This is a genomic window from Micromonospora sp. NPDC002717 (assembly GCF_040295705.1).
Taxonomy (GTDB): domain Bacteria; phylum Actinomycetota; class Actinomycetes; order Mycobacteriales; family Micromonosporaceae; genus Micromonospora.
The window spans coordinates 15,254-72,924 of sequence record NZ_JBEOVW010000016.1 but is presented as its reverse complement, the minus strand read 5'-3'; the positions used below and the strand labels follow the sequence as shown (position 1 = coordinate 72,924).

Genomic DNA, 57,671 nt, shown 5'->3' with positions numbered 1-57,671 from the left:
AAGTTCGACCCGGCCTCCGGCTCGGTGATGGCGAAGACCACCTTCAGCGAGCCGTCGGCGAAGCCGGGCAGGTAGCGCTTGCGCTGCTCCTTGGTGCCGTGCCTGGCGATCACCGTGGCGGCGATGGCGGGGGAGACCACGAGCAGCAGCAGCGGGCAGCCGGCCGCCGCCAGCTCCTCGCAGACGATGGCCAGCTCGGTGATCCCGCCCCCGCCGCCGCCGTACTCGGTGGGGACGTTGACCCCCAGGTAGCCCAGCCGGCCGGCCTCGTCCCACAGCTCGGTGGTGTGCTGGCCGGCCTTGGCCCGGGTGACGAAGTAGTCGTGGCCGTACCGCCGGCCCAGCGCGCGGACCGCGTCGCGGAGCTGGTCCTGCTCGGGGGTGAGGTCGAAGTTCATCGCGGGGCCTCCAGGATCACTCGGGGTCGACCACGGCCAGCACGGTGCCCGTGTCGACCTGCCCGCCGGCGGGCACCGGCAGCTCGGCGACCACACCGCCGGTCGGGGCGAGCACGGGATGTTCGAGCTTCATCGCTTCCAGGGTTAGCAGCAGGTCGCCGGCCGCCACCCGCTGGCCGACCTCGACGTGCACCCGGGTCACCGCGCCGGGCAGCGGCGCGACCAGCGACCCGGCCGCCAGCTCCGCGGTGGGCTCCGGGAAGCGCGGCAGCTCGGCCAGGCCCGCCGCCCCGTCCGGGCCGTCCACGAAGACCGCCGACCCGGCCCGGCGTACGCGGTAGGCCCGCCGCACCCCGTCGACGTCGAGCACCACCCGGTCGGGGGCGGCCTCGACCAGGCTGACCGGGTGGTCGGTCGTGGGATCCGTGGACCACTCGGCGAGCGCACCGGTGCGGTCCAGCCGGTAACGGACCTCGATCTCGCCACCGCCGGGGCCGGAGAAGCGGGCGACCTGGGGAAACGCCGGCACGTTCCGCCAGCCGGACGGGAGCCCGGCCAGCGGCGGCGCGGCGGCGCGGCGGCCGGCGGCACCCGTGAGGGCGGCGGCCAGCGCCGCGAGCGGCAGCCGGTCGGCCGGCAGCAGCGGGGCGAGGACCTCGGGGTGCCGGTCGAGGAAGCCGGTGTCGAGCTCGGCGGCCTGGAAGTCGTCGCTGCGCAGCACCCGGACCAGCAGGTCCCGGTTGGTGGTGACGCCGTGCAGTTCGGCGCGGGCCAGTGCGCCCGCCAGCGCCCGGGTCGCCTCGGCCCGGGTCTGCCCCCAGGCGACCAGCTTGGCCAGCATCGAGTCGTAGTGGACGCCGACCGGCGAGCCGTCGACCACGCCGGAGTCGAGCCGCAGGCCCGGGCCGGGCAGCGGGCCGAACTCGACGGACACCCCGGGCACCGCGATCCGGTGCAGGGTGCCGGTCGCCGGCCGCCAGCCCTGCGTCGGGTCCTCGGCACAGAGGCGTACCTCGATCGCGTGGCCGCGGGTCGGCGGCGTCGCCGCCAGCGGCAGCGGCCCGCCCTCGGCGACGAGCAGTTGCAGGCGCACCAGGTCCAGCCCGGTGACCGCCTCGGTGACGGGGTGTTCGACCTGGAGCCGGGTGTTCATCTCCAGGAAGAAGAACTCCCCGGTCGGGGCGAGCAGGAACTCCACCGTGCCCGCACCGACGTAGTCGACCGCCCGGCCGGCCGCGACCGCCGCCTCGTGCAGCCGCCGGCGCAGGTCCGCCGGGACGACCGCCGGGGCCTCCTCGACGATCTTCTGGTGCCGGCGCTGGATCGAGCACTCCCGCTCGCCGAGGGCGACGATCGTACCGTGCGCGTCGCCGAAGATCTGCACCTCGACGTGCCGGCCCCGCTCGACGTACCGCTCGACGAAGACCGTGCCGTCGCCGAACGCCGCCGCCGCCTCGCGGCGCGCGGAGGCGACCGCCTCGGCCAGGTCGGCGGCGTCGCGGACGACGCGCATCCCGCGCCCGCCGCCGCCGGCCGACGCCTTCACCAGCACCGGGAAGTCCGTGATCTCGTCGGCGTCGGTCCAGGTGGGGAGCATCGGCACGCCCGCCTCGGCGAGCAGCGCCTTCGCCGCCACCTTGTCGCCCATCGCGGCGATCGCCTTGGCCGGCGGGCCCACCCAGGTCAGCCCCGCGTCGGTGACCGCCGTGGCGAACCCGGCGTTCTCGGCGAGGAAGCCGTAGCCGGGGTGGACCGCGTCCGCGCCGGCCCGGCGGGCCGCGTCGAGAACCAGGTCGATCCGCAGGTACGTCTCGGCGGGCGTGTTCCCGGGCAGCCGGACGGCGTGGTCGGCCTCGGCGACGAACGGCGCGTCGGCGTCGGCGTCGGAGTGCACGGCCACCGTCCCGATGCCGAGCGCCCGGCACGTGGCGAAGACCCGGCGGACGATCTCGCCCCGGTTGGCCACGAGGAGTCGGGTGATCATTCGCGCGGTGCCTGCCTTTCGTTCGCGGCTGCGGGACTCCGCTCCGTTGCGTTCCTCGCGGTCACGGGAGATCACATCCGGAAGACGCCGAAGCGGTCGGCGCCCCGCACCGGGGCGTTGTGGATCGCCGACAGGCAGAGCCCGAGGACGGTACGGGTGTCCCGGGGGTCGATTACCCCGTCGTCGTAGAGCCGGCCGGAGAGGAAGAGCGCGCCGGACTGGGACTCGATCTGCTGCTCGACCATCATCCGCATCGCGGCGTCGGAGTCCTCGTCGTAGTCGCGCCCCCGGGCGGCGGCGGCCTGCCGGGCCACGATGGACAGCACGCCGGCGAGCTGCGCCGGCCCCATCACCGCCGACCTGGCGTTCGGCCAGGTGAACAGGAACCGTGGCTCGTACGCCCGGCCGCACATGCCGTAGTTGCCGGCCCCGTAGGAGGCGCCGAGGTTGACCGTCAGGTGCGGCACGGTCGAGTTCGACACCGCGTTGATCATGAGGGCGCCGTGCTTGATGATGCCGCGCTGCTCGTACTCGGTGCCCACCATGTAGCCGGTGGTGTTCTGGAGGAAGACCAGCGGGGTGTCGGCGGCGTTGGCGAGCTGGATGAACTGCGCCGCCTTCTGCGCCTCCTCGTTGAACAGCACGCCCCGGGCATTGGCCAGCACCCCCACGGGGTAGCCGTGCAGCTCGCCCCAGCCGGTCACCAGGGCGGTGCCGTAGGCCGGCTTGAACTCGTCGAACTCGCTGCCGTCGAGGATGCGGGCCAGCACCTCGCGCGGGTCGAACGGCACCTTCAGGTCGGCGCTGGCGATGCCGAGCAGCTCCTCCGGGTCGTATCTGGGCGGCCGGGGGAACGGGTCGCGCGGCGGTGGCCCCTGCTTGCGCCAGTTCAACCGGCGTACGCACTGCCGGGCCAGCCGGATGCCGTCCCGCTCGTCGGCGGCGAGGAAGTCGGCCAGGCCGGACGTGCTGGCGTGCATGGCCGCCCCGCCGAGGGACTCGTCGTCGGTGACCTCGCCGGTGGCCATCTTCACCAGCGGCGGCCCGGCCAGGTAGACCTGCGACCGGTCCCGGATCATGATCACGTGGTCGGACATCCCCGGCACGTACGCGCCCCCGGCGGTCGCGTTGCCGAAGACCACGCTGACCGTGGGGATCCTCGCCGCCGAGAGCCGGGTCAGGTCGCGGAACACCCGGCCGCCCGGGATGAAGATCTCCGCCTGGGTGGGCAGGTCGGCGCCGGCCGACTCGACCAGGTTCACCATCGGCAGCCGGTTGGCCAGGGCGATCTCGCCGGCCCGGCGGGTCTTCGCGAGGGACCACGGGTTCACCGCGCCGCCGCGTACCGTCGGGTCGTTCGCGACGACGAGGCACTCGACGCCCTCGACCACCCCGATGCCGGTCACCACGCTCGCCCCGACGGGGAAGTCGGTGCCGTACGCCGCCACCGGGGACAGCTCCAGGAACGGGCTGTCCCGGTCGAGCAGCAGCTCGATCCGTTCCCGGGGCAGCAGCTTGCCCCGCCGGTGGTGGCGGGTCACGTACTTCTCCCCGCCGCCGGCCCGGGCCTGGTCGAGGGCGGCCTCCAGCTCGGCGAGGCGCTCCAGCAGGGCCTCGCGGTTGGCCCGGTGGCCGGGCGAGGACGGGTCGATCGCGCTCCGCAGCGTCGTCACGGAGCATCCTTCGTTCGTGGCTGCGGGGCTCGCGAACCCGGCTCACTCCTCGCACTCACGGAGCCTCCTTCGTTCGTGGCTGCGGGGCTCGCAAACCCGGCTCACTCCTCGCACTCACAGGCCCATGCCCTTCGCGATGATCTCGTTCATGATCTCGGTGGTGCCGCCGCCGATGCCGAGGATCCGCGAGTCCCGGTAGTGCCGCTCCACCTCGGCGTCGCGCAGGTAGCCGTAGCCGCCGTGCAGTTGGAGCGCCTGGTCGACCACCTCGGCGCAGGCCGCCACGGCGACGTTCTTCGCCATCGCCACCTCGGTCACCACCGGCTCGCCGGCCGCCACCCGCGCCGCCACCTGGTGCACGTACGCCCGCGCCGCCTCGCTGCGGGTGTGCATCTCGGCCAGCCGGTGCCGGACGAGCTGCCGGCTCGCCAGGGGACGGCCGAACGTGGACCGGTCCCGGCACCAGCGGGCGGCCAGCTCGACGCAGCGCTGCGCGGTCGCGTACGCCTGGGTCGCCAGCGACAGCCGCTCGCTGGCGAAGTTCTGCATGATCGCCAGGAAGGCGGTGTCCTCGGGGCCGATCCGGTTGGTGACCGGCACGCGCACGTCCACGAAGGACAGCTCGGCCGTGTCCGAGCAGTGCCAGCCCAGCTTCTCCAGCCGCCGGCCCACGGTGAAGCCCGGGGTGCCCTTCTCGATCACGAGCAGGCTGAGCGAGCCGGATCCGGGGAAGTCGGTGCAGACGGCGGTGGTGACGAAGTCGGAGCGGACCCCGCTGGTGATGTAGGTCTTCGACCCGTTGACCACGTAGTGGTCGCCGTCCCGCCGTGCGCAGGTGCGGACGGCCGCCACGTCCGAGCCGCCGTCCGGCTCGGTGATCGCCAGCGCGCCGATCATCGTCCCGGCCAGCGTCGGCCGGACGTACCGGTCGATCAGCTCGCCGTCACCGGAGGCCACCATGTGCGGCAGCGCGATGCCGTGGGTGAACAGCGCGGCGACCAGCCCGGACGAGCCGCCGGAGCGGATCACCTCCTCGGTGACGATGATCGAGTCGAGCAGGTCGCCGCCGCTGCCGCCGACCGCCTCCGGGAAACCGACGCCGAGCAGGCCGATCTTCGCGGCCGTCTCGTGCAGCGAGCGGGGCACCTCGCCGGCCCGCTCCCAGTCGTCGAGGTGCGGCAGCACCTCCCGCGTGACGAAGGCCCGGGTCAGCTCCCGGAGCTGCCGCCGTTCCGGAGTGTCGACGATGGTCACGGCTCCTCCCGGGTGGTGGTCGTGCCGGCCGCCCCGGGCGCGAGGTCCGCCGGCAGGTCGACGACCCGGGAGCGGAGCAGCTCGCCGAGCGCCTTGGCCTGCGGGTCGAAGCGGGTGGAGGCGGCCACCCCCTGCCCGAGCAGCCCCCGGACGACGAAGTTGACCGCCCGCAGGTTCGGCAGCTCGTACCGCTCTACGGCCAGCGGGGCGGTCTCCGGCAGCAGTTCGCGCAGGCGGGCCTCGGTGAGCCAGCCGCGCAGCCACGACCACGTCGCGTCGGTGCGGGCCCAGACGCCGAGGTTGGCGTCGCCGCCCTTGTCGCCGGAGCGGGCCCCGACCAGCTCACCGAGCGGCGCGCGCCGGGTCGGTCGGCCGGCCGGCGCGGCGGGCCGCCCCGGGTCGGCCCCGCGTCGGTCACCGGCCGCTGCCGGCTCGGCCGACACGGGCGGGGGCGGGTCGGCGGCGGGCGCCGGCCTGTCGGGCGCGCCGGCGGTGCGGGGCGGCGGCGGGACGGGCAGCCGCTCCCCGGTGGGCAGCACCGCGACGTGCGGCACCGCGTCCTGCGGCACGGTGTCGGCGGTGAAGACCCCGTAGGGCGCCGCGTCGCCGGGCAGCGTGGTCAGCGTGCAGCCCGGATAGGAGGCCAGGGCCAGTTCCACCGCGGCCGCCGAGAAGGCCCGCCCGGCCCGCGCCCGGTCGCCGTCCCGCAGGTGTACGTGCAGCAGCGCGCTTGCCGCCTCGGTGTCGGTGGCGTCGGAGTGGTCGGTGCGGGCCAGGGTGAACTCCAGCCCCTCCGTGCCGACGGCCTCCTCGACCTGGCCCCGGACCAGGGCCGCCTTCGCGGGGATGTCGAGCCCGCAGAGGACGAAGGTCATCGAGTTGCGGAAGCCGCCGAGGTTGTTGACGCCCACCTTGAGGGTGTCCGGCGGCGGGGCGCCCCGGACGCCGCTCACCCGCACCCGGTCCGGCCCGGCGGCGCTCAGCTCGACCGTGTCGAGCCGGGCCACCACGTCCGGCCCGAGGTAGGCCGGCCCGCCGACCTCGTACAGCAGTTGGGCGGTGACGGTCTCCACGGTGACCGCGCCGCCGGTGCCGGGGTGCTTGGTGATCACGCAGGAGCCGTCCGGGTGCAGCTCCGCGATCGGGAAGCCGGGGCGGTGCCCGCCGTCGGGCAATTCGGTGAAGAAGCTGAAGTTCCCCCCGGTCACCTGCGCCCCGCACTCGACGAGGTGGCCGGCGACGGTCGCCCCGGCCAGCGCGTCCAGGTCGTCGCGCCCCCAGCCGAACCGGGCGATGGCCGGCCCGACCACCAGGGACGCGTCGGTGACCCGGCCCGTGACCACCACGTCGGCTCCGCCGTCCAGGCAGGCGGCGATGCCGTACGCCCCGAGGTAGGCGTTGGCCGTCAGCGCGTCCGGGCGCGGGAGGGCGTCGCCCTCGACGTGGCCGACGCGCACGGTCAGACCGAGCCGGTCGGCGAGCGATCCGATCGCGGCGGCCAGGCCGGCCGGGTTCAGCCCGCCCGCGTTGGTGACGATCCGCACGCCCCGGTCCAGGGCGGTGCCGAGGCACCCCTCGAGCTGGCGGAGGAAGGTCTTCGCGTAGCCGAGGGACGGGTCGCGCAGCCGGTCCCGGCCGAGGATCAGCATGGTCAGCTCGGCCAGGTAGTCGCCGGTCAGCACGTCGAGTTCGCCGCCGTCGAGCATCTCCCGCCACGCGCTGAACCGGTCCCCGTAGAAGCCGGAGGCGTTGCCGACGCGCAGCACGCCGCTCATGCCGGTACCTGGCCCGCGCCCGCGTCGGCCCCGCCCGCCGCCACCCCAGCGCCGGTGCGGGCCGCCGCGCTGGTGCCGGCCACTCCCGCGCCGGTGCCGGCCGGCGTTCCGGTCGCGCCGGCTCCGGCGGCCTCTGGCGGGCGGCCGGGGCCGGGCGGGCCGGCGAAGGCCTGCGCGACGTCCAGCCACTCGTCGGCGACCGGGCCGGTCGCCGCCAAGGCCAGGTCGGCGCGGTGCCGCCGCTGAGTGACCAGCAGGCAGAAGTCGAGCGCCGGGCCGGTGACCCGGTCGGCGGCCCCGGCCGGCCCGTACGTCCAGGTGTCGCCGTCGGGCGCGGCCAGCTCGACCCGCACCGGCGCCGCCGGCACCGGCCGACCGTGGGCGGCGAAGCTGTGGCCGAGGGTGCGGAAGCCGAGGTGCGCGACGTGCCGCAGCCGGGCCGTGGCGGGGCGGACGACGCCGAGCGCGTCCGCCACGTCCGCACCGTGCGCCCACGTCTCCATGATCCGGGCGGTGGCCATCGAGGCGGGCGACATCCGGGTGCCGAACCAGGGCAGCTTCCCGCCCCCCGGCACCACGGCCAGCGCGGCGGCGAGCGCGGCCCGGCCGGCACGCCAGCGGGGCAGCAGTTCGGTCGGCGGGGCGAGGAACTTCTCCGCGCCGGCATCGACGAGCCGCGCCGGGTCGGGAGCGGCGGCCACGGACGCGAAGAACGCCTCCGGGTCGGTGGCGGCGAGCAGCGCCACCTGGTCGGTCCAGGCGAGGTGGGCGATCTGGTGCCCGATGCTCCAGCCGGCCGCCGGGGTGGGCCGCGCCCAGTCGCCCGGTGACAGGCCGTCCACCAGGCCGTCCAGCTGCTCGGCCTCGTCGGCCAGATCCGCGAGCAGGTCCTTCGGGTCGACCATGGTGCCTCCGGTGCGGGACGGTCCGATCAGGGCGGCGGTCAGGGCGTGAGCAGGGCGGCGAGCTGGCGCTTCCAGGTGTGCAGCAGGACGGTGCGGCGGGACGAGTCGTCGCTGAGCAGGTTGGCCACGCCCAGCCCGCGGAGCAGGTCCAGGGTCGCCTGCACCGCCTCCCGTACGCCCGGGCGGCGCTCGTCCACGTCGAGCAGCGCGACGGTGAGTCGGTGCATCTCGCGGCCCACCCGGGCCTCCAGCGGCAGCAGGGCCTCGCGCAGCTCCCGGTCGGTGCGCGCGGCGACCCACAGTTCGAGGGCGGCGACGAAGAGCGGGCCGGTGAAGGCCGCGCCGAGCAGGTCGATCACCCGGTCGAGGCGCTGCGGGCCGGCCGGCAGCGCCTCGGCTTCGCTGCGCAGCTCCTCGGCCCGGCGTTCGGTGAGGTGCGCGACGGCGGCGGTGACCAGCGCGGCCTTGGTGGGGTAGTGGTGGAGCTGGGCGCCGCGCGAGACGCCGGCGCGGGCCGCGACGACGGTGGTGGTGGTGCCGGCCCAGCCGTGCTCCACCAGGCACTCGACGGTCGCCTCCAGCAGCCGGGCCTGGGTGGCGCGGCTGCGCTCCTGTTGAGGGACGCGGGTCGATGCGACGGGCACGGGGACAGCGTGCCGCCACCGAAACAAACAGTCAAGACTGACTTTTTCCGGGTCGGCCGGCTGTCGAGCGTCACCTGGCCCGGTCCTGGCCGGCTGCCCGACGTCGGCGGGACCGGCCATCCGGACGTGTCGGGGGTGGGCCTTCGACGGGACCGATCACGCGGTCGTCCGAGGATGCCGGAGCCGGCCGAGGCGACCCCCTTTTCGCACGCTGTCGAGCTGCCCCGATGGATGGGGCACGGTTCGCCGGAGCGGGCCCGGCGTCGAGGGACCAGGGCCACAGGCAGGCAGGGCCGCAAGGCCGCAGGGCGACAGGGCGGTCGGCAGGGCCGCAGGGCGACAGGGCGGCCGGCAGGGCCGCAGGCTGCGGGGCTGGCGGCTCAGCGGCCGTCGCGGGGGGCGAACACCGCGAGCGCGTCGGCGTCGCTGTGTCGGGAGTGCAGGTACTCGTCCGCCCACTCGGCGGCGTCGGGGAAGCCCGACTCGGCGGCCACCCGGGCGCAGGCGGCGTCGACGTCGAAACGGGTGCGGCGCAGGTGCACCCCGGGCCCGAGCAGCGCCCAGAAGGCGCCGGGGCCGCCGTAGGGCATCCCGATGCTGCCCGGGTTGACGATCAGCCGCCGGTCGGCCAGCCGGGTGAACGGCATGTGGGTGTGTCCGCAGACCACCGTCCCCACCTCGGCCGGCACCCCGGCGAGCACCTCCGCCCAGCGATCCATCCGGGAGTCGACGAGCACGACCTCCTCGTCGTCGCGGGGCGTGGCGTGGCAGAAGAGCACCGGACCCAGGCCGGCGACCTCCAGGGTCACCGTCAGCGGCAACGCCGCCAGCCGGGCGAGGTGGTCGGCGCGGAGCTGCTCGGCCGCCCAGTTCGAGACGTCGATCGGCGACTTGCGGCCCGCGCGCGCCTCGACCAGTTCGCGGTCGGCGTTGCCGCGCACCCAGCAGACCCGGTCGCCGAGGCCGGCGAGCAGGTCGAGCACCTCGACCGGCTGCGGTCCGGCGGCGATGTCGCCGGTGAGCACGATCAGGTCGGCGGCGGCGACGTCCGGCTCGGCCAGCACGGCCTCCAGCGCGGGCAGCACCCCGTGGATGTCGGAGAGGACGGCGACGCGGTCCAGCATCGCTCCACCATGCCCACCGACCCGGCCGGAGTCCAGCGATTCTGCCCCCGGCAGACAGGCAGACAGGCAGACCGGCGGGCCGGCAGACCGGAAGACCGGAAGACCGGAAGACCGGCAGACCGGCAGACCGGCGGTCGGGCAGACAACAGTCGGGGTTCCGGTGGCTGCGGGGCCCGAACGCGAACCGGCCCGGCCGCGGGCGTGCGGTCCGGACCGGTGTTGCCGAGGCGGCCGGGGTGGACCCCGGCCGTGGCGGCGTCAGACGCGGGCGCGGCGGGCCAGGCGCTCCGGGTCGAGGATGATGATGCTCTTGCCGTCCAGGCGCAGCCACCCGCGCGAGGCGAAGTCGGCCAGCGCCTTGTTGACGGTCTCCCGGGAGGCGCCGACGAGCTGGGCGATCTCCTCCTGGGTGAGGTCGTGGGTCACCCGGAGCACGCCGCCGTCGCGGGTGCCGAAGCGGCCGGCCATCTGGAGCAGGTTCTTGGCGACGCGACCGGGCACGTCGGTGAAGATCAGGTCGGCCAACGAGTCGTTCGTCCGCCGCAGCCGGCGGGCGAGCACCCGGAGCAGCTGCTCGGCGATCTCCGGCCGGTTGTTCAGCCACGGGCGCAGGGCCTGCTTGCGCAGCCGCACCAGCCGGGTGTCGGTGACCGCGGTGGCCGTCGCCGTACGCGGGCCGGGGTCGAAGAGCGACAGCTCGCCCACCATGTCCGACGGGCCCATCACGGCGATCAGGTTCTGCCGGCCGTCGGCCGCCCGGCGACCCACCTTGATCTTGCCGGACAGCAGGATGTAGAGACTGTCGCCGGGCTCGCCCTCGTTGAAGACGATCTCGCCCTTGCGGACCTCGAGCGTCTCCATCTCCTTGGCGAGCGCCTCGGCAGCCTCCGGGTCGACGCCCTGGAAGATCCCGCTGCGGGCCAGTACCTCGTCCATCGCGCACCTCCACCTGCGCGTGCCGTCCGTCGGCCGGGTCCGCCGTCCGCTGATCCCTCGCGCGTGGCCAGTCTAGGCGCACGTGAGCTGGAATCCGAGGTGCACCCCTGGAATCTTGATCGTTGGGCGTAACCCGCCCGACGTGATCAAGCAGTAAGATCGCGCGCCCGTCCCGGGCGCCGGCGGGCCGGCGGGCGCCGGGTCGTAGGGTCACCGCGTGCTGAGCGAACCCGTGCTGACCGCCCGTCGGGAGGACGGTCGGGACGTCCCGCTGCTGGTCTGGCGCGCCGACCGCCCGCTGCGCGCGGTGAGTTCCGCGCCGCTGGGCGGCGGGATCGGCGTCCGACGCTGGGTCGTCAACGCGACCGTACCCATGTCGTACGACCGGGACGACCCGGCCGACCACCTGGCCGCACTGGCCGGCGGGCTCGACCTCGACGGGCCCGGGGTGGGCCTGCTGACCGGGGTGGACGTCGCCGAGGTGGTCGCCCGCACGGACACCGGGGTGCGGGTCTGGGCCACCGTCGGCCTGGGCACCCCGGTCTGGGCGGCCGAGCCCGCCCCGGCGGCGCCCGGCCAGCGGGTCGGCACGGTCAACATCGTGGTGTACGTCCCGGCCCGGCTCGGCGACGCCGCCCTGGTCAACGCGGTGGCGACCGCCACCGAGGCGAAGGCGCAGGCGATCGCGGAGCTGGGCGTGCCGGGCACCGGCACCCCCACCGACGCCGTCACCGTGCTCTGCCCGCTCGACGGCCCGGAGTCGGCGTACGGCGGACCGCGCTCCACCTGGGGAGCCCCGCTGGCCCGGGCCGTGTACGCCGCCGTGACGGCCGGTGGGGCGGGCACCGTGGTCCCGTGGTCCGATCGGCCGACTGGCTGAACATCCGTCCGATCGGGTCTCGTCCCGGCGTTGCATACCCGATAGGGTCGCGCTCGATGTACGCTGCCGCCTCCCCTCCGCCCCGCCGCGTCGCACTCGCCCTGGGCGCGCTGCTCGCCGTCCTGCTCGCCGCCGGCTGCGGCCAGCCCGGGTCCGGGGGCGACCCCGTCTGGCAGCCCGGCGCGGGTGCCGGCGGCACCGGCGCCCCGGTCCGGTCCAGCCAACCCGCGAAGCCCGCAGAGCAGGCGATCTCGCTCTCCGCGACCGGCGACATCATCATGGGCAACGCGCCGAACCGGCTGCCCGCCAACGGTGGCAAGGGCTTCTTCGACTCGGTCGAGAAGGCGCTCGCCGCCGACCTGGTGATGGGCAACCTGGAGGAGCCGCTCACCGTCGACACCGGCACCGGCAAGTGCGGCCCGAACTCGACCCGCTGCTTCCAGTTCCGTGCCCCGCCGGACTACGCGGCGCACCTGCGCGACGCCGGCTTCGACCTGCTCAACCAGGCCAACAACCACGGCTACGACTACGGCCCGAAGGGCTACGAGAACACCCAGAAGGCGCTGGAGAAGTACGACCTCGCGCACACCGGGGCGCCCGACCAGATCACCGTGGTCGACGTCAAGGGGGTCAAGGTCGCGGTCGCCGGCTTCTCGTCGTACGTCTGGTCCAACAGCCTCGTCGACATCGCCGAGGCGAAGCAGGTGATCGCCAAGGCGGCCGGTCAGGCCGACGTGGTCGTGGTGCAGGTGCACATGGGCGGCGAGGGGGCCGACAAGACCCGGGTGCGGCCGGGCACCGAGATGTTCCTCGGCGAGAACCGGGGCGACCCCGTCAAGTTCTCCAAGGCGATGATCGACGCGGGGGCGGACCTGATCGTCGGGCACGGCCCGCACGTGCTGCGCGGCATGGAGTTCTACAAGGGCCGGCTGATCGCGTACAGCCTGGGCAACTTCGCCGGCGGGGGCAACTCGCTGAGCAACACCGGCCGGCTCGGCTGGGGCGGGGTGCTCAAGGTGTCGCTGAAGCCGGACGGCAGCTGGGCCGGGGGCTCGTTCGTCTCGACGTACATGAACTCCGCCGGCAAGCCGACGATGGACGGCGACGACCGCGGCCTGGGCCTCGTGAAGCAGCTCACCCGCAGCGACTTCCCGGAGACCGGCGCCCGGTTCGACGACTCCGGGGCGATCAGCCCGCCGCAGGGCGGCTGACCGGGCGGCGCGGACGCGTGGCCCCGGCGTCCGGTCACACCGGCGACGTAGGCTGGCCGGCGTGACCACCAGCTCCTCCGGCTTCACCGAGACCGACCTCGGGCGTACGCGCCGCGCCCGGCGGATCGGCCGGGCGCTGACCGAGACCCACCCCGACGCGCACTGTGAACTCGACCACTCCAGCCCCCTGGAGCTGGCCGTCGCGACGATCCTCTCCGCGCAGTGCACGGACAAGAAGGTCAACGAGGTCACCCCGAAGCTCTTCGCCCGCTACCCGACCGCCGCCGACTACGCCGGGGCGGACCGGACGGAGATGGAGGAGCTGATCCGGCCCACCGGCTTCTACCGCAACAAGACCGACTCCCTGATCAAGCTCGGCCAAGCCCTCGTCGAGCGGTACGACGGCCGGGTCCCCGGCAAGCTCGTCGACCTGGTGACGCTGCCCGGCGTCGGCCGCAAGACCGCCAACGTCATCCTCGGCAACGCCTTCGGTGTGCCCGGGATCACCGTCGACACCCACTTCGGGCGGCTGGTGCAGCGCTGGCGGCTGACCGCCGAGACCGACCCGGTGAAGATCGAGCACGCGATCGGGGCGCTCTTCCCTCGGCGGGACTGGACCATGCTGTCGCACCGGGTGATCTTCCACGGCCGGCGGGTCTGCCACGCCCGCAAGCCGGCCTGCGGCGCGTGCACGCTGGCGAAGCTCTGCCCGTCGTACGGCACCGGGCCGACCGAGCCGGCGGCGGCCGCGCGGCTGCTCAAGGGCCCCCGCGCCCGGGACCTGGCGGTGGCCGCGGGGGTCGACCCGGAGCTGGTGCCCGTCCAGGCCGTCGTGGCGGAGGCACCGTGAGCGCGAGGAGTGAGCCGGTGTTGCGAGCCCCGCAGTCGCGAACCACGGTGAACCGATGAGCGCGAGGAGTGAGCCGGTGTTGCGAGCCCCGCAGTCGCGAACCACGGTGAACCGCCGACTCGCCGCCCTGCTCGTGCCCGTGCTGCTGGCCGTGGGCGGGTGCACCGCCGGCAACGGCACCGAGGAGGAGAGCGCCCCGACCGGCCGCCAGGAGGCCGCCGCGAACCGGCCGTCGCCGTTCCAGGACTGCACGGCGCTCGGCACCCCGCCCGCGTCCGGCGCCCCGGCGTCGGCGTCCAGGGGTGCGGGGCAGGCGCTGCCCGACCTGACCTTGGACTGCTTCACCGGCGGCGCGCCGGTCGCCCTCCGGGAGCTGCGCGGCCCGGCCGTGGTCAACGTCTGGGCCTCCTGGTGCCCGCCCTGCCGCGACGAGCTGCCCGCCTTCCAGCGGCTCAGCGACCGGGCCGCCGGCCAGCTCCGGGTGATCGGGGTGAACAGCGGGGACAGTCGCGAGGGTGCCCAGGCCATCGGCGAGGACTTCGGGATCCGTTTCCCGGTGCTGGTCGACCGGGGCGAGCGGCTGAAGCAGGAGTTGAGGCGCAAGGCCATCCCCCTGACCGTCTTCGTCGACGGGCAGGGCAACGTCCGGCACGTCGACTCCTCCGGCACGCTCGACGACGCCCGCCTGGCGGAACTGGTCCGGCAGCACCTCGGCCTGACGGTGCCGGCGTGAGCCGCGGGCGCGCAGGTGCGGGCGGGCGCCGCCGGTGGGCGCGGTGGGGCGCGGAGGTGACGGCGTGAGCCGACAGCCGCCGGGCTGGCTCGACCCGCTGCTCGCCCGGCTCGGCAGTGCGCGCAGCGAGGACTTCACCAGGCTGGCCACCCCGGAGACCGGCGGGCGGGAGAGCGCCGTGCTGGTGCTGCTCGGCGAGGAGCCCGGCGCCGGCCCGGACGTGCTGATCCTCCAGCGGGCGGCCACCCTGCGCAACCACGCCGGCCAGCCGGCCTTCCCCGGCGGCGCGGCCGACCCGGAGGACGCGGACGCCCTGGCGACCGCGCTGCGCGAGGCCAACGAGGAGGTCGGCCTCGACCCGGCCAGCGTCACCGTCCTGGCCGAGCTGCCGAAGCTCTGGATCCCGGTCAGCGACTTCGTGGTCACCCCTGTGCTCGCCTGGTGGCACGCCCCGCACCCGGTGCACCCCAGGGAGCCGGCCGAGGTGGCGCACGTGGCCCGGCTGCCGGTCAGCGAGCTGGTCGACCCGGAGAACCGGATGCGCGTACGCCACCCGAGCGGCTGGATCGGCCCGGCGTTCTCGGCGCGCGGGATGCTCGTCTGGGGCTTCACCGCCGGGGTCCTGGCCGCCCTGCTGGAGATGGGCGGCTGGGCCCGCCCGTGGCCGCGCGACCGGGTCGTCGACCTGCCGCCGACCGGGGCCACCCCGGCACCCTCGGCCGGCACGGACGCGGTGGACGAGACTCCGGTGCGCTGAACGGACGGTCACCTTCCGCACGCGATGGTAATTTCGCGGGCCGGGTGCCCGTACGCTTGACGCGTGTCCGCCGTGGATCTCGTACTGCTGCTGCTCATGCTCGTGTTCGCGATCAGCGGATACCGCCAGGGCTTCGTCATCGGGGTGCTGTCGTTCAGCGGCTTCTTCCTGGGCGCGCTGGTGGGTCTCCAGGTCGGGCCGCTGCTGGCGCAGCAGTTCGTCGACAGCGGCACCCGCGTGCTGATCTCCCTGGTGGCGGTCTTCGGGCTGGCGGTGGTCGGCCAGGCGCTCGCCGGCTGGGTCGGTTCCCACCTGCGCAAGGTGATCACCAGCGACGTGGGCAGGCGGGCCGACGACGTCGGCGGGGCGTTCGTCTCGCTCTTCGCCGTGCTGCTGGTCGCCTGGCTCGTCGCGGTGCCGCTGGGCTCGTCGTCGCTGCCCTGGCTGGCCTCCTCGGTCCGCAACAGCGCGCTGCTCACCGTGGTGGACCGGGTCCTGCCGGACCAGGCGCAGCAGCTCTCCACGGCGCTGCGGGACACCGTCGACACCAACGGCTTCCCCGACGTCTTCGGCGACCTGGCGCCCACCCGCGCCCGGCAGGTGTCCCCGCCCGACCCGGCGCTCGCCGGCTCGCAGGTGGTGGTCAACAGCCAGCGGTCGGTGGTCAAGGTGCTCGGCTCCGCCCCGAGCTGCTCGCGCCGCATCGAGGGCTCCGGCTTCGTCTACGCGGACGACCGGGTGATGACCAACGCGCACGTCGTCGCCGGCACCCGCTCCACGGTCGTCGAGCTGAACGGCGACCGGTACGACAGCAAGGTGGTCGTCTACGACCCCGACCGGGACCTGGCCGTGCTGCACGTGCCCGGGCTGCCCGGCCCCTCGATGCGCTTCGCCGCCGGCAACGCGGGTAGCGGCGCGGACGCTATCGTGCTGGGCTTCCCGCTCGACGGGCCGTACAACGCCCAGTCGGCGCGGGTCCGGGACGTCGACCGGATCACCGGGCCGGACATCTACTCCGCCGGCAACGTGACCCGGGAGATATACACGATCCGGGCGCTCGTGCAGAGCGGCAACTCCGGCGGCCCGCTGGTCTCGTCGAACGGGCTGGTCCTCGGGGTGATCTTCGCGGCGGCGGCCGACGACCCGAACACCGGGTTCGCGGTGACCGCGGCCGAGGCCCGCCCGGTCGCCCTGGCCGGCGCCGAGCGCACCCGCGCCGTCGGCACCGGCGAGTGCACCTGACCGCTGCCCGCCGGGTCGCGGGGGCGACGGGAGGCACCCCGGTCGGCGTCGGCGCGGAGACCCGTCAGCGCGGTGCCACACCGCCCGCCGGCCCTGGTTCCGACGGCGGTCCCAGCCGCCCGGCGTGCGCCGGCCCATGTCCTGACGGCTGTTCCCGGCGGTCGGCACCCGATGGGCCGGGCTCTGCCGGCCGGCCCGGACGGTCCGCGCTCGGCGGGCGCTGCCCGCGTCGGTCCGGGCGGCCGGGCGGGGTGGCCCGCCAGACGGTCAGGGCGGCGGCGGTCGCGGCGACCACGGCCACGCCGAGGAGCCAGCCGGCCAGGACGTCGCTGGTCCAGTGCACGCCGAGGGCGACCCGGCTGAAGCCGGTCACCAGGGCGAGCAGCAGCGCGGCCGCGACCACCACCCGGCGGGCGACGGGCCCGGCGTGCGGGAGGAACACCACCAGCAGCACCCCGGCGGCCAGGGCGGCGTTGAGCGCGTGCCCCGACGGAAAGGCCAGGCCGGGCGCCTGGGCCACCGGGTCGGGCAGGTCGGGCCGCGCCCGGCCGAAGAGCAGCTTGAGCAGTGGGCTGAGCAGGCCGCCCACCGTCATCGTGACGGCGACCCAGACCGCCAGTTGCCGGGCCCCCCGCCCCACCAGCCAGAGGACCAGGACCAGTGCGCCGACACGCAGCGGCATCGGGGCGAACACGTCGGTCCAGAGGGACATCAGGCGTACCCACGCCGGGTGGTCGGCGGCGTAGCCGGCCAGCGCGTCGGTCACCGCCGTGTCCAGCCGGCGCAGCGGGGGCCAGTCTCCCAGGACCAGGAGCGCCAGCAACGTGAACGGCACCACCACCAGGAACGCGGCCCCGACGGCGAGGGTGAGCCGCAGGCCGCGGGAGTGGTCCGGGTGCAGGCGGCGGCTGCGCCACGAGGGTCGCGGCGGCGCGGCGAGGGTACGCGGGCCCGACGTGCTCATGGCATCTGTTCTACCCGGGACACGGGCCGGTCAGACGCGGACCGGGCAGTCGGATCGCCCTCGCCGTGCGGGTGCTGGTCGGGTCGGCCCGGCCGCCGCCCCAACCCGCCGGCTCGGCCGCCGCCCCAACCCGCCGACTCGGCGCCTTCGCCCCCACCCGCCGGCGCGAACTGCCAACTCGCCGGCGCGAACTGCCAACTCGCCCGCCGGCTCAGCTCGCGGGCGGGCGGCGCTCCACCCGGGCCGGGCGACGCGGGGCGGCCAGCGGGGTCCACTGGCGGAACCGGCGCACCATCAGCGCGGCCCCGGTGAGCAGGGCGACGAAGAGGGCGGCCCCGGTCCAGAGCCGCTCCGGCGTGGCCTCCTCGTGGGTGCCCGCCGGCTGCGCCGCCCAGCGGGTCTGCCCGCGCGGCACCGTGAAGCCGAGCTGGTCGCTGCCGGCCCCGGAGACGTCGGCCTGCGCCGAGCCGGGCGCGGGACCGAACCCGACCACGCCGGGCGAGGACTGGTCGTCGAGCGGGTTGCGGCCCACCGGGGTCACCTCGGCGTCCAGCGCGGCGACCGGGTCGACCAGGCCGTATCCGAACTGGTCGTCCCGACCGGTCGGGCCGATGTCGCGGGCGGTGGTCAGCAGCCGGTTCACCACGTCGCCGGCGGACAGCCGCGGGTAGCGGGCCCGCACCAGCGCGGCGGTGGCGGCGACCAGCGGCGCCGCGAAGCTCGTGCCCTGCACGCGCCAGTAGCCGCCGGGGCGGGCCCCGACCAGGCCGGTGGCCGGGGCGGCGAGCACCGTGGCCTGCCCGGTGATCGACCCGGACCAGAGGTCGTCGCTGTCGCGGTCCAGCCCGGCGACCGCGATCACGCCGGGCTCCCGGGCCGGGTACCAGACCTCTGAGCTGGACGAGGCGGCCACGTTGCCGGTGCAGGCGATCACCACCACGTCCCGGGCGAAGGCGTAGTCGATCGCGGCGGCCAGGGCGGCGCTGTCGCCGCTGCCGCCGAGGGACAGGTTGATCACCTGGGCGCCGTTGTCCACGGCCCAGCGCACACCCTTGGCGACGATCATCGCGTCGTCGTAGCGGTTCTCGGCGTCGAGGACACGGACCGGAAGGATCCGGGCTTCCGGCGCGAGGCCGACCGCGCCGCGCTTGTCGTCGTTCCGCCCGGCGATCAGCCCGGCCACGGTCGTGCCGTGGCCGACCGGGTCGGGCTCGTCGGCGGAGCCCCCGGGGTCGACCAGGTCGAGGCCGGGCAGCACCTGACCGGCCAGGTCGGGGTGGGAGGCGTCCACCCCGGAGTCGATCACCGCGACGGTGACCCCGCGCCCGGTCGAGCTGCGCCAGGCCGCCTTCGCCTGCAACGCGTCGAGCTGCCACTGCTCGTCGCGGATCTGGTCGGGGCGGCTCTGGCTGTCGGTGGGCGCGAGCGGCACCGGGACGGCGGCGACCGGTGGGGCGGCGGCGACCGGTCGGGGGGCGGCGTCGGCCGGGGTGACCGGCCCGGCGACCGAGGCGACGGCGGCCGCCACCCCGAGCAACGCGCGTCCGGCGATCCGCCGGCCCGCCGGCGGACAGCTGTGCCGCACCGTGGTCACATCCTCAAGCCGTTCATCCCAGACGCAAACATGACGATCGGAGATTACCGGTTCCCCGCGGCCTTGCGGGGCGATCCGGGGACACCCGTCACGGCGACGGCAGATACGCCAGCTGGACCAGCCGTACGCCCTCGCGCCGGGTGACGAGCCGGCCGCGTCCCGGGGGCAGCGGACCGGGCCGGACCGGGCCGACCAGCGCCCCCTCGTCCGGGCTGCCCGCCATCACCAGCCCGGCCGTGGACAGCTCGCGGAGGCGCTGCACGATCGGCTCGTACTGGGCCCGGCCGGCGCCGCCGGAGCGCCGGACGAGCACCAGGTGCAGCCCGACGTCCCGGGCGTGCGGCAGGTGCTCCTCCAGCGCGCGCAGCGGGTTGGCCGGCCCGCCGGCGACGAGGTCGTAGTCGTCCACGAGCACGAACAGCTCCGGCCCGGACCACCACGACCGCTCCCGCAGTTGCGCGGGGGTGACCTCCGGCCCGGGAGCCCGGCCGTGCATGTAGCCGGCGGCCGAGTCGATCAGCTCGGTGGTGTGCGCCGCGGCGGAGCCGTACCCGATCAGGTGTGGGGCCTCGGTGAGGTCCGACAGGCTGCGCCGGTAGTCGACCAGGATCACCCGGGCCTGCTCGGGGGTGAACCGGGTGATGATCGAGGTGGCCAGCGCGCGCAGGAACGACGACTTGCCGCACTCGGCGTCGCCGAAGACCACGAAGTGCGGCTCGGTGGCGAAGTCCAGCACCACCGGGCGCAGGTCCGCCTCGGCGATCCCGACCGGGATGCGCAGGCCGGTGGTCGAGGTCAGGTCCAGCTCGGCGTACGGGAGCACCGGCGGCAGCAGCCGCACCGGGGGCGCGGCCGGCCCCGTCCAGTTCCCGGCGACCTGCTTGACGAGATCGGTGGTGTCCCCGCCGGAGGCGGCCAGCTGCGGCAGCGCGGTGAGGAAGTGCAGGCTCTCCGCGGTGACGCCCCGGCCGGGGGTCTTCTCCGGCACGTTCGTCGCCGCCCGGCGGGCCACCAGCGAGTCGGACGGGTCGCCGAGGCGCAGCTCCAGCCGGGAACCGAAGAGGTCCCGGATTGCCGGCCGGAAGTCCAGCCAGCGCACCGCCGTCGCCACCACGTGCACCCCGTACGACAGGCCGCGGGTGGCCAGGTCGGTGACGAGCGGCTCCAGGTCGTCGTACTCGCCGCGCAGGGTGGCCCAGCCGTCCACCACCAGGAACACGTCGCCGAACGGGTCGGCGCCCGGCTGGCCGGTGCCGGCCGCCGCGGCCCGCCGCTGTCGCCAGGCGGCCATCGACTCCACGCCCAGCTCGGCGAAGCGGCGTTCCCGGTCGACCAGCAGGGTGGCGATCTCGCCGACCGTACGCCGGACGGCCGTCGGGTCGGCGCGGCCGGTGACGCCCCCGACGTGCGGCAGGTCGCGCAGCGCGGCCAGCCCGCCGCCGCCGAAGTCGAGGCAGTAGACCTGCACCTCGGCCGGGGTGTGGGTGAGCGCCAGCGCGCAGATCAGCGTGCGCAGCGCCGTCGACTTGCCGCTCTGCGGCCCGCCGACGACCGCGACGTGCCCGGCGGCGCCCTCCAGCGACAACCAGAGCAGGTCGCGGCGCTGCTCGAAGGGCTTGTCGACCACCGCCACCGGCACCTGCAACGCGCCGTGCAGCTCCGGGTTGCCGAAGGCGAGCCCGCGCGCCGGGTCGGCGGCGACCGGCCCGAGCAGCTCGTCCAGCGCCGGCGCCCGCCCGAGCGGGGGCAGCCAGACCTGGTGCGCGGGCGGGCCCTGGCCGGCCAGCCGGTCGACCATCAGCTCCAGCAGGCTCCCGGTGTCGCCCTCGTCGGCCGAGGCGGTCAGCGCGGGCGGCCCGACCGGCTCCGGCTTCGGCACGAGGTGCGTGGAGAAGGAGAGCAGGCGCGGGGCTCCCGCGCCGCCCGCGCCCGGTGCCGCGTCGCGTCGGCGGAGCACCCCGGAGACGTACGCGGCCTTGAACCGCACCAGCGGCTCGGTGCCGAAGCGCAGGTAGCCGTGCCCGGGGGAGCGGGGCAGCTCGTGCGCGTCCGGCACGCCGAGCACCGTCCGGGACTCCAGCGCGGAGAAGGTCCGCAACCCGATCCGGTACGACAGGTGGGTGTCCAGCCCGCGCAGCCGCCCCTCCTCCAGCCGCTGCGAGGCCAGCAGCAGGTGGACGCCGAGCGACCGGCCCAGCCGGCCGATCTGCACGAAGAGGTCGATGAAGTCGGGCTTGGCCGAGAGCAGCTCGGAGAACTCGTCGCAGATCAGCAGCAGCGACGGCAACGGGGCGAGCGGGGTGCCGGCGGCGCGGGCGCGTTCGTAGTCGCGCAGGCTGGCGAAGTTGCCGGCCCGGCGCAGCAGCTCCTGGCGGCGGACCAGCTCGCCGTTGATCGCGTCGACCATCCGGTCGACCAGCGGGAGCGCGTCGGCCAGGTTGGTGATCACCGCGGCGGTGTGCGGGAGCCGGTCGAAGGAGGCGAACGTGGCGCCGCCCTTGAAGTCGATCAGCACGAAGTTGAGCTGCTCCGAGCTGTGCGTGGCGGCCAACCCGAGCACCAGCGTGCGCAGCAGCTCCGACTTGCCGGAGCCGGTTGCCCCGATCAGCAGGCCGTGCGGCCCCATCCCGTCCTGCGCCGACTCCTTGAGGTCCAGCTCGATGGCGCCGCCGTCGGTGCCCACCCCGATCGGCACCCGCAGCCGCTCCCGGGCGGAGCGGGGCGCCCAGCCCTGCTCGGCGGTGAAGCCCGCCGGGTCGCCGAGACCGAGCAGCTCGGGCAGGCCCGGCTCGGCGCCCGGCGGGGCGTCCGGGCCGCGTACGGCGGTGGCCAGCCGCAGCGGGGCCAGCCGTCGGGCGATCGCCTCGGCGTCGACCGGGTCGAGCCGGTCCGCCGTGCCCACCTCGGCGTGCCCCTCCGCGGAGTGGGAGTGCAGCCGGCCGTGGCGCAGCTCCAGCAGCAGCGCGAACCGGTCCAGCAGGCGTGGCGGCGGGGTGTCCAGGTCGATCACCGTCACCGCGTCGATGCCGCCGTCCCCGGTCAGGTCGGTGGCGCCGGTCAGGTCGCCCCCGTCGAGCACCACCACCACGTGCGGGCCGTCGGTGGCGGGCCCGGCCGGGCTGAACCGGGACCGGCTGGCCAGCACCTCGTCGAGCAGCCGTTCCAGCTCGGCCGCCGCGCTGGTGACCAGCCGCACCGGGCCGAGGGCGTCGGTGCGGGTGGGGTGGTGGGCGTGCGGCAGCCACTTGACCCACTCCCAGGCGGCCCGCCGCTCCGGCCCGGCGCAGACCGCGACGAGCAGCTCGTCCGGGGCGTGGAAGACCGCGAGCTGGGCGAGCATCGCCCGGGCCAGCGCCTGGCCGGCCGACCCGTCGCCCGGACCGCCGGTGGCGTCCCGGACGAAGACCCGGGCGAAGCTGCGCAGCGAGAGTGCCACCGGCAGGTCGGGCACCACGGAGTACGCGTCCAGGAACCGGCGCAGCGCGCCCGCCGTCATCGGCTCCAGCTCCTCGAGCGGGCGGGTGACCGGCGGGACCAGCGGGGTCGCGAGGGTCTGCGGGCCGACGGCGACCCGGACCACCGCGAAGTCCGGGTCGGCGGGGCGCCGTTCCCAGACCCGGTGGCTGTCGACGGTCGACCAGAGCCGGCCGGGATCCGGGTGCCGGTAGTAGAGCCCGGCGCGCTGCTGCCCGGCGGTGTGCCGGACCCGGCGGCGCAGCGCGGTCAGGTGCCGCAGGTAGTCCCGCCGGGCGGCCATCATCTCCGACTTCTTCGGGGTGCCCGAGGCGCTGCCCCACGAGGTCACCAGCATGGCCAGCGAGGAGAGCCCGAACATGGCCCCGACCACGTACGAGTACGCCCCGCCGCCGCGACCGAACATCATCGCCATCGCCACCGTGCCGCCGAGCATCGGCAGCACCATCAGCAGCTGCTGCCAGCGCCCGCCGGCGACGGCGGGGATCTCCGGCGGCGCGTCCACCGGCAGCTCGCCGACCGGGATCTCCGGCGCCGGACGTCGGGGTGGCCGCTTGATGACGACGGTGGACACTCGACCTCCTGACAGCGCTCGGTGACCCGAGCCCGACACATGGTAGGTAAAGTCCTGTCGTCCGCGCAGCCACCAACCCCGTTCGATATGGAGGCCGGTCGATGACAGTCGGGTTGGCCCGGGTCACCATCAGCGCCCCCCAGCGGCGGGTCGACGTCGCCCTGCCCGAGCAGGTGCCCCTGGCCGAGCTGCTGCCCGAGGTGCTGCGGCACGCCGGCGAGGGCCTCGCCGACGACGGCGAGCGGCACGGCGGCTGGGTGCTGCGGCGCACCGACGGCGCGGTGCTGGCCACCGCGCAGGCGCTGCTGCCGCAGGGCGTCCGCGACGGGGAGGTGCTGCACCTCGTGCCGGCCCACGCGCAGTGGCCCGAGCTGGAGTACGACGACGTGGTCGAGGCGATCGCCGACGGGGCCCGGCGGCGCGGCGGCGCGTGGTCGTCCGCCGCCACCCGGGCCGCCGCCCTGGCCGGGGCGGCCGTGCCGCTGGCCGTCGGGCTGCTCGCCCTGGCGGCCGGCGGGCCCGGACACCGGGCCGGCTGGCCGGCCGCCGCCGTGGTGGCGCTGCTGCTCACCCTCGCCGGGGTGGTGGCGTCCCGCGCCCACGGGGACGCCTCGACCGGCGCGACCCTCGGCGGCTACGCCCTGCCGTACGCGGCCCTCGCGGGCGCCCTGGCGGTCAGCTCCGGCGACCCGGTCGGGCCGGTCGCCGGCCTGCGCTGGCTCGGGGCGCCCGAGCTGCTGGCCGGCTCGGTGGCGCTGCTGCTGGTGTCGGTGCTCGGGCTGGTCGGCATCGCCACCCGGCTCCGGGTCTTCGTGGCCGGCGCCACCGCGGGGTCCGCCGGCGCGCTGGCGGCGCTCGGCGGCCTGCTGCTCAGCCCGGCCGGGACGGCGGCGGTCCTGCTCTGCGTGCTGGTCTTCGCCGTGGGGGCGGTCCCGCTGCTGGCCATCCGGCTCGGCAAGGTGCCGCTGCCCCCGATCACCCTGCCGACCGGCGAGCCGGGCGACGCCGACCGGGCCCGGGACCTGCCCGACCGGGACCGGGTCTACGCGGCGGTCGCCCGCACCGAGGAGATGCTCACCGGGATGCTGCTCGGGCACGCCGTGCTGGCGGTGGCCACCGCGCTGGTCCTCGGCCTCTCCGGCGGGCTGGCCGGCCGGCTGCTGGTGGCGGTCGCCGCGACCGTGCTGCTGCTCCGCTCCCGGCTCTTCGTGGCGCTGCGCCACCGGGTGCCGACCGTGGTCGCCGGCCTCGCCGGGTACGCCGTGCTGGGCGCCGTCCTCGCCGAGCGTTCCGGTCCGGCCGGTCGGCTCGCGCTGGTCGTCGGCGGGCTGGCGCTGGCCCTGCTGGCGGTGGCCGCCGGCACCACGTACGCCCGCCGCCCGGTCTCCCCGTACGTCGGTCGGGTCGCCGACCTGGCCGACACCGCCCTGGTGGTCTCCGTGGTGCCGGTGGCCTGCGCGGTGCTCGACCTGTACGAACGGGCCCGGGGGCTGCTCGGCTGAGCGGCCCCCGGGCCCGTCGACGTCTTCGGTGCCGGGGTCAGTGCGTGGACTCGCCGCGCTCCTCGGCCTCCTTGGCGCGCCGGTACGACGCCGCGATCTCCGCCTCGGCCTCCTGCCGGCCGACCCAGGTGGCGCCCTCGACCGACTTGCCCGGCTCGAGGTCCTTGTAGACCTCGAAGAAGTGCTGGATCTCCAGCCGGTCGAACTCGCCGAGGTGGTGGATGTCCCGCAGGTGCTCCTGGCGCGGGTCCTCGTAGGGGACGCAGAGGACCTTGTCGTCGCCGCCCTTCTCGTCCGTCATCCGGAACATGCCGATGGTGCGGCACCGGATCAGGCAGCCCGGGAAGGTGGGCTCGGGCACCAGCACGAGCGCGTCCAGCGGGTCGCCGTCCTCGCCCAGGGTGCCCTCGATGAAGCCGTAGTCCGCCGGGTACTGCGTGGAGGTGAAGAGCGTGCGGTCCAGCCGGATCCGGCCGGTCGCGTGGTCGACCTCGTACTTGTTGCGGTGACCCTTCGGGATCTCAACCGTCACGTCGAAATCCATCTGCACGCTCCCTCGTTGCCCACGCTGGCTAACGGAAACCAGCGGCACGCCGCTCCCGTCGGGTGAATGCCCACCCGCCGGCTCCGGCCGCCGCATAGTGTTCGGACCGAAGTAGTGTCACCCAAGCAGATTTCGCGGGGGGAGGAGGGGGTCGTGGGGAGGGAAGATTCACACTACCGCCCGGAGGGCGGTGCTGGACGGGGGACCGGTCGATCTGCTTCCGGCGGGGCCACCGGGCGGTTCCCGGTGCCCGACGCCCACCTTCCCCGCACGCCCGGGTCGCCCGGCGACGCCGGCCCGGCTGCGTACGGCCAGCCGCCCCGGCCCGGGCCGACCGACCTCTGGGCCGCTGCCGCGACCCGCCCCGCCGGCGGGCCTCCCGAGCCGGTCGCCCCTCCTCCGGCCGCTCCCCCGACGCCCGGCCCGGGACGCCGCCGGGGCCTGCCCGTCGCCCTGGCCGCGGTGCTCGTGCTCGTGCTCGCCGCCGTCGGGATCGCCGTGGTCCGGCCGGGCCCCATCGCCGACTGGCTGGGCGACGAGCCGGCCGACCGGAGGGCCACGCAGGCGGCGGAGCCGGCGCCCGGGGCGGTGCTGTCCGGCGCGGACGCGAACGCCCCGCTGCCCACCCCCGAGGGGGTACGCGCCGCACTCGCCCCGCTCGTGGACGTGTCCGCGCTCGGCGACCGGGTCAACGTCTCGGTGGCCGACGTGGCCACCGGCCAGCCGCTCTTCGGCCGGGGCGAGGACGACGGCACCGTGCCCGCCTCGGTGACCAAGCTGGTGACCGGGGTGACGGTGCTCGCCGCCCGCGGCCCCGCGTACCGCATCCCGACCCGGGCGGTCGCCGGCCCGAACCCCGGCGAGGTGGTGCTCGTCGGCGGCGGCGACCCCACGCTGGCGGTCGACAAGAAGGGTTTCTATCCCGGGGCGGCGCGCCTCGACGACCTCGCCGGCCAGGTACGCACGGCGCTCGGTGGCACGGAGCCGACGAAGGTGACGGTCGACTCGTCGCTCTACTCCGGCCCCGTTTACGAGCCGGGATGGGACGAGGACATCCCCACCGGCGGCTACGGCGGCGCGATCACCGCGCTGATGACCGACGGCGCCCGCGGCGACGTGCCGCGCGCCAAGAAGGACGACGCGGCCGGCAACCACTGGGCCGAGCGGGTGGCGCAGCCCGACCTCGCGGCCGGCCGGGCCTTCGCCCGGCTGCTCGGCGTGCCGGCCGACACGGTGAAGCGCGGCACCGCACCCGCGGCGGACGGCGGCGCCGCGACCGGCACGCCCGGGCCCGGCACCGAGCTGGGCAAGGTGGAGTCGCTGCCGATGGTCCGGCTGGTCGACATCATGATCAGCGACAGCGACAACATCATCGCCGAGGCACTGGCCCGCCAGGTCGCGCTGGCCCGCAACGAGCCCGCCTCCTTCGAGGGCGCCGGTGCGGCGATGGACGCGGTGGCGGGGGAGCTGGGCCTGCCGGCCGACGAGCTGTCCCTCGCCGACGGCAGCGGGCTGTCGCGCAGCAACCGGATCAGCCCCTCGCTGCTCACCGACCTGATCACGCTCGCCGGCGACGGCAGCCGCCCCGAACTGGCCGCGATCTTCGGCGGCCTGCCCGTGGCCGACTGGTCGGGCACCCTCGCCGACCGGTACGGCACGGCGGCGACGAAGGCCGGTGCCGGGGTGGTCCGGGCCAAGACCGGCACCCTGACCAAGGTGCACGCGATCGCCGGCGTGGTCAGCACCGCCGACGGGCGGCTGCTCACCTTCGCGGTGCTCACCGACGCGGTGCCGCCCGACGGCCAGGAGGCCGCCCGGGTGGCGCTGGACCGGATCGGCGCCGCCCTTGCCGGCTGCGGCTGCCGCTGACCGGACAGGGCGGGGCGCGGCCGGCGGCGATCACGCCGACGCGAGCCCGGGCCGGGGTGTCCCGGCGCGGGTACGGTGGGTGCATGGCGCAGTTCGTGGACTGGGATCTGGCCGCCGCGACCGCGGGGGCACTGGGCAAGTCGGGCCCCCGGGTGTCGTACGCCGAGGCCACCGACGTGGTCGGCGACCTGCGGCGGTTGACCGACGAGGCGGCGGGGCACGTCGCCGACTACACGGGGCTGCGCTCGCAGGTGGCGCACCCGCCGGTGCGGGTGGTGGACCGCCGGGACTGGGCGGCCGCCAACATCGCCGGGCTGCGCGAGGTGATCACGCCGCTGGTCGGCCGGCTCACGAAGGACAAGCAGCCGGGCCCGCTGACCGAGGCGATCGGTTCCCGGCTGACCGGAGTGCAGGCCGGCACCGTGCTGGCGTACCTCTCCGGCCGGGTCCTCGGCCAGTACGAGGTCTTCTCTGCTGACCCCGGGCAGTTGCTGCTGGTCGCGCCGAACATCGTCGAGGTGGAGCGGAAGCTGGAGGCCGACCCCCGCGACTTCCGGCTCTGGGTCTGCCTGCACGAGGTGACCCACCGGACCCAGTTCACCGCCGTGCCCTGGATGCGGGCGTACTTCCTCAGTGAGGTGCAGGCCTTCGTGGACGCGTCGTCGAGCGGCGGGGAGCACCTGCTGGAGCGGCTGCGCCGGGGCGTGGCCACCCTTGCCGACGCGGTGAAGGACCCGGAGAGCCGCACCAGCGTGCTGGACATCGTGCAGACCCCGGCGCAGCGGGCCGTGCTGGACCGGCTCACCGCGCTGATGACCCTGCTGGAGGGGCACGCCGAGTTCGTCATGGACGGCGTCGGTCCGGAGGTGATCCCGAGCGTCGAGCGGATCCGGGCGGGCTTCAACCGGCGCCGGGAGGCCGGCAACCCGCTGGAGAAGGCCATCCGCCGGCTGCTCGGCGTGGAGGTCAAGATGCGCCAGTACGCCGAGGGCCGCAAGTTCGTGCACGGGGTGGTCGACCGGGTCGGCATGGACGGCTTCAACAAGATCTTCGGTTCGCCGCTCACCCTGCCCCGGCTGGAGGAACTCGGCGACCCGGACGCCTGGGTGGCCCGGGTACACGGGCCGGTCGGCCCGGTCCAGGCCACGGGCTGACCGTACGCCGTGGCCGCGCTCGCCCCGCCGGTGGCGGCGATCCGGGTGGCGGTCCGCCGCGCGTTGGCCGACCTGCCGCCCGGGGGCCCGGTGCTGGTCGCCTGCTCGGGCGGGGCGGATTCGCTCGCGCTGGCCGCCGCGACCGCGTTCGTGGCGCCCCGGCTGGGTCGCGCCGCCGGCCTGGTGACGGTCGACCACGGCCTCCAGGAGGGCTCGGCGCAGCGGGCCGCGGCGGTGGCGGCGTGGGCCCGCGAGATCGGCCTGGCGCCGGTCGAGTCGGTGCGGGTCGACGTCGCCGGGCGACCGGGCGGGCCCGAGGCGGCCGCCCGCGAGGCCCGCTACCGGGCGCTCGCCGAGGTGGCCGGCCGGTACGGGGCGGCGGCGCTGCTCACCGGGCACACCCGCGACGACCAGGCGGAGACGGTGCTGCTCGCGCTCGCCCGCGGCGCCGGCCCGCGCGGCCTGGCCGGGATGCCAGCCCGGCGGGACCTCGACGGGGTGCCCCTGCTGCGCCCGCTGCTGGAGGTCGGCCGGGAACAGACCCGCAAGGCGTGCGCGATGCTCGGGCTGAGCCCGTGGGAGGACCCGCACAACGCCGACCCCTCGTACGCCCGCGCCCGGGTGCGGGCCGACGTGCTGCCCGCCCTGGTCCGCGCGCTCGGGCCGGGGGTGCTGGACAACCTGGCCCGGACGGCCCGGCTGGTGGCGGCGGACAACGCCGTCCTCGACGAGCTGGCCGCCGCCGCGCTGGCCGACGTCCGCCATCCCGACGGAGGGCTCTCGGTGGGCGCCCTGGCCGCCCTCTCGCCGGCGGTGCGCGGCCGGGTGCTGCACGCCTGGGCCCGGGAGCTGGGCGCCCCGCCCGCCGCCCTGTCGTACCGGCACGTGACCGCGCTGGACACGCTGGTCACCGGCTGGCGGGGGCAGGGGGCGGCGTACCTGCCGGGCGGGCTGCGGGTGGTCCGCCGCGACGGCCGGCTCACCCCCGCCGTCCCCCGCTGACGGGGTCTGTCACCGCGGGGCGGGAGGGGACGTGGCGGGCGTCGACGCCGTTCGCGGGGGCGCGGGAGCCGCCGGGAGGCGGTAGACATGGCGCATGGCGTACCCCAGACAGCCGCTCTTCGCGCCGCACGGCGCGGTGGCGACGAGCCAGCCGCTGGCCGCGGCGGCCGGCCTGGCGGTGCTGCGGCGCGGCGGCAACGCCGTCGACGCCGCGCTGGCCACCGCGATCACCCTCACCGTGGTGCAGCCCCCGTCCAACGACATCGGCGGCGACCTCTTCGCGATCGTCTGGGACGGTGAGCGGCTGCACGGCCTCAACGCCTCCGGCCGCTCCCCGGCGGCGCTGACCCACGAGCTGGTGCTCGCCGCGACCGGCGGGCGTGGCGCGGCCCCGGTCGAGGCGCTCGGCGGCGCCCAGTCGGCGGGGCCGGCGATGCCCGCCCGGGGCTGGCTGCCGGTGACCGTGCCCGGCGCGCCGGCGGGCTGGCGGGACCTGCACGACCGGTTCGGCTCGCTGCCCTTCGCCGAGCTCTTCGCCGACGCCATCGGCTACGCCGAGCACGGCTACCCGGTCTCCACGGGCGTGGCGGCGACCTGGTCCCGCGCGCTCGCCGCGCACGCCGGCCTGACCGGGCCGGAGTACGCCGAGTTCGGCCGGGTGTTCGCGCCCGGCGGCCGGGCGCCCCGGCCCGGCGAGCGCTGGCGCAACCCCGACGCGGCGGAGACCCTGCGGCGGATCGCCACCACCGGGGCGGAGGACTTCTACTCCGGCGGCATCGCCGAGGCGCTCGACGCCCACGCGGCCCGCACCGGAGGTCTCCTCACCGGTGACGACCTGGCCCGGCACCGCTCGACCTGGGTGGCCCCGGTGGCCGCCCGCTACCGGGGGCACGAGGTCTGGGAGCTGCCGCCGAACGGGCAGGGTCTGGCCGCGCTGCTGGCGTTGCACATCCTGGACGGGGCGGACCTCGCCGCGCTGCCCCTCGCCGAGCGGCTGCACCGGCAGATCGAGGCGGTGAAGCTCGGCTTCGCCGACGCGCACGCCCACGTCGCCGACCCGGAGCGGGTGCCCGTGCCGACGCGGGCGCTGCTCTCGCCCGGTTACGCGGCGTCCCGCCGGGCGCTGATCACCGAGCGGGCCGGGGAGCCGACCGCGGGCGACCCGGAGCGCGGCGGCACCGTCTACCTCTGCGCCGCCGACGCCGGCGGCATGATGGTCAGCCTGATCCAGTCGACCTACCTGGCCTTCGGCTCGCACGTGGTGCTGCCCGGGCACGGCTTCGCCCTGCAGAACCGGGGGCTCGGGTTCCGCCTGGACCCCGCGCACCCGAATGCGGTGGGGCCGGGGAAGCGGCCGTTCCACACGATCATCCCGGGCTTCCTGACCCGGGACGGGCGGCCGGTGGGGCCGTTCGGGGTGATGGGCGGCCACATGCAGCCGCAGGGGCACGTGCAGCTCGTGTCGGCGACCCTCGACGGCGGGCTCGACCCGCAGGCGGCGCTCGACGCGCCGCGCTGGTACTGGCACGCCGGGCGGTCGGTGCTGGTCGAGCCGGAGCTGGTCGGCACCGCCGAGGGCCGGGCGGCGGTCGCCGAGCTGCGGGTCCGTGGCCACGAGATCGCCGTCGCCGACGAGCCGGCGGTCTTCGGGTACGGGCAGGCGATCTGGCGGCTGCCGGACGGCGGCTACGTCGCCGGCTCGGAATCCCGGGTGGACGGCGCGATGGGCGGCTGGTGACCGCGTCCGGTCAGCCGACGGCGGCCGGTGAGCGGGCCGGGCGGCGGCTGGACCGGGGAATAGGGCGGCTCAGACCCCGACCCGGTCGCGGAAGGTGGCCCGGTAGGTCTGGGGCGTGGCGCCGACGCGGCGGGTGAAGTGGTGCCGCAGCGCCGCCGCGTCGCCGAAGCCGGCCCGGTCGGCGACCGCCTCCACGCTGAGCCGGGTCTCCTCCAGCAGTCGGCGGGCCAGCAGCACCCGCTGGTTGGTCAGCCAGTCGTGCGGCGTGGTGCCCGTCTCGGCCCGGAACCGCCGGGCGAACGTGCGCGGGGCCATCCCGGCCCGGGCGGCCAGCTCGTCCACGGTCACCGGCCGGTCCAGGTGCCCCATCAGCCACTCCAGCACCGGTTCCAGCGTGGGTGCCTCGGGGGTCCTCGGAATGGGGGCCTCGACGTACTGGGACTGCCCGCCGTCGCGGTGCGGGGGGACCACCATCCGGCGGGCCAGCCGGGTGGCCGTCGCCGAGCCGTGTTCCTGGCGGACCAGGTGCAGGCAGGCGTCGATGCCGGCCGCCGTGCCGGCGCTGGTGATGAGGCGGTCGTCCTGCACGTAGAGCGAGTTGCACCGGACCTTCGCCGTCGGGTGGCGGTGTTGCAGCTCGTCGACGTATCGCCAGTGGGTGGTGCACTCCCGGCCGTCGAGCAGGCCGGCCTCGCCCAGCACGAACGCTCCGGAGCAGACGCTGAACACGTACGCCCCGCGGTCGGCGGCCCGGCGCAGCGCGTCGAGCACCGGGGCCGGCACCGTGGAGCCGTGCTCGTGGGCCGGCACGGCGACCAGGTCCGCGTCCTCCACCGGCCCGAGGTCCGCGTGCGGGGTCAGCTGGAAGCCCGACGTGGTGCGGACCGGCCCGCCGTCGGGGCTGCACACGTGGAACCGGTAGCCGGGGAACCCGTCGGCGGTGCGGTCGGTGCCGAAGACCTCGGCGAGGACGCCGAGCTCGAACGCGGCGACCCGGTCCAGGGCGAGGACGGCGACCGAGCTGAGCATGTGACGAGGGTAACCGAACGAGTGGCAGGAAATCGAGGGCGAGTGGCATTCCTGCCACTGTCCGGCCTGTCGGGCTCGGCGCAGACTGGGTGCAGTCCGGTGCGCACCGGCGGCGAAACCGACAGCAATCATGCGAAAGCGAGCGCCGCCATGGAGTTCCTGTTCTTCCTCTTCTTCTTCCTCCTCCTCGCCGCGGCCTCGGCCGCCGGCCTCACCGCCGACAGCCGGGACTCGGCCGACTGGAAGCCGACCGACGACGGCCGCCGGTGGCGGTCGCGTACCTGCTGAGGTGATTGGTGGCCTTCGCGTCATTCATCCCGTGCGGGACCGCTCCAAAAGGGGCGGCCCCGCCGACGGAGGCCATCCGGCGTACGGCAGGCTAGGAGCCATGGCTGACGGCTCCTGGTACGACGCCGACATCGACCACGTGATCATCTCCGAGGCGCAGATCCGCGAGAAGACCGCGGAACTCGCCAAGCAGGTCTCGGCGGACTACGCCGACGTCGATGACGGGCTCCTGCTGGTCTGCGTGCTCAAGGGCGCGGTGATGTTCATGGCCGACTTCGCCCGGGCGCTGGGCCGCAACGGACCGCCCGCCGAGCTGGACTTCATGGCCATCTCCTCCTACGGCCAGGGCACCACCTCCTCCGGCGTGGTCCGCATCCTCAAGGACCTGGACCGGGACATCGCCGGCCGGCACGTGGTCGTCGTCGAGGACATCGTCGACTCCGGCCTGACCCTCTCCTGGCTGCTGCGCTACCTGGAGTCCCGCTCGGCGGCCAGCGTCGAGGTCGTCGCGCTGTTCCGCAAGCCGGACGCGGTCAAGGTGCCGGTGCCGGTGAAGTACGTCGGCTTCGACATCCCCACCGAGTTCGTCGTCGGCTACGGCCTCGACTTCGGCGAGCGCTACCGCGAGCTGCCGTACGTCGGCGTACTCAAGCCCGAGGTCTACGCCCGGGCCTGAGCCCCTCTCGCATCGGCGTCCATCGAGCGGACGTTCAGCGGGCTCTCAGCCAGGCGGACTACGGTATAGGTCGGTGGCGTGGAGGCATCCTCCACGCCCGACCCCTCGAACCGCTGGACCGGGCGGTCGGGCGGCCGGGCGCGGAGCTCCCGCCACGTCGGCTGGACCCGGTTCGCCCGACGCGCAGGCTGCTGGGCTCGCGAACTCGCTCCGCGCGCACGATGTTCCGTTCGTGCGCGACTGCGGGGCTCGCAAGCTCACTCCTCGCGCACACGGTGTACCGTCGAATGACCGCGGCGCGGCAAACTTCGCGCCTCGGGGTCGAGTCGGCCCGCACGGCGGCTCCGGCCGCCGCCGCAGGCGGCGACACCATCAGACGGACAGGACGTCGATCAGGAGGATGCGGGCGCCTTAGCGCTCGACAACAGCATGGAACGTACGCGTTTCTTCCGCCGACCGGTGGTCTGGATCATCCTGGTCATCCTCGGCGCCGTTGTGCTCAGTCAACTGTTCACCGCTGGTCCCAGCTACCACCGGGTGGACACGTCCATCGCGCTCGACCAGCTCAACAAGGGCGGCATCGAGAAGGTCGTCTTCCAGGACAAGGAGCAGACGCTCCAGCTCGACCTGAAGGACAAGGCCAAGTTCGGTGACACCACCACCGACCGGATCGAGGCGCAGTTCCCCTACGAGGTCGGCGACGAGGTCTGGAACGAGGTCCTCGAGGCCAAGGCCAACAACCGGGTCACCGGCCCGGCCGACGCCAAGGTGTCGTCCGACAGCATCTGGGTGAGCCTGCTGGTCAACCTGCTCCCGATCGCCCTGCTGGTGCTCCTGCTGCTCTTCTTCATGTCGCAGATGCAGGGCGGCGGCTCCCGGGTGCTCAACTTCGGCAAGTCCAAGGCGAAGATGATCACCAAGGACACGCCGAAGACTACGTTCGCGGACGTGGCCGGCGCCGAGGAGGCCGTCGAGGAGCTGCACGAGATCAAGGACTTCCTGCAGAACCCGGCGAAGTACCAGGCCCTGGGCGCCAAGATCCCGAAGGGCGTGCTGCTCTTCGGCCCGCCCGGCACCGGTAAGACGCTGCTGGCCCGCGCCGTCGCCGGCGAGGCCGGGGTGCCGTTCTACTCGATCTCCGGCTCCGACTTCGTCGAGATGTTCGTCGGTGTCGGCGCAAGCCGGGTCCGCGACCTCTTCGAGCAGGCCAAGGCGAACGCCCCGGCGATCGTCTTCGTCGACGAGATCGACGCCGTCGGCCGGCACCGCGGCGCCGGCATGGGCGGCGGCCACGACGAGCGCGAGCAGACCCTCAACCAGCTGCTCGTCGAGATGGACGGCTTCGACACCAAGGGCGGCGTCATCCTGATCGCCGCCACCAACCGGCCGGACATCCTCGACCCGGCGCTGCTGCGCCCGGGCCGCTTCGACCGGCAGATCCCGGTGGACGCCCCCGACATGGAGGGCCGCAAGGCGATCCTGCGGGTGCACGCCAAGGGCAAGCCGTTCACCCCCGACGTCGACCTCGACTCGGTGGCCCGGCGCACCCCGGGCTTCAGCGGCGCCGACCTGGCCAACGTCATCAACGAGGCCGCGCTGCTCACGGCCCGCAAGGACCAGCGGGCGATCACCAACGACTCCCTGGAGGAGTCGATCGACCGGGTGATCGCCGGTCCGCAGCGCCGGACCCGGGTGATGAGCGACCAGGAGAAGAAGATCACCGCGTACCACGAGGGTGGGCACGCGCTGGTCGCCTGGGCGCTGCCGCACGCCGCGCCGGTGCACAAGGTGACGATCCTGTCCCGCGGCCGGTCGCTGGGCCACACCCTGGTGCTCCCCACCGAGGACAAGTACACCCAGACCCGCGCCGAGATGGTCGACACCCTGGCGTACGCGCTGGGTGGCCGGGCCGCCGAGGAGTTGGTCTTCCACGAGCCGACCACCGGCGCCGGCAACGACATCGAGAAGGCCACCCAGCTGGCCCGCGCGATGATCACGCAGTACGGCATGAGCTCCAAGCTCGGCGCGATCAAGTACGGCACCAGCGGCGACGAGCCGTTCCTCGGCCGCAACATGGGCCACGAGCGGGACTACTCCGACGCCGTCGCCGCCGAGATCGACGGCGAGATGCGGGCGCTGATCGAGCTGGCCCACGACGAGGCCTGGGAGATCCTGGTGGAATACCGGGACGTCCTGGACAACATCGTGCTGGAGCTGATGGAGAAGGAGACCCTCTCCACCGCCGACATGGCCCGGATCTGCGCCCGGGTGGCCAAGCGGCCGCCGATGGCGCCGTACAACGGCTTCGGCAAGCGCCAGCCCTCCACCGAGCCGCCGGTGCTCACGCCGGCCGAGAAGGAGGCGCTCAAGGTGCAGGCCCAGGCCGACGGCGCCCAGGCGACGGTCGGCGGCACCACCTCGACCAGCTCGAACAACTCGGACGGTACGCACTGAGCACCGACCCGACGGCCAGTTCCCGGGACGACCGGGGACTGGCCGTCTCCGCGACCGAGCCCGACGGCGACCTCGACTACGTGGCCGCGCGCCTGATCAGCGGCAAGCTCACCGGCCGACCCGTCGAGGACACCGTGGACCTCGGGCGGATCGAGAAGGCGGTCCGCGAGATCCTCATCGCCGTCGGGGAGGACCCGGACCGCGACGGGCTCCAGCAGACGCCGGCCCGGGTGGCCCGCGCGTACGCCGAGCTCTTCGCCGGCCTGCGGGTCGACCCGGCCCAGGTGCTCAGCACCACCTTCGAGGCCAACCACCAGGAGCTGGTGCTGGTCCGGGACATCGACGTGATGAGCCTGTGCGAGCACCACCTGCTGCCGTTCCGGGGCAGCGCCCACATCGGCTACATCCCGGGGCCGGACGGCCGGATCACCGGCCTGTCCAAGCTGGCCCGGCTGGTCGAGGTCTTCGCCCGCCGGCCACAGGTCCAGGAGCGGCTCACCTCGCAGATCGCCGACCTGCTGATGGAGCAGCTCGCGCCGCGCGGCGTGGTGGTGGTGCTCGAGTGCGAGCACATGTGCATGGCGATGCGCGGCATCCAGAAGTCGGGTGCCCAGACCATCACCTCGGCCGTGCGGGGCACGCTCCAGCACGACGCCAAGTCGCGGGCCGAGGCGATGGCGCTGATCATCCCCCGCTGACCGGGACCGACCCGAAAACGGCCGGTCGACCCGCACTCCGGGTCGGCCGGCCGCTCGCGTGTCCGGACGTCACGCGACGGCCCCGCCCAACCGGTCAGCATCGAGAGTCGCGTTTCCGAGGCGCGGCGCGGCGACTGCGCGCGCCCAGCCGACCGGCATCGCGAGTCGGGTTCCGAGTCGCGCGCGGCGGCTCCGCTCAGCCGGCCAGCATCCTGCCTTTCCGGGCCCCTCAGCCCGCCAGCATCGCGAGCAGCAGGCCCGCGCTGACCAGCACCGCCGGGACCAGGCACACCAGCGCGCCGAGCCGGGCCGTGCGGTCCACCCGGCCACCCTCCCCGGCCGGGAAGAGCCGCCCGACGCCGAGCCAGCCCGCCGCGAACGCCACCGCCGGCATCGGCAGCCCGCAGAGCAGCGCCGCCACGCTCGCGGCCCCGGAACCGGTCGCCACGAACAGCGCCACCTGGAGCAGCGGCACCAGCAGGGCCAGCGGCGCGTACAGCAGCAGGTTGCGCGGGCGCGCCGGCCAGGCGGCCAGGCGGGGCAGGCCGCGCGCGGCCAGCGCGGCGTCCGCGGCGTCCGCGCGGCCCCGGGCGGCGCGGAGCGCGGACAGCACCGCAGCCGGCCCACCCGCCATCGACCGGGCCGCCTCGGTCAGCTCAGGCGGCGTCGGGACCAGCGAGATCGGTGGTACGCCCCGCTCGCGCAGCCGGGTCTCCTGTGCCGCGAGCCGGGTGCGGACGGCGGTCAGCTCCTCGCGGGCAGCCTGCACCGACCGGGCCTGCTCACCGGCAGCGGTGGCCGCGTCCCGGCGTACCCCGTCGAGCTGCCGGGCGGCGGCGAGGTAGTCGGTCCACGCGGCGGACACCGGGTCGCCGCCCGCGACGGCCCCCGGCGCCGCGTCGGGCCCACCCGGCGGTGGCCCGGCGGCGCCCCGCTGGCGTCCCGGCACGGCGTGCGCCGGCCTGCTCCGCGCCCCGCTGCGGGTCATGTCGGCTCTCCCTGCTCCGCGAAGGGAACCAGCACCGTGCCCTGCTCACCCGGCCCGTCCCAGAGCGCCGCCCGGCCCGGGCGGGGTCGCCACTCCACCGGCCGGCCGAAGACCGACGCGAGCTGGGCGCCGGGCAGGTCCACCACCGCCACCGCGGCGAGCTTCTCGACCTCGCCGTCGGGCTCCAACAGCGCCGCGAAGGACGGCGCCGTGCGCCAACGGCCGAGCAGGTGCCGCCCGGCGGGCGGGCCCTCCCGAAGCAGCGCGCGCAGCCGCTCCGGGGGCAACTGCTCCGGCGACGGCACATCCAGGCCGAAGACCACCAGGTACGCCGGCTCGACGGCGTCCACGGCGGTGAGCAGGCCGCCGACGTCCACCGTCTCGACCGGGTGCCGACCGGCCAGCTCGGCAGCCAGCGCGTCGGCCAGCGGCCGGCAGTCGTCGTCCGGCGCGGCGAGCACGAAGCGGGCGGTCCCCGGCGCGTGGTGGGCGGCGGTGCTGCGCGCCGCCGTGGCCAGCAGCCGGGCCGCCTCCGGGCCGGGGCCGAGGACGGCCAGGTTGCGCCCCGGGGCCGGCCCCAGCGGCACCGCGACCGTGGTCCGGGGCACGTCCACGGCCCGGCCCAACAGGGCGGCGGGGCCGGGCGCCCGCCCGGCCAGCGCGGCCCGGTGCCGCGGATCGTTGCGCAGCAGCGGGCGGGCGTAACCGGCGAAGACCACCGGCGGGGCGGACCCCTCCGGTCGTGCCGACCAGAGCCGCTGCCGCAGCTGCCCGACCGTGTCGGGATGGTCCTGCGGGTCCGGGAAGCGGACCATCCGCTCGTGCCCCCGGATGGCGCCCCGGGGCCCGCCCAGCCCGCCCGCGGTGTTCACCACCGCGCTGCCCACCGGCAGCCCCGCCGCCGAGTCGTTGGTCGGCTCCAGCACCGCGCCCCCGCCGGGCAGCGCCACCCGCACCGGGAACTGCCCCAGCACCGAGTCGCGGTCCGTACGCGAGCCCAACCCCAGGTCGCCCTCGCCGGCCAGCACCAGGTGCACCCCGTACGCGCGCCCCGTGCGGGCCAGCGCGTCCAGCCGGGCGGCGGCGTCCACGGCCAGCCGGTCCCGCTCGGCGAAGAGCAGCGGAAGATTGTCCAGCACGCAGACGATCCGGGGCATCGCGCGGTGCTGCCGCAGCTCGGCGAAGCGCTGCCCGCCCGCCCGGCTGCCGGCCTCCTCGCGGCGGCGCACCTCCGCTGTCAGCTCGTCGAGCAGGCTCAGCACGTACTCCCGGTCGGCCGCCATCGCCGCGGCCCGGACCTGCGGGATCCACGACCGGTCCCGCTCGGTCTGGAGGAACTCCACGAAGGACTCGGCGTCGGCGAGGTCCACCAGGTAGAGGGCCAGCTCCTCGGGACCGTACCGGGCGGCCAGACCGAGCAGCGCCGTGGTGAGGAAGGTGGATCGGCCCGCGCCGGAGCGGCCGCTGACCAGCCAGTGCGGGGTCAGCTCGGTGAACCCGAGCGACACCACCCGCCCACCCGCGTCGCCGACGGTCGTCGCGAGCCCGTCAGTCGCGGTCGCCGTCCACAACTCCCCGTCGGGCGGCGGCAGCAGGTCCGTCAGGGCCAGCCGGGAACCCGCCTCCACCTGCGCGGCCAACCGGCGGCACACCGCGTCGACGAGGTCGCTGGGCGGATCCGCCTCGACGAAGACCGGCGAGTTCAACCCGCCCGGAGGCTCCGCGCCGGGGCCCGCGAACGACCCGCCCGGCGGATCACCCAGCAGCGCGTACGCGTTCCGGATCGCCAGCGTGGTCGCCTGCGGCAGCGGGGCCCGATCGGCGTACGGGCCCGCCGGGGGCCAGCCGGCCACCACGAGGTGCAGCCCTGCGGACCGGCCCTGCTCGGCCAGCGATTCCACCCGGGCCAGGTCGGTGGGGCCCGTCAGGTCGGGCAGCGCCGCGATCACCAGCAGCAGCGTCCGGTCGTGCCGGCGACGCCCGCTCGCCCCCGGGGCCACCCACTGCTCGGCCTCGGTGAGCACGGCCCGCAGGCCCGCCACGTCCACCGCCGGGGGCGGCAGCAGGCCCGCGTCGGCGAGCGCCGCGAACGGCTCCAAGGTCGTACCCGTCGCGTCCACCGCGCGGACCAGCAGCGCCCCGGCTGGGGTCGCCGCCAACAGCCGCAGCAGTACGGCCCGGAGCAGCCCCGCCACCCGGGGATCCCGGGCGTCGGTGTCCACGGCGAGATGTGCCGTGCCGAGCAGCGGCACCAGCGCGGGGAAGCGCGCGTCGTCGAGCGGCGCCGCCGTGCCGACCCGGACGAAGGCGGGCGGCCCCTCGCCGGCAGGTGCGGTCGGGGCGACCGCCTCCAGGGGAGCACCCGCCCAGCCCGGGGCCAGCACCGCCGCCGCGGACCGGAGGCGGTCGGCCAACTCGTACTGGCGGTGCTGGTCGGCGGGAACGGGACGGGTGTCGTCGAGGATTCCGGCGGCGGCGGTCGCGGTGGCGGCGGCCTGCCGGTGCATTGCGGCGGCGCGGTTCGTCCGTGCCTTCGGACCGGTCACCGCGTCCACCCCCTCTGTCCGAGGTTGGCAACCCCTCCCCGCGCAGAGACGGTAACCCAGCCGGAGCGGCTCGTCCGGGATGCGCGGCGGCGCTGCGCCGGTGTTGTCGTGGATCTCACCAATGGGGAGTGGTCCGTCACGATCCGCTGCATCTGGGGCATTGGGTCTCCGGCGCCCAGCCGCTAGCCTCAGAGGGTGGAATCAGTGCAGCCCCCCGCCGGTTCCCAGGTCTCCCGCGTACCGGCGCAACGGCCCCCCTCCGACCACCTGGCGCCGCCGTCGCCGGCCCCGGCACCGGAGCGGCCGAGGCGACGGGCGCGCACTGTGCTCACGGTCGTCGCGAGCATCGTCGCGGCGCTGTGCCTTGGCGGCGTGGCCGCCGGATACGTCCTCTACAACCGCGCTGCCGCCCCCGACCGCAGCGCGCCCGACGTGGTGGTGGACAACTACCTGCGGGCGTTCCTCGTGGATCGCAACGACACCCGCGCCGACCTTTTCACCTGCGAAAACAATGGCGAAATCGCGGAGTTGCGGGCGCTACGGGACGACCTGATCGCGCGCGAGAAAAGATTCTCGACCACCTTCACGATCAGTTGGGGCAGCCTCCTCGTTCAGGAACAGAGTGACAGCGCGGAGATCCGGGTCGACCTGATCATCTCCGCCCATGTGGACGGCATTTCTCAGAGCGACCGGCAGCCGTGGCAGTTCACCGCCCGCCTGGACGACGAATGGCGGGTCTGTGCAGGGTCGAGAGCAGCCTGAGCCGTCACTCGATCCAGAGCAGGTGGACCGGGACCTCCAGTGTGGCCGGTGACTGGCCCCGCCAGGCCCAGCGGTACCACTCCACTTCAGGCGTGACCCGCACGCAGATGTCTCCGTCGGCGCCCGAGTAGGTCTCGGTGACCGCCCGCAGGTCCCGGTGCTCGACAGACTCCACGACGTGCACGACCCGGCGGCCGGTGACGGCGTCCGCCTCGAAGACCGGGGTCGGCACCCGGTGCGCCGGGGCGTCCAGGGAGACGAGACGGATGCCCGCCTCGCGGTCCACCGACGTGTCCGGCCGCCGGCTCCCCACCGTCTCCACCCAGACCCGCTCCACCGGGACCAGCGGCGCAAACACCTCCACCTGGTCGGACTCCGCCCGGTACCACTCGTGCTCGGGGATCACCGGGACGTAGGTCCGGCTGCCCTGCACCACCCGCTCGTCGGCCCGCAGGTCCCCGCGCCAGCCGAGCCCGGGCAGGCCGACCAGGACCCGGTGCCCGCGCAGCTCGACGCGCCCGGTGGCCGGCACGATCTCGATCGGCCGGGGCGGCCGGGGAGCCCAGTCGGGCTGGTCGGCGAACGGGTCGGGGAGCGGCTCGTTCATGACGGCTGGCGCCTCACGCAGCGCCCTTGAGCGGCGCTCCCCGCGAGCGCATGAACGGCACCGGGTCGATCGCGCCCCGGCTGCTGCGGTCCCCGTCCTCGTGCACCTCGAAGTGCAGGTGCGGGCCGGAGGAGTTGCCGCTGCTGCCCACCTCGCCGATGACCTCGCCGGCCTGGACGGTCTGGCCGACGGAGACCCGGGGCTTGCTCACCATGTGGCAGTAGCGGGTGATGAGGCCGCCAGCGTGCAGGACGTCGACGAACCAGCCGCAGCCGCCCTTGTCCGGCCAACCGTCGGCGTCGCAGCTGAGCCGCCCGCGATTGTCCGGGTCGCAACGGGAGACCAGGACGCGGCCGGTGGCGGCGACCCGGATCAAGGTTCCCTTCGGGGCGGCGATGTCGACTCCGTTGTGCCCGGGCCGGCTCGCCGTGCGGAAGCCCGACCCGACGCCACCCGGGATGGGCGCCGTCCAGCCCGAGGCGGCGATCTCTCCGCCGGCGGCGCGGTCACATGCCTGCTTCCCGCCGACGAGCACGGTCCGGGCCGCCCCACCGGCCAGGGCGTTGACGATCTGCGAGGCGACTTCCTCGTGCTTGGCGTAGGCGTCCGGGAAGGCGCTGATCTGCACCGCCTGGGCGGCCCGCGTCAGCGGCATCCGCTCCCAGCCGGATACCTTGACCAGCTTCTCGTAGAACTTCCGGGCGGCGTACTCGGGCGTCATCCGCTGGGCGACGCTGCCCCAGCTGGCCCGCTGCTGGAAGAGGCCGACAGAGTCGTGGTCGGCCCCCATGCCCTCGTTGGGCAGGTTCTCGGATTCGCCGACGGTCGGGTTCGCCAGGTTGCGCAGCCGGGACTCCTGCATGGCGGTCGCCACGGCGATGACCCAGCCGCGCGGCGGCACCTTCATCTCCTGCCCGACCTTGATGATCCGAGCGGCGTTGCGGAGTTCGACCTCGCCGTACTGGGACATTCGGGGCATGCTGCCCTGGATGTCGACCCGGAAGTCCTCCGTGCAGTCCAGGCTGGCCGACATCCGGTCACCCGCGTCACCGCCGAGTTCGGTGAGGAAGAAGGCGCCGGCGCCGCCGGTGCAGCAGAGCAGGGCGAACGTCGCGGTCAGCGCGGCGGCCAGGGCCCCGAGCCGGGGCTGTCGACGGCGCGGTCGGGTCTCGTCGCTCATTCCTGCTCCCAGTCCACCGCGTCCACCAGCCACCGCCCGTCGGGCGCCACCAGTTCGAGGCGGAGCCGTCCCGCGTCGAGCGGGACCAGCACCTCGACGAAGTTCTCGGTCCGGGGCCGGAGCGTGACGTCACCGTTGACCTGCCCGGCCGGCACCCCCGACGGGTCGGCGCCCGCCAGTTTCTCGGTCAGCGCCGGAGTCGACAGGGGACGCAGCCCCTCCTGCCACTGGTCCGCCGTGACGCCCGGCTTGCCCAGCCACGCCGCGACGAAGCGCTCGGCGATCTCCTCCGGCCTGGGCTCACCCGCGCGGGTGACCGGGGACGGGGGAGCGCCCGTCGAGAACGCCCCGTCGTCACCGGCGGTCGGGGCGACCGTGGTGATGGGTCGGCTCGGACGGTTGCTGAGCCCGTCCGTCGGGTCGCCGGGACCGGAGAGCAGCCGGGCCGCCCCGATGACCCCGAACACGATCACGGCGAGAGCGAGCGCGATGCCGAACCGGGACCGCAGCACCCGGGTGACAAGGAATTCGATGGCTCGACGCACCGCATTCACCGCGCCTCGGAGCGGATCCGCGGCGCGGGTCGTGCCGGCTCACGCTCGGCCGAGCCCGGACGGTAGATGACGAATGACGGGTTCTCATCGGGCACGTCCGGCTCGGTCCAGGCGGCTGGCTGGCGCCGACGAGGCCGGGGCGCGACCGGGCGGGGAGTGTCCCGCTCCGCGGTTTCCGGTGCCTCGGCGGCCGACTCGCGGCCGTCCGGCCGCTGCCGCTCCTGATCGCCACCCGTGTGGGCGTGCGACGGGTCCTCCCGGCGGGCCTCCGGCCGCAGGGTGCTCTTCTCCGCCACGGCGGCGCGACGGCGGCCCATCGCCGGCTCGGCCGTGCCGCCGGGCTCCGCGACGTCCAGCCGGGCGGCCGTGCGCATGTCCCGGAAGAAACGCCGGTGCCAGGAGCCGGCCGAACTGACCGCCTCGCTGCTGTCCTTGCCGCCGAGCTGGGTGATCCGGCGGTAGGGGCGCAGGAGCAGCCAGCCCACCACACCGCAGAGCCAGACCAGCACCACCTGGAGCCAGCCCGGCAGCGTCGGCGTGCTCATGATCAGGTCGACCGCGAAGAGGTAGATGGCGGCGCCGGTGCCGAAGATCGCGATGTTGAAGACGGCGGCGACCACCGCGTTTCCCAGCCGGCGCAGCCCGGCGCTGGCCGGTCGCAGCAAACCCACCGTGCCGAGGATCGGCGCGGCGATCACCGCCCAGCGGAAGATCAGGAAGCCGAGCAGCACCAGCAACGAGGCGGTCAGGTCGAACATCGCGAAGAGCACGGCGGCGAGCACCGCGATGAAGCCGGCCCCGATCCGGTCCATGTCCCGGACCCCTTGGAGGTACTCGTACGCCTCCGGGTCCTCGGTCTCGATCTGCTGCGCCACCCTGGCCCACTGCTGCTGCTTCGCCTTGATGGTGGCGTCGCGGGTGGCGGGATTCGACCGGAGCTTCGCCGCCTCCTCCCACGAGAGCGACTTCGCGTCGTACAGAGCCGGGCCGTATTTCTTGGCGGTCTCGCTGTCGGCCGAGCCGAGCGCCCCCCGCAGCCAGTTGCGGTAGAGCATGGCCTCGGTCGCCGTGTCACTGGCCCGGACAGCGGGCGGACGCTTGTCGACGCAGGCGTCCGGATTCGGCAGGGCGCACTTGTCCGCAGGAATGTCCTTGGAAGCCGGACCGACAGCGTCGTGCACCACACCCAGCGTGGTGACGAGGGTTCCGTCGGCGATGTTCGCTGACTTGACGGGCCAGGCGGCCAGGGCGGTCACCGCCACCATCACCAGCAGCGCCCAGCCCGCCGTCGTCATCGCGTTGCTCATGTCGGACTGGCGGGAGCGCCAGAGCAGGTAGAGACCGACCACGCAGAGCGTGACGATGCCGAAGACGCTGAACACCTTCTGGTAGACGGCCTTGGTCGCCTGGTCCACCAGCGGGTCCGCCCAGCCCCACATCGAGCGCGGATCCCAGGCGCGCTCCCGGAGCGCGTTCGAGGCGCCGACGATCGCCGTGGCCATCATGAACTCGCCGTTGGCCACCGTGTTGGTGAACTTGTAGTCCGGGTGTAGCACCGCAGTCGCGCAGCCGCTGTCGACGTCGTACGTCGAGTAGCTGTAACCGGCGTAGCCGTAGTCGCTGTAGAAGCCCTTCGGGCCCGGCTTCGTGGCCGACTCCGGACGCGAGGCGAACCAGCCGGCGAGCCCGGAGTCCGGGGCGCCGGGGGTCGGGGCGTTCCGGCACTTGACGTCGTCCTCGGCGACCTCCTTGAGCTTGGCGACGCAGGCGCGGAAGTCGGCCTGCCACTCCGGTGTGGTGCAGAGGTCGGCCGCCGCTGCCTGGGCTGTCGGCGGCGCGGCAACGGCAGGTGCGGCGCCGAGGGCCGGCCAGCCGATCGTGGCCCCGGCGAGTACGCCAAGTGCGAGAAGGAACGCCGCCAGCCGTGCCCGGGCCCCCGCCATGTCACGCCTCCAGGTTCGGCAGGACGGCCGGCAGTACCCCGGCGGCCGCGGCGATCGCGGCGGGAGTGGTGTCGAGGTGGTCCAGCAGCCCGTCGACGTACGAGACGTCGACCCGGACCTTCTGCACCCGACCGTCGACGTCCCGCATGACGAACTCGCGGAAGCCGAGCCGGGTGGCGGAGGTCGCGTCCGCGGTGGAGAGCGAGGCGAGGGTGGCCTCGTAGCCGTCGTCGACCGGCACCCGCAGCAGGCGCAACGCTTCCGAGGCGATCTCCGCGTCCTCGGCGATCCGACCGACGAAGACGGTCGAGACCAGGTTCTGCACGTCGAGGCCGAGGATGTCGCGCGGGTTCTGCGAGGCCACCAGCGCGGCGAGGTTCCACTTGCGGGAGTCGCGGGCGAGCCGGACCAGGAAGGAGCGGCCGGAGCGCCAACCCTCCATGAAGTGCGCCTCGTCCAGGCCGACGAGTTTGCGGGACGACATCGACCCGCCGTAACAGCGGCGTACGGCCAGCCGGTGCGCGGTGTGCAGCATCGGCAGGGCGAGCGCCTCCTCGGCCGACCAGTACTCCCGCTCGATCTTCAGGTCGGGCAGCCGCAGCCCGGCCATGGTGATCACGGTGAGCGCCGCGTCCGCGCCGAGCAGCCCCTCCGGCGGCCGGCCGAAGAAGAGCATGGCCAGCGGCATCTCGGCGGTGTCCAGCAGCAGGTTGGCCAGTTCCCTGCCGGCGTCGTCGTCGAGCTGGCTGAGGCAGGCGACCACGTCGTCCAGGGTGGAGGTCTCCTCCGCCGGCACCTGGCGTACGGCGTGCCGGAACAGGGTGGCGGTGGACGCCTCGCGGGCCACCTGCGGCGGCACCAGCATCATGCAGATGTCCTGTACGAGCATCCGCCGCTCGGCGCGGGCGTTGGAGACGGCGATCTCGAACTCCCGGTCGCCCGCCGCCCCGCTGCCGAATTCGGTGCGCAGCGGGGTCGGGATCAGCGAGTACGGCGCCAGGGTGCCGTGCTCGGAGCCGGTCAGGTTCAGCACCCGCGAGTACGGTCGCAGCTCGGGCATGGCGCACAGCCGGGCCAGCGGGCCGGACGGGTCGAGCAGCGTCACCTGGACGCCGCGCCGGGCCGCGAGGTAGCCCAGGGCGCCGAGCAGGGTGGACTTGCCGCCGCCCGGTTCGGCGACGAAGACGGCGAGGCCGGAGCGTTCACGCACCTCCATCGGGAAGTGCAGGTCGAGGAAGACGGGCCGGCGGCAGGTGCCCGCCGTCCGCCCGATCAGGTCGCCGCGCCGGTCGCCGACCGTGGAGGCGGCCTGCGGGAGGGCGGCGGCGAGCAGGTTGACCGGCATCCGCCGGACGTAGCCGGTGTTGGCGATCGGCTCGCCGGGGATGAACTCGCGGGCCAGCCAGTCCTGGTTCTTCGGGTGCTGCAGCGAGATGCGCAGCTCCCGGGAGTAGAGCTGGATCAGCCGCCGGGCCCGCTCCAGGCACTCCTCGCGGGTCCGCCCGCCGACGGCGATCCGGTGCCAGCCGTGCGCCCGGGCGGAGTCGACCGGCAGGCCGGTCGTCATCTCGTCGCCGATCACCAGGGCCCGCTTGGCCAGCCGCTCCAGCTCGGGCGGGGCGTCGATGCCGTGTTCGGCGTAGTCGAGCTGCTGGGAGCGGATCATCCGGAGCCGGTGCTCGAGGTTACGGAAGGAGTCGCCGGAGCCGAGGATGTCGACCCGGGTGGAGAGCTCCATCGGCCAGGGCAGCCGCTCGTGGAAGTGCAGCCACGGCTCGTGCCGCTCGGGGATCTCCAGCGGTTCCATCCGGCCCACCGCCAGCACGGCGACGTGCCGCTCCTCGCCGGTCATGCGGTTGACCAGCTTGACGGTGGAACCGTACGGGGTGCGGTAGCGCTCCACCTGCTCCGTGAGGGCGAGCAGGTCGCCGCGTTCCCACCGGCCGTCGGTGATCGGGGAGAGCCGGCCGGGGGGCGCCATGCAGAGCGCCACGGAGCGGTAGAGGAGCCATTCCAGCTCCTGCGCGGTGACCCGTCGCCCGCGCATGCCGAACGCGCCCAGCACCTCGTCGAACTGCTCGACGGTGCGCCCGAGCCTGCGGCGCTCGCCCTCGGCCACGCCGCGCCCGAAGGTGCGCAGCAGGCGTTCGGTGAACGAGTCGCCGAGGGAGCGGCGGGCGAAGGTGACGCCGAGGTAGGTCTGCCCCTCGGCGTGGTTGACCGAGAGCAGGTGCCGCTGCGCGGCCACCAGGTGGTCGGCCCAGCCGGCGGTGCCCGGGACGTCGGGCAGCGGGGACCGGGTGTGCGCGTCGATGGTGCGGGCCCACTCGTCGGCCGGGAAGGGCCGGGTGGTGCGTCGCAGGTGCAGCCGGAAGCCGGCCAGGCCGGCGTACTGCTCGGAGATCGCCGAGAGCAGCGCCTCCCGCTCCGCGTCCGGCCGGAACGCCCAGCGCACCTCGGGCAGCCAGTACCAGGCGGTGACGGTGTTCGGGGTGAAGGTGAGGTGGCCGGCGATCTCGGTGATGGCCAGCTCGACCGCTGGGTCCCGGTCGCCGAACTTGATCTTCGGCGGCTTGACGCGGACCGGCTTGGTGGGCTGGTTGCGCCGGCCGGCGGAGCGCTGGCGCGGCGGCGTCACGTCCCGCCCCGTGCGCTCTGGCAGCCGCTCCCCGGCCCGCCGCGACGGGCGCTCCGGGGGCGCCGGGTCGAGTGGCGCCGGTGGGGGCGGCGGGGTCACGCCGGCCGCCGCGTCGTCCGCCGGTGGGCGGAGCGTCGGCAGCCGGTCCCCGGGCTGGTGCGGCACCCGGACCGCCCGGGCCGGCGGCTCGTGGGCGACCGCCGGCTGCTCGTACGCGACGGCGGGTGGGTCGTACGCGACGGCCGGGGGTTCGTCGTCGGCGTCCGCCAGCGGCGGTTCCACCGCGGGCGCCCGATCGGCCGTGCCGGTGGAACGGGCGGGCGGCCGGGCGGCGCGCGGCGGGGCCGGAGCGGCGGCCGGGGCCGGCTCGACGGCGGCCGGCTGCTGCGGGATGGCCGCGTGCTCCCGCCCGCCGACCCGCGGCGGCGTGGCCGGCCGCGTGCCGGGGTGCGTCCCCCCGAACAGGTCGAGGAAGGGCGAGTCGATGTCGGCGCTGTCGGCCGGTGGCCCCGGGTCGACCGGCGGCGTCCGGCGCTGCACCGGGCGGGGCGCCTGGAAGACGCCGACGCCGCCGTGCCCGGGGGTGGTCACGAGGGCCGGGTCGAGGGCGACCTCGTCCCGCTCGGGCTCGTCCGGGTAGTCGAACGACCGCGCACGGTTACCGTGCTGGGCGATCGGACGCCCGGCCGGGGAACCCGGCGTGGAAGAGCGACTCATGCGACCGCCTCACCCGCGTCGTGCGACTGCCTGATCGGCGTACGCCCGGTCATGCCAGCTCCTCCCGGATCCTGATCCGGCTGCCGACCAGGCGGGGGTCCCGCTGCTCGGCGGCCGGCTCCCGGGTCCGTCGCCAGTCGGTCAGCGCGGTGCGGATCACCATGCGCGCCGGCCGGTCCGGGTCGACGTACCGGAAGATGAACGAGGTGGTCACGATGGCCAGCGCGATCTCCCAGGCCGGGAAGAGTTCGACCTGCAGCGTGAACAACCAGTGGATGAACATGTAGAGGGGGACGAGCAGCATGAACAGCCCGTACTGGGCGTAGGGCAGGTGGACCGGAAGGGTGTAGCCGGGCGGCCCGAGGTAGACCAGGCGAGCCCGGTAGATGTCGTCGTCGGTGCGCAGCCGCATGTCGTGCCCGCGCCTATTCGAAGATCAGGTCGATCAGGTAGTCGCCGATGAAGAAGAGTGTGGCGGCTCCGGCGATGAAGGCGAGCCCGACGATCGCGATGGCCGAGCTGGTCAGCACCTTGGAGATCTCGCCCCGGCTGGCCCGCCCGATGAAGATGACGCCCAGCACGGCCAGCAGGATCGGAGCGATCTTGCTGGCGAAGAACGTGACGACACCCTCGGTGTCGATGCCCTTGGGCGCGGGCTCGGCGAGTGGAGTCGACGCCAGGGTGGAGAGCGTGTGGGCGGCGGCGGACGTCACCGTCTCCATCAGCTCGATGGCGATCACTGGAACCTCCCCAAGTCGCGGCCGGCGGCGCCGCGGTGGTGCAGTAGGCATGCCTGGCGGGAATGGTGCTCACTGGGCGCAGAGCCGATGACCCTGCGTTCGTTGCCCGCCACGGAGGGTGGCGAGCTTTGGGCGGATTCTCCCGCTTCGGCCCTCCCTCCAGGCTTCGCCATCTCGATGCCGGGCAATTCCAAAGCGTACGGGCAGGCCCTCAATGCGACAAGCCGCGAAGAGTCTGCCCGATCCGACCCGGACGACCAACCGTACACCCGTTCGAATGCGCATGTCACCGCCCTCGACCCGGCCCGCCCGGGGTGCTCCGGCCGACCGGTACCGTCTAGTCGTGACCGATCTGGTACGGGCCTCGGCCCCGGTGGTGATGGGCGTCCTCAACGTCACGCCCGACTCCTTCTCCGACGGCGGACGGTACGCCGACCTCGACGCCGCCGTCGGACACGGCGTGCGGCTGCGGGCCGACGGCGCCCACCTGGTGGACGTGGGCGGGGAGTCCACCCGGCCCGGCTCCGACCGGGTCGACGCCGACACCGAGACGGCCCGGGTGCTGCCGGTCGTCCGGGAGCTGGCCGCCGCCGGCGTGCCGATCAGCATCGACACCACCCGCGCGCGGGTCGCCGAGGCGGCCCTCGCCGCCGGCGCGGCGGTGGTCAACGACGTCTCCGGCGGCCTCGCCGACCCCGACATGGCCCGGGTGGTCCGGGACGCCGGCTGCCCCTGGGTGCTGATGCACTGGCGCGGCCACGCCCGCGAGATGGGCGAGCTGGCCCGCTACACCGACGTGGTCGCCGACGTCCGCGCCGAGCTGGGCCGGCGTGTCGACGAGGCGCTGGCGGCCGGCGTCGCCGCCGACCGCATCGTGATCGACCCGGGGCTCGGCTTCGCCAAGACGGCCGCGCACAACTGGGAGCTGAGCGCCCGCCTGCCCGAGCTGCTGGAGCTGGGCTTCCCGCTGCTCTTCGCGTCCAGCCGCAAGGCGTACCTGGGTCGGCTGCTCGCCGGCCCCGACGACGCCCCCCGCCCGACGGACGGCCGGGACGCGGCCACCGTCGCCACCAGCCTGCTCGCGGTGGCGGCCGGCGCCTGGGGCGTCCGCGTGCACGACGTCCGCGCCACCGCGGACGCGCTCGCCGTCTGGCGGGCCACCGGCGCGCCCCGCCTGACGCCCCCGACCACCGGCGCGGCCCGGGCGGCCCACGCGGGCGCCGGCCGGGCGGGCGGCACCGCCGACCACGGAGGAGACCGATGACCGACCGCATCCAACTGACCGGCCTGCGGGCGCACGGCCGGCACGGGGTGTACGACTTCGAACGTGCCCAGGGGCAGGACTTCGTCGTCGACGCCGTCCTGGAGATGGACCTGGCCCCGGCGGCGCGCTCCGACGAGGTGGGCGACACCGTCCACTACGGCGAACTGGCCGAGCGGCTGGTCGCCGTCGTCACCGGCGAGCCGGTCAACCTGATCGAGACGCTCGCCGACCGGCTGCTGACCGTCTGCCTGGCCGACCCCAGGGTCGAGGTCGCCACGGTCACCGTGCACAAGCCGGAGGCGCCCGTCCCGCACGCCTTCACCGACGTGGCCGTCACCATGACCCGGCGGCGCGACCGGTGACCCGGGCCGTCCTCTCCCTCGGCAGCAACCTCGGCGACCGGCTGGCGCACCTGCGCTCCGCCGTGTCGGCGTTCGGCGACGACGTGCTCCTGCTCTCCGGCGTCTACGAGACTCCACCGTGGGGGGACCAGGACCAGCCCGCGTACCTCAACGCGGTGCTGCTCGCCGAGGATCCGGCCGCGACGCCGCGCGACTGGCTGGAGCGGGCCCGGGCGGCGGAGCGCGCCGCGGGCCGCACCCGCGACCCGCAGCGGCGCTTCGGGCCGCGCACCCTGGACGTCGACGTCATCGCCGTCTGGGCCGACGACGAGCCGGTGGTCAGCGACGACCCGGAGTTGACCCTGCCGCACCCCCGGGCGCACCTGCGGGCGTTCGTGCTGCGGCCGTGGATCGACATCCAGCCGTACGGGCGGCTGCCCGGGCACGGCTGGCTGACGGACCTGCTCAACACCGGCCCGGCCGCCGCCGACGCCCTGGATCTGCGCCCCCGGCCGGATCTGGCGATAGAGTCGACGGCATGACCCAGTGGAGCCGGCCGGCATGACGCAGGCGCGATCCCCACGCCCGGGCGGGACGGGTCCGGACCGGTTCCGGATGGGCCCCACCCGGATCTCCACCCTGGTGGTGGCGGGCCTCGGCGCCGCCGCCGTGGCCTGGCTGCTGATCAGCACCCTCTACTACGACTACCTGCCCGACCTGCCGTGGCTGCCGGTGGTCACCCTGGCCGCGCTCGCCGTGCTGGAGGGGTACGCCGCGGTCAACACCCGGGGGCGGATCGAGCGCCGGCCGGGCCGCGACCCGGTCAACCCGCTGCTGGTCGCCCGGTTCGTGGTGCTGGCCAAGGCGTCCTCGCTGGCCGGCGCGATCTTCGCCGGCTTCTACGCCGGGCTGACCGGCTGGCTCTTTCTGGAGCGCACGGACGCCGCGATGGACGACCGGCCGGTCGCCGGCGCCGGTCTGCTCGCGGGGTTGGCCCTGGTGGCGGCGGCGCTCTGGCTGGAGCGCGCCTGCCGCGTCCCCGAGCAGGAGGACGACGAGGACCGCGAGCCCGGCGACCGGGAGAACCGCCCCGGCCCGCGCTGATCCGGGGGTTACGCCCGGCCTCCCGCACGGGTAGCGTGCCTGCGACCGGAGAGCAACGGCCGCCCCGGCCCGCCCGCGCGTCGGACCTGGACGAGCGGCCACGTGGGAGGCGGCGGCTATGGGGTACGACGAACCGGGGCGCGACGCGTCCACCGAGCCGTCGTCCGGCATCCCGGCCGCCGTCCTGGAGAACGTCTTCGACGACCCCGCGCACGGGGAACCCGGCCGGGACCGGTTCGCGGTCCACGTCGCCTGGGAGTCGCTGCTCCTCGTCGCGCTGGGCGTCGGGACGTTCCTGCTCTGGCGGGAGAACCCGGACGCGCTGCGCGGCGCCGGGCTGCGCTCGCTGCTGCTGGACGCGGTCGTGCTCGGGCTGCTGGCGCTGGCCGCCGGGCTGAGCCTGCGTACCGCCGCGGTGAACCTGGCGGTGGGCCCGGTGGCGGTCGCCGCCGCGCTGCACATGGCCGAGCAGGGCGACCGGGGCGTCACGGCGGCCACCGGGCCGGCCCTGGCGGTCGCCGCGCTGGGCGGGCTCGCCCTGGCGCTGGCCGTCGTGGTGCTGCACGTCCCCGGCTGGGCCGCCAGCCTCGCCGGTGCGGCGGGGGTCGTCGTGTACATCGAGCAGCGCTCCGCGCCGGTCCTCCCGCAGGGTGACTACGACCCGGGGCGTGGCGCGCTGCACCTCTTCGCCGGGCTCGCGGCCGTCGCCGTGCTCGGCGGCTTGTTGGGGGCGGTGCGGGCGGTCCGCCGGCTGGTCGGCCGCTTCCGCCCGGTCGTCGACCCGGCCCGCCGCCGCGGCGTGGTGGCGGCGGTGGTCGTCTCCGGCGCGCTCGTCTGCTCGACCGTGCTGGCCGCCCTCGCCGGCATGCTCACCGCCACCCGCGCCACCGGGCCGGTCGCGCCCGACGCCGGGCTGGACTGGACGGTGCTGGCGGTCGGCATGGCGCTGCTCGCCGGCACCAGCGCCTACGGCCGGCGGGGCGGCGTGTTCGGCACCCTGCTGGCGGTGTGCCTGGTCGCGGTCTTCGTCGCGTACGCGCAGGCCCGGGGCTGGACGGTGAGCCGCTGGGCGGTCGGCGCGGCGGCGCTCGGCGTGGGGCTGCTGGTCACCCGCCTGGTCGAGGCGTACGGGCGGCCGGCGGTCGGCGCGGCGGCGGAACCGGTCCCGGTCGGGGACGGCCGGATCGGCACGGGTTGGGCGGCGCCCCGGCCCGACCCGGTCGGCGACTGGCCGCCCGCCCTGCCGGCGCAGTCCACCGAGAGCCCGGCGGACCCCTGGAGCGTGCCGCGGTGGGAGAGCGGGCCCCGCCGGTGGGAGAGCGACGACCGCTGAGTGGTCACCCCTGACCGGCCGCGGGGCGGGCCGGCGGTGCCGGCCGGTGTCGCGTCCACCCTGCCGGCGGTGATCTCGGCGGTTAGGCTCGGCGGCATGACCGACACACCATCGACCTCCGCCGGCCGGTCGTTCGAGGAGCTCGACGCGCTGTCCACTGAGGAGCTGCGGGAGCGGGCATTCGCGGTCGCCCGGGAGCGCCGCGACGTGGGCTTCTTCTGGTCGGTGCTGCGGCACCTGCCGAACGCGGACGAGGCCGCCGTACTGGACGGCGCGCCCAACTCGGTGGGGCCGACGATCGACGAGGCCGCTGCGCTGTGGCGGGAGCTGACCGGGCACGGTTACGAGGAGTCCGCGCCGCTGCTGCGGGCCGCCTTCATCGACTACCTGATGACGCACCCGCGGAAGTGACGGTGGCCGACGGGCCCCGGCAGGTTTGCTCCCCGAGGTCCGCCGGGAACTGATCCGATCATGGCGCTCACCAACCCGCCGCGGGCCGGCGGCCGTTACGGGACGGCGGCGGGCACCGGCGCGCTCGCCGCGCTCCTGCTGGTCGCGGTCTGCGGCAGCCCGGCGTACGTCGGCTGGGCCACCGGCACCGACCCCAACTCCGCCGGCGGCTGGTTCCTGCAACTGCTCGCCTGGCCGGCCTGGCGGTTCGACGGCGGCGATGCCTCCGGCGGCCTGCTCGTCGCGAACCTGCGGGCCGTCCTGCTGGTGATCCTCGCGGTGGTCTTCCTCTACCTGCTGCCCGCCACGCAGGTGGCCCGGGTGCAGGGGTCGGCGAGCCAGTTCTTCTCCGGCTGGGCCGCCTACGTCCTGGCCGGTGGCTTCGCTTCGCTGCTCGCCGCGTTCCTCGGCCCCGATCCGTCGCTGCTGACCGCCATCCAGTCGGCCGGCACCGGCGCGACGTACGGCTTCCTCTCCGGCTGGATCATCGGCACGGCCAGCCTCGGCGGCCGGGCCTGACCCGCCGGCCCGCGTTGCCCCGTCGTCTGACCCGGCCCCGCTGCCCGCCCGCCTTCCCGGCCGGCGTCGGGGCGGCCGCCCCGGTCACCGGTCGGGCCGGCCCAGTTCGAGCAGTCGCGTCCGGCTGAGCACGCCCACCGGCCGCCCCTCGTCGGTCACCACCACCCGGTCCGCGGCCGAGGTCAGCAGCGCCCCCAGCGCGTCGTACGCCGAGTCGCCCCGCGACACCGTCGGCAGCTCGGCCACCCCGGTCGCCGGCAGTGGCTCGACGGCCGCGCCGGTCAGCGGGGTGACCGCCAGCCGGCGGATGCCCCGGTCGGCGCCGACGAACTCGCGGACGAAGGGCGTGGCGGGCGCCCCGAGCACGGCGGCCGGCGTGTCGTACTGCTCCAGGCGACCGCCCTGGGAGAGCACCGCGATCCGGTCGCCCAGCCGGACCGCCTCGTCGAGGTCGTGGGTGACCAGCACGATCGTCTTGCGCACCTCGGCCTGCAACCGCAGGAACTCCTCCTGCAACCGGGTCCGGGCGATCGGATCGACGGCCGAGAACGGCTCGTCCATCAGCAGCACCACCGGGTCGGCGGCGAGGGCCCTCGCCACCCCGACCCGCTGCCGCTGACCGCCGGAGAGCTCGTGCGGGTAGCGGCGGCCGAACGTCGCCGGGTCGAGCCCCACCAGCTCCAGCAGCTCGTCGACCCGGCGGCGGCTGCGCTCGCGGGGCCAGCCGAGCAGCCGGGGCACGGTGGCGACGTTGGCGCTGACCGTCTGGTGGGGGAAGAGCCCGACGTTCTGGATCACGTAGCCGATCCGGCGGCGCAGCCCGACCGGGTCCACCCGGGTGACGTCCTCACCGTCGAGCAGGATGCGGCCACCGGTCGGCTCGATCAGCCGGTTGACCATCCGCAGCACCGTCGACTTGCCGCAGCCCGACGGTCCGATGAGCACCACCAGCTCCCCGGCGGCGATGTCGAGGCTCAGCTCGCGTACGGCCTCGGTGCCGTCCGGGTAGCGCTTGTGGATGCCCTCCAACGCGATGGACGCCGCACGCGGCCCGCCGTGATCCGTGGTTGCCGGGGTAACGTCCACACATGTCCTTCCGCCTGAGCTACCGGGCCGACCCGGGTAACCCGTGGTTCTCCTGGCAGTACGTGCGGGACAACTCTGACACGATCCTCGCCGCCGTGCGGGAGCACACCTCGCTGACGGTGCGTGCGGTGTTGATCGCCGCCCTGGTCGCCGTGCCGCTGGCCGTGGCCGCGTACTGGTTCCGCTCGCTGGCCGGGCCGGTGTTGGCCGTCACCGGGGTGCTCTACACGGTGCCGTCGCTGGCGCTGTTCGCGTTCATCGCGCCCTACCTGGGCATCGGCGCGGTGACGGCGCTGAGCGTGGTGGTCCTCTACGCGCTGCTGGTGATCGTCCGCAACGCCCTCGCCGGGCTCAACCAGGTGCCTCCCGAGGTGCGTGAGGCGGCCGAGGGGATGGGGTACGGCCGCTGGGGCCGGCTGTTCCGGGTCGAGCTGCCGCTGGCCCTGCCGGGCATCCTCACCGGCCTGCGGCTGGCCACGGTCTCCACGGTGGCCCTGGTGACCGTGGGCGTGGTGATCGGGCGTGGCGGTCTCGGGCAGCTGATCTTCGCCGGCTTCCAGAACAACTTCTACAAGGCGCAGATCATGACGGGGACGCTGCTCTGCGTCCTGCTCGCCCTGGTGCTCGACCTGATCCTGGCCGGCGTGGGCCGGCTGCTGACCCCCTGGCTGCGGAGCAGGGCGGCGTGAGCGCTCGGAACGCCGCGCGGCGCGGTCCCGCGGTCGCGAACGGAGGGCGGGCCCGATGAACCCCGTCGAGGCGGCGCTGGTCTGGCTCAACGACCCGCTGAACTGGACCAATCCGGGCGGGATCCTGGAGCGGCTCGGCGAGCACCTGTCGATGTCGGCGGCGGCGGTGGCGCTGGGCTGCCTGGTCGCCTGGCCGATCGGGCTCTGGCTCGGGCACACGGGTCGGGGCGGGGGCCTGGTGGTGCTGGTGTCGAACGTCACCCTCGCCGTGCCGACGCTGGCGCTGCTCACCATCCTGCCGCTGACCTTCCTCGGCTTCGGCCAGCCGTCGGTGGTGGTCGCGCTGGCCGTCTTCGCGGTGCCGCCGCTGCTGGCCAACGCGTACACGGGGGTGCGGCAGGTCGATCCGGAGGCCCGGGACGCGGCGCGCGGCATGGGCTTCTCGGGGTGGCAGTTGCTGCGCCGGGTCGAGCTGCCGTTGGCGGTGCCCTACCTGGCGGCCGGATTCCGCACGGCGGCGGTGCAGGTGGTGGCGACCGCCGCGCTGGCCTCCTTCGTCAACGGCGGCGGTCTCGGGCAGATCATCCGCGCCGGGTTCGGGCTGGACATCGCCGCCGGCGGCGGCCAGATCCTCGCCGGCGGCGTGCTGGTGGCCGGGCTCGCCGTCCTGGTCGAGCTGGTGCTGGCCCTGGTCGAGCGGCTGGTCACCCCGCGCCCGCTGCGGGCCACCCGCCGCCGGGCCCGCCGCCGCGCGGCGGACGCGCTGGCCGGCGGCTGAGCTCCGGTCCGCCCCTGGCGGACGCCACACCCGGGAGTGCCCGCCGACGCACGCCGACGGGCACTGCCGGCCACCGACGCCCGCTGCCGCTCACCGACCCGCGCTGCCGGTCGTCGATGCCCGCTACCGCTTATCGATGTCCGCTGCCCGGTGACCGTCGACGGGTGACGATCCGGTGACAAAGCTTTCCTCGGGTTGTCGGACGCGTGTGGAAGATGTTGGGTGGAAAATCGTGGGCGGCCGGACAGGGGGCCGCCGGCGGACACAGCGGGCGGCCGGACAGGGATCGCCCGTCGGACACGCGGCCGGCCCGGACGGGTCGCGCCGGGACACGGAAGGCGGGCACTGATGCGCGCACGTACACGACTGGCGGTCGGTGCGGTGGGAGCCCTCGCCGCGGCGGGGCTGCTGACCGGATGCGGCGACGCCGGCTCCTCCGGCACGGACGCCCCGGAGCAGGCGGCCTCCGGGGCCGGCTGCGCCCCGGTCACCGGTGACCAGCTCGTCGTCCTCGACGACGACAAGAAGCTCCAGAACACCGACAACGTCATCCCGGCGGTCAACGCCAAGGCGGCCAACCCGCAGCTGCTCGCGGCGCTGGACAAGGTCTCGGCGGCGCTCGACACGCCGAAGCTGATCCAGCTCAACAAGGCCGTCGACGTGGACCGCAAGACGGCGCAGAAGGCGGCCGAGGAGTTCGCCGCGGCCAACGGCGTCACCACGGGAATCGCCAAGGGGCCCGGCGGTCGGATCGTGATCGGTGCGGCCAACTTCACGGAGAACGAGATCCTGGCCGAGCTCTACAAGATCGCGCTGACCGCCGCCGGCTACGAGGCCAAGGTGCAGCAGATCGGCAACCGCGAGCTCTACGAGCCGGCCCTGGAGCGGGGCGAGATCCAGGTGGTCCCGGAGTACGCGGCGACCATGGCCGAGTTCCTCAACACCAAGGCCAACGGCAAGGACGCCCAGCCGGTGTCCTCGCCCGAGCTGGAGAAGACCGTCGCCGCGCTGAAGGCCGCCGGCGACAAGGTGGGCCTCGTCTTCGGCACGCCCGCCGCCGCCCAGGACCAGAACGCCTTCGCCGTGACGAAGGCGTTCGCCGACAAGTACGGCGTCCGCACGCTCTCGGACCTGGCCGCGAAGTGCTCCGGCCAGGCCACCGTGCTGGCCGGGCCGCCGGAGTGCCCGCAGCGGCCGAAGTGCGGGGCCGGGCTGGTCCAGGTCTACGACTTCAAGGCCGGCTCGTTCAGCTCGCTGGACCAGGGCGGCCCGCAGACCAAGAACGCCCTCAAGACCGGCGCCGCCAGCGTGGGCCTGGTCTTCTCCTCGGACGGCGCGCTGGCCGCCAGCTGATCCCCGGCCGGTCGCCGGCGGCCCCGCGCCGCCGGCTACCGGCTGCGCCGTCCCGTGCCGCCGGCTACCGGCTGCGCCGTCCCGTGCCGCCGGCTACCGGCTGCGCCGTCCCGTGCCGCCGGCTACCGGCTGCGCCGTCCCGTCCCGCCGGCT

The 57,671-nt window shown here is 75.1% G+C and carries 48 protein-coding genes and 2 pseudogenes (1 of these 50 cut by a window edge); 26 read left to right on the top strand and 24 right to left on the bottom strand.

All coding sequences use genetic code 11. The features are described 5' to 3' along the window. From ABT006_RS23175 to ABT006_RS23135, 9 genes and pseudogenes are all read right to left on the bottom strand, one after another. Positions 1–398: the 5' end (the start) of an acyl-CoA dehydrogenase family protein gene (locus tag ABT006_RS23175; protein WP_350709489.1), read on the bottom strand. The gene continues 793 nt to the left of window position 1, outside the view; the window shows 398 of its 1,191 coding nt (coding positions 1–398); it begins with the start codon at positions 396–398; its stop codon lies beyond the left edge, outside the window. A gap of 16 nt (positions 399–414) precedes the next feature. Continuing rightward, complete coding sequence (locus ABT006_RS23170) at positions 415–2,382, bottom strand: ATP-binding protein (protein ID WP_350709487.1); 1,968 nt, start codon at positions 2,380–2,382, stop codon at positions 415–417. A gap of 71 nt (positions 2,383–2,453) precedes the next feature. Continuing rightward, on the bottom strand, positions 2,454–4,055 hold the full coding sequence (locus ABT006_RS23165; RefSeq protein WP_350709485.1) for an acyl-CoA carboxylase subunit beta: 1,602 nt from the start codon (positions 4,053–4,055) through the stop codon (positions 2,454–2,456). A gap of 114 nt (positions 4,056–4,169) precedes the next feature. After that, positions 4,170–5,309 carry an acyl-CoA dehydrogenase family protein gene (locus tag ABT006_RS23160; protein WP_350709483.1) on the bottom strand — a complete coding sequence of 380 codons (1,140 nt, stop codon included), beginning with the start codon at positions 5,307–5,309 and terminating at the stop codon, positions 4,170–4,172. After that, positions 5,306–7,084: an acyclic terpene utilization AtuA family protein gene (locus ABT006_RS23155; RefSeq protein ID WP_350709481.1), complete on the bottom strand. Its 1,779-nt coding sequence runs from the start codon at positions 7,082–7,084 to the stop codon at positions 5,306–5,308. Before ABT006_RS23155 ends, ABT006_RS23160 begins: the two co-directional genes overlap by 4 nt. Before the next feature lie 128 nt (positions 7,085–7,212). Beyond that, positions 7,213–7,989: pseudogene (locus ABT006_RS23150) on the bottom strand (TIGR03084 family metal-binding protein); the annotation flags it as partial. A 38-nt stretch (positions 7,990–8,027) separates the two neighbouring features. Beyond that, positions 8,028–8,633, bottom strand: coding sequence for a TetR/AcrR family transcriptional regulator (locus ABT006_RS23145; protein ID WP_350709479.1), 606 nt, complete (start codon positions 8,631–8,633; stop codon positions 8,028–8,030). Positions 8,634–9,013: 380 nt separating this feature from the next. Beyond that, positions 9,014–9,757, bottom strand: coding sequence for a metallophosphoesterase family protein (locus ABT006_RS23140; RefSeq protein ID WP_350709477.1), 744 nt, complete (start codon positions 9,755–9,757; stop codon positions 9,014–9,016). Positions 9,758–10,015: 258 nt separating this feature from the next. Continuing rightward, positions 10,016–10,693 carry a Crp/Fnr family transcriptional regulator gene (locus ABT006_RS23135; RefSeq protein WP_089003062.1) on the bottom strand — a complete coding sequence of 226 codons (678 nt, stop codon included), beginning with the start codon at positions 10,691–10,693 and terminating at the stop codon, positions 10,016–10,018. Between the two features lie 217 nt (positions 10,694–10,910). Between ABT006_RS23135 and ABT006_RS23130 the strand changes: the two genes are divergently transcribed. From ABT006_RS23130 to ABT006_RS23105, 6 genes are all read left to right on the top strand, one after another. After that, complete coding sequence (locus ABT006_RS23130; RefSeq protein WP_350709475.1) at positions 10,911–11,573, top strand: adenosylcobinamide amidohydrolase; 663 nt, start codon at positions 10,911–10,913, stop codon at positions 11,571–11,573. A 56-nt stretch (positions 11,574–11,629) separates the two neighbouring features. Then, entirely contained in the window at positions 11,630–12,784 is a 1,155-nt protein-coding gene (locus tag ABT006_RS23125) for a CapA family protein (RefSeq protein WP_350709473.1), read from the top strand. Positions 12,785–12,845: 61 nt separating this feature from the next. Beyond that, positions 12,846–13,634, top strand: a complete 789-nt coding sequence (gene nth / locus ABT006_RS23120; protein ID WP_350709471.1) for an endonuclease III — start codon at positions 12,846–12,848, stop codon at positions 13,632–13,634. 106 nt (positions 13,635–13,740) lie between these two features. After that, complete coding sequence (locus tag ABT006_RS23115; protein ID WP_350709635.1) at positions 13,741–14,367, top strand: TlpA family protein disulfide reductase; 627 nt, start codon at positions 13,741–13,743, stop codon at positions 14,365–14,367. A gap of 64 nt (positions 14,368–14,431) precedes the next feature. Continuing rightward, positions 14,432–15,124 (top strand): NUDIX hydrolase, encoded by a 693-nt coding sequence (locus ABT006_RS23110; RefSeq protein ID WP_350709469.1) that lies wholly within the window; start codon positions 14,432–14,434, stop codon positions 15,122–15,124. 63 nt (positions 15,125–15,187) lie between these two features. Next, entirely contained in the window at positions 15,188–16,366 is a 1,179-nt protein-coding gene (locus tag ABT006_RS23105; protein WP_350709467.1) for a MarP family serine protease, read from the top strand. A gap of 238 nt (positions 16,367–16,604) precedes the next feature. Here ABT006_RS23105 and ABT006_RS23100 read toward each other — a convergent pair. From ABT006_RS23100 to eccCa, 3 genes and pseudogenes are all read right to left on the bottom strand, one after another. Then, a pseudogene (locus ABT006_RS23100) lies at positions 16,605–17,330 on the bottom strand (phosphatase PAP2 family protein); the annotation flags it as partial. Between the two features lie 211 nt (positions 17,331–17,541). After that, positions 17,542–18,915 carry a type VII secretion-associated serine protease mycosin gene (mycP, locus tag ABT006_RS23095; protein ID WP_350709465.1) on the bottom strand — a complete coding sequence of 458 codons (1,374 nt, stop codon included), beginning with the start codon at positions 18,913–18,915 and terminating at the stop codon, positions 17,542–17,544. Between the two features lie 97 nt (positions 18,916–19,012). After that, positions 19,013–22,972 carry a type VII secretion protein EccCa gene (gene eccCa / locus ABT006_RS23090; RefSeq protein WP_350709463.1) on the bottom strand — a complete coding sequence of 1,320 codons (3,960 nt, stop codon included), beginning with the start codon at positions 22,970–22,972 and terminating at the stop codon, positions 19,013–19,015. 101 nt (positions 22,973–23,073) lie between these two features. On the opposite strand from eccCa, the gene eccD reads away from it, so the two are divergent. Further along, on the top strand, positions 23,074–24,474 hold the full coding sequence (gene eccD, locus ABT006_RS23085) for a type VII secretion integral membrane protein EccD (protein ID WP_350709461.1): 1,401 nt from the start codon (positions 23,074–23,076) through the stop codon (positions 24,472–24,474). Between the two features lie 37 nt (positions 24,475–24,511). On the opposite strand, the gene ABT006_RS23080 is transcribed toward eccD, so the two are convergent. Further along, on the bottom strand, positions 24,512–25,018 hold the full coding sequence (locus ABT006_RS23080; RefSeq protein ID WP_091107853.1) for an inorganic diphosphatase: 507 nt from the start codon (positions 25,016–25,018) through the stop codon (positions 24,512–24,514). 441 nt (positions 25,019–25,459) lie between these two features. Between ABT006_RS23080 and dacB the strand changes: the two genes are divergently transcribed. The 4 genes from dacB (at position 25,460) to ABT006_RS23060 (ending at position 30,781) form a co-directional block, all read left to right on the top strand. Then, positions 25,460–26,887, top strand: a complete 1,428-nt coding sequence (gene dacB, locus ABT006_RS23075) for a D-alanyl-D-alanine carboxypeptidase/D-alanyl-D-alanine endopeptidase (RefSeq protein ID WP_350709633.1) — start codon at positions 25,460–25,462, stop codon at positions 26,885–26,887. A gap of 83 nt (positions 26,888–26,970) precedes the next feature. After that, positions 26,971–28,041, top strand: coding sequence for an Rv3626c family coenzyme F420 biosynthesis-associated protein (locus tag ABT006_RS23070; protein ID WP_350709459.1), 1,071 nt, complete (start codon positions 26,971–26,973; stop codon positions 28,039–28,041). A 9-nt stretch (positions 28,042–28,050) separates the two neighbouring features. Then, on the top strand, positions 28,051–29,043 hold the full coding sequence (gene tilS / locus ABT006_RS23065) for a tRNA lysidine(34) synthetase TilS (protein WP_350709457.1): 993 nt from the start codon (positions 28,051–28,053) through the stop codon (positions 29,041–29,043). Between the two features lie 94 nt (positions 29,044–29,137). After that, complete coding sequence (locus ABT006_RS23060; protein WP_350709455.1) at positions 29,138–30,781, top strand: gamma-glutamyltransferase family protein; 1,644 nt, start codon at positions 29,138–29,140, stop codon at positions 30,779–30,781. A 69-nt stretch (positions 30,782–30,850) separates the two neighbouring features. Here ABT006_RS23060 and ABT006_RS23055 read toward each other — a convergent pair whose 3' ends face one another. Beyond that, positions 30,851–31,810 (bottom strand): GlxA family transcriptional regulator, encoded by a 960-nt coding sequence (locus tag ABT006_RS23055; protein WP_350709454.1) that lies wholly within the window; start codon positions 31,808–31,810, stop codon positions 30,851–30,853. A 150-nt stretch (positions 31,811–31,960) separates the two neighbouring features. Here ABT006_RS23055 and ABT006_RS23050 point away from each other — a divergent pair, with 150 nt between their 5' ends. The 4 genes from ABT006_RS23050 (at position 31,961) to folE (ending at position 35,926) form a co-directional block, all read left to right on the top strand. Beyond that, positions 31,961–32,098 carry a hypothetical protein gene (locus ABT006_RS23050; RefSeq protein ID WP_350709452.1) on the top strand — a complete coding sequence of 46 codons (138 nt, stop codon included), beginning with the start codon at positions 31,961–31,963 and terminating at the stop codon, positions 32,096–32,098. A 100-nt stretch (positions 32,099–32,198) separates the two neighbouring features. Further along, complete coding sequence (gene hpt, locus ABT006_RS23045; RefSeq protein ID WP_350686506.1) at positions 32,199–32,774, top strand: hypoxanthine phosphoribosyltransferase; 576 nt, start codon at positions 32,199–32,201, stop codon at positions 32,772–32,774. A 429-nt stretch (positions 32,775–33,203) separates the two neighbouring features. After that, complete coding sequence (gene ftsH / locus ABT006_RS23040; RefSeq protein WP_350709450.1) at positions 33,204–35,228, top strand: ATP-dependent zinc metalloprotease FtsH; 2,025 nt, start codon at positions 33,204–33,206, stop codon at positions 35,226–35,228. Between the two features lie 38 nt (positions 35,229–35,266). Then, positions 35,267–35,926, top strand: coding sequence for a GTP cyclohydrolase I FolE (folE, locus tag ABT006_RS23035; RefSeq protein WP_350709631.1), 660 nt, complete (start codon positions 35,267–35,269; stop codon positions 35,924–35,926). 229 nt (positions 35,927–36,155) lie between these two features. On the opposite strand, the gene ABT006_RS23030 is transcribed toward folE, so the two are convergent. Together ABT006_RS23030 and ABT006_RS23025 are read right to left on the bottom strand one after the other, a co-directional pair. Beyond that, positions 36,156–36,914 (bottom strand): hypothetical protein, encoded by a 759-nt coding sequence (locus ABT006_RS23030; RefSeq protein WP_350709448.1) that lies wholly within the window; start codon positions 36,912–36,914, stop codon positions 36,156–36,158. Then, positions 36,911–39,469 (bottom strand): FtsK/SpoIIIE domain-containing protein, encoded by a 2,559-nt coding sequence (locus ABT006_RS23025; RefSeq protein WP_350709446.1) that lies wholly within the window; start codon positions 39,467–39,469, stop codon positions 36,911–36,913. Before ABT006_RS23025 ends, ABT006_RS23030 begins: the two co-directional genes overlap by 4 nt. A 195-nt stretch (positions 39,470–39,664) precedes the next feature. Between ABT006_RS23025 and ABT006_RS23020 the strand changes: the two genes are divergently transcribed. Continuing rightward, entirely contained in the window at positions 39,665–40,222 is a 558-nt protein-coding gene (locus tag ABT006_RS23020) for a hypothetical protein (protein ID WP_350709629.1), read from the top strand. Between the two features lie 4 nt (positions 40,223–40,226). On the opposite strand, the gene ABT006_RS23015 is transcribed toward ABT006_RS23020, so the two are convergent. Genes ABT006_RS23015 through ABT006_RS22985 form a run of 7 tightly spaced genes read right to left on the bottom strand, consistent with a single transcriptional unit; the run spans position 40,227 to position 48,601 of the window. Beyond that, a complete protein-coding gene (locus ABT006_RS23015; RefSeq protein ID WP_350709444.1) occupies positions 40,227–40,829 on the bottom strand; it encodes a hypothetical protein in 603 nt (200 codons plus the stop codon). Between the two features lie 13 nt (positions 40,830–40,842). Beyond that, the gene (locus ABT006_RS23010) at positions 40,843–42,009 is read right to left on the bottom strand and encodes a M23 family metallopeptidase (RefSeq protein ID WP_350709443.1); all 1,167 of its coding nucleotides are present in this window, start codon (positions 42,007–42,009) and stop codon (positions 40,843–40,845) included. Next, the gene (locus ABT006_RS23005) at positions 42,006–42,563 is read right to left on the bottom strand and encodes a hypothetical protein (RefSeq protein ID WP_350709441.1); all 558 of its coding nucleotides are present in this window, start codon (positions 42,561–42,563) and stop codon (positions 42,006–42,008) included. Before ABT006_RS23005 ends, ABT006_RS23010 begins: the two co-directional genes overlap by 4 nt. Continuing rightward, the gene (locus ABT006_RS23000) at positions 42,560–44,506 is read right to left on the bottom strand and encodes an MFS transporter (protein ID WP_350709439.1); all 1,947 of its coding nucleotides are present in this window, start codon (positions 44,504–44,506) and stop codon (positions 42,560–42,562) included. Before ABT006_RS23000 ends, ABT006_RS23005 begins: the two co-directional genes overlap by 4 nt. 1 nt (position 44,507) lies before the next feature. Continuing rightward, the gene (locus ABT006_RS22995) at positions 44,508–47,861 is read right to left on the bottom strand and encodes an ATP-binding protein (RefSeq protein WP_350709438.1); all 3,354 of its coding nucleotides are present in this window, start codon (positions 47,859–47,861) and stop codon (positions 44,508–44,510) included. Positions 47,862–47,910: 49 nt separating this feature from the next. Continuing rightward, on the bottom strand, positions 47,911–48,273 hold the full coding sequence (locus ABT006_RS22990) for a hypothetical protein (RefSeq protein WP_088976442.1): 363 nt from the start codon (positions 48,271–48,273) through the stop codon (positions 47,911–47,913). A gap of 13 nt (positions 48,274–48,286) precedes the next feature. Next, positions 48,287–48,601 (bottom strand): hypothetical protein, encoded by a 315-nt coding sequence (locus tag ABT006_RS22985; RefSeq protein ID WP_091101477.1) that lies wholly within the window; start codon positions 48,599–48,601, stop codon positions 48,287–48,289. 343 nt (positions 48,602–48,944) lie between these two features. On the opposite strand from ABT006_RS22985, the gene folP reads away from it, so the two are divergent. The 7 genes from folP to ABT006_RS22950 all read left to right on the top strand — a co-directional run bounded on the left by folP (position 48,945) and on the right by ABT006_RS22950 (position 53,612). Further along, entirely contained in the window at positions 48,945–49,865 is a 921-nt protein-coding gene (gene folP / locus ABT006_RS22980) for a dihydropteroate synthase (RefSeq protein WP_350709436.1), read from the top strand. Further along, positions 49,862–50,227 (top strand): dihydroneopterin aldolase, encoded by a 366-nt coding sequence (folB, locus tag ABT006_RS22975; protein ID WP_350709435.1) that lies wholly within the window; start codon positions 49,862–49,864, stop codon positions 50,225–50,227. Before folP ends, folB begins: the two co-directional genes overlap by 4 nt. After that, positions 50,224–50,748 carry a 2-amino-4-hydroxy-6-hydroxymethyldihydropteridine diphosphokinase gene (folK, locus tag ABT006_RS22970; RefSeq protein WP_350709433.1) on the top strand — a complete coding sequence of 175 codons (525 nt, stop codon included), beginning with the start codon at positions 50,224–50,226 and terminating at the stop codon, positions 50,746–50,748. The genes folB and folK overlap by 4 nt, the downstream gene beginning before the upstream one ends. 19 nt (positions 50,749–50,767) lie before the next feature. Next, a complete protein-coding gene (locus tag ABT006_RS22965) occupies positions 50,768–51,310 on the top strand; it encodes a DUF3180 domain-containing protein (protein WP_350709431.1) in 543 nt (180 codons plus the stop codon). A 118-nt stretch (positions 51,311–51,428) separates the two neighbouring features. Then, on the top strand, positions 51,429–52,643 hold the full coding sequence (locus ABT006_RS22960; RefSeq protein WP_350709430.1) for an ABC transporter permease: 1,215 nt from the start codon (positions 51,429–51,431) through the stop codon (positions 52,641–52,643). A gap of 96 nt (positions 52,644–52,739) precedes the next feature. Then, entirely contained in the window at positions 52,740–53,054 is a 315-nt protein-coding gene (locus ABT006_RS22955) for a hypothetical protein (RefSeq protein WP_350709428.1), read from the top strand. 60 nt (positions 53,055–53,114) lie between these two features. Further along, complete coding sequence (locus ABT006_RS22950; RefSeq protein ID WP_350709426.1) at positions 53,115–53,612, top strand: hypothetical protein; 498 nt, start codon at positions 53,115–53,117, stop codon at positions 53,610–53,612. 84 nt (positions 53,613–53,696) lie between these two features. On the opposite strand, the gene ABT006_RS22945 is transcribed toward ABT006_RS22950, so the two are convergent. Beyond that, positions 53,697–54,698 carry an ABC transporter ATP-binding protein gene (locus ABT006_RS22945; RefSeq protein ID WP_350709425.1) on the bottom strand — a complete coding sequence of 334 codons (1,002 nt, stop codon included), beginning with the start codon at positions 54,696–54,698 and terminating at the stop codon, positions 53,697–53,699. Between the two features lie 2 nt (positions 54,699–54,700). On the opposite strand from ABT006_RS22945, the gene ABT006_RS22940 reads away from it, so the two are divergent. The 3 genes from ABT006_RS22940 to ABT006_RS22930 all read left to right on the top strand — a co-directional run bounded on the left by ABT006_RS22940 (position 54,701) and on the right by ABT006_RS22930 (position 57,518). Further along, positions 54,701–55,387 carry an ABC transporter permease gene (locus ABT006_RS22940; protein ID WP_350709423.1) on the top strand — a complete coding sequence of 229 codons (687 nt, stop codon included), beginning with the start codon at positions 54,701–54,703 and terminating at the stop codon, positions 55,385–55,387. Positions 55,388–55,442: 55 nt separating this feature from the next. Next, positions 55,443–56,165, top strand: coding sequence for an ABC transporter permease (locus ABT006_RS22935; RefSeq protein WP_350709421.1), 723 nt, complete (start codon positions 55,443–55,445; stop codon positions 56,163–56,165). A gap of 348 nt (positions 56,166–56,513) precedes the next feature. Beyond that, positions 56,514–57,518: a glycine betaine ABC transporter substrate-binding protein gene (locus tag ABT006_RS22930; RefSeq protein WP_350709419.1), complete on the top strand. Its 1,005-nt coding sequence runs from the start codon at positions 56,514–56,516 to the stop codon at positions 57,516–57,518. Positions 57,519–57,671: the final 153 nt, after the last annotated feature.

Coding starts and splice junctions, on each gene's coding strand:
- ABT006_RS23055 (WP_350709454.1), bottom strand. CDS start 31,810: ATGCTCAGCTCGGTCGCCGTCCTCGCCCTGGACCGGGTCGCCGCGTTC.
- ABT006_RS22955 (WP_350709428.1), top strand. CDS start 52,740: ATGACCGACACACCATCGACCTCCGCCGGCCGGTCGTTCGAGGAGCTC.
- ABT006_RS23030 (WP_350709448.1), bottom strand. CDS start 36,914: ATGACCCGCAGCGGGGCGCGGAGCAGGCCGGCGCACGCCGTGCCGGGA.
- ABT006_RS23140 (WP_350709477.1), bottom strand. CDS start 9,757: ATGCTGGACCGCGTCGCCGTCCTCTCCGACATCCACGGGGTGCTGCCC.
- ABT006_RS23135 (WP_089003062.1), bottom strand. CDS start 10,693: ATGGACGAGGTACTGGCCCGCAGCGGGATCTTCCAGGGCGTCGACCCG.
- ABT006_RS23070 (WP_350709459.1), top strand. CDS start 26,971: ATGGCGCAGTTCGTGGACTGGGATCTGGCCGCCGCGACCGCGGGGGCA.
- ABT006_RS22965 (WP_350709431.1), top strand. CDS start 50,768: ATGACGCAGGCGCGATCCCCACGCCCGGGCGGGACGGGTCCGGACCGG.
- ABT006_RS23125 (WP_350709473.1), top strand. CDS start 11,630: ATGTACGCTGCCGCCTCCCCTCCGCCCCGCCGCGTCGCACTCGCCCTG.
- ABT006_RS22960 (WP_350709430.1), top strand. CDS start 51,429: ATGGGGTACGACGAACCGGGGCGCGACGCGTCCACCGAGCCGTCGTCC.
- ABT006_RS22990 (WP_088976442.1), bottom strand. CDS start 48,273: ATGCGGCTGCGCACCGACGACGACATCTACCGGGCTCGCCTGGTCTAC.
- ABT006_RS23170 (WP_350709487.1), bottom strand. CDS start 2,382: ATGATCACCCGACTCCTCGTGGCCAACCGGGGCGAGATCGTCCGCCGG.
- ABT006_RS23010 (WP_350709443.1), bottom strand. CDS start 42,009: ATGAGCGACGAGACCCGACCGCGCCGTCGACAGCCCCGGCTCGGGGCC.
- ABT006_RS22940 (WP_350709423.1), top strand. CDS start 54,701: ATGTCCTTCCGCCTGAGCTACCGGGCCGACCCGGGTAACCCGTGGTTC.
- folB (WP_350709435.1), top strand. CDS start 49,862: ATGACCGACCGCATCCAACTGACCGGCCTGCGGGCGCACGGCCGGCAC.
- ABT006_RS23155 (WP_350709481.1), bottom strand. CDS start 7,084: ATGAGCGGCGTGCTGCGCGTCGGCAACGCCTCCGGCTTCTACGGGGAC.
- ABT006_RS22930 (WP_350709419.1), top strand. CDS start 56,514: ATGCGCGCACGTACACGACTGGCGGTCGGTGCGGTGGGAGCCCTCGCC.
- ftsH (WP_350709450.1), top strand. CDS start 33,204: ATGGAACGTACGCGTTTCTTCCGCCGACCGGTGGTCTGGATCATCCTG.
- ABT006_RS22950 (WP_350709426.1), top strand. CDS start 53,115: ATGGCGCTCACCAACCCGCCGCGGGCCGGCGGCCGTTACGGGACGGCG.
- ABT006_RS23015 (WP_350709444.1), bottom strand. CDS start 40,829: ATGAACGAGCCGCTCCCCGACCCGTTCGCCGACCAGCCCGACTGGGCT.
- hpt (WP_350686506.1), top strand. CDS start 32,199: ATGGCTGACGGCTCCTGGTACGACGCCGACATCGACCACGTGATCATC.
- ABT006_RS22995 (WP_350709438.1), bottom strand. CDS start 47,861: ATGAGTCGCTCTTCCACGCCGGGTTCCCCGGCCGGGCGTCCGATCGCC.
- ABT006_RS22935 (WP_350709421.1), top strand. CDS start 55,443: ATGAACCCCGTCGAGGCGGCGCTGGTCTGGCTCAACGACCCGCTGAAC.
- eccD (WP_350709461.1), top strand. CDS start 23,074: ATGACAGTCGGGTTGGCCCGGGTCACCATCAGCGCCCCCCAGCGGCGG.
- ABT006_RS23050 (WP_350709452.1), top strand. CDS start 31,961: ATGGAGTTCCTGTTCTTCCTCTTCTTCTTCCTCCTCCTCGCCGCGGCC.
- ABT006_RS23060 (WP_350709455.1), top strand. CDS start 29,138: ATGGCGTACCCCAGACAGCCGCTCTTCGCGCCGCACGGCGCGGTGGCG.
- ABT006_RS23080 (WP_091107853.1), bottom strand. CDS start 25,018: ATGGATTTCGACGTGACGGTTGAGATCCCGAAGGGTCACCGCAACAAG.
- ABT006_RS23000 (WP_350709439.1), bottom strand. CDS start 44,506: ATGGCGGGGGCCCGGGCACGGCTGGCGGCGTTCCTTCTCGCACTTGGC.